The organism is Pseudomonas sp. BN102 (genome assembly GCF_029871245.1).
GTDB lineage: Bacteria > Pseudomonadota > Gammaproteobacteria > Pseudomonadales > Pseudomonadaceae > Metapseudomonas.
Genome location: NZ_SSON01000074.1, coordinates 1 through 57254, shown reverse-complemented (window position 1 = coordinate 57254; position 57254 = coordinate 1). Strand labels below are relative to the sequence as shown.

The window sequence follows — 57254 nt, the reverse complement described above, 5'->3', positions numbered from 1 at the left end:
TCGTCGAAGATGCCGCTCTGCACCGGGCCAGGCGCCAGCAGCGAGACACCAATCGGTGCATCGAGCATGCGCAATTCGCCATGCAGCGATTCGGTCAGCGCCACCACGGCGAACTTCGTTGCCGAGTACGGCGACATCAGCGGGCTTGGCAGGAATCCGCCTATCGAAGCCGTGTTCACGATATGGGATCGGCTGCCTTGCTTCAGCAGTCGGGGCACAAAGCTGCGGATACCGTTCAGCACGCCCTGGACGTTCACGGCGAAGCTGTGTTCGAAACGCTTTTGCGAGATTTCCCAGGTGAAGCCGGTCGCCATGACGCCCGCATTGTTGAACAGCAGGTCGACGCCGCCGAATCGCTCCCAGGCGCGCGCGGCCAACTGGTCGAGGGCTGCCGCGTCGGTGACGTCGGTGGGTACGGCAAGTACCTCGGTATCGAGGGATGCGCCAAGCGCTTCGAGTCGTTCCCTGTCGATATCGGCAAGCACCAGGCGCATGCCCAGTTCGGCTGCCCTGCGCGCGAGCCCGGCACCGATGCCGCTGGCTGCGCCGGTGATGACGGCTGTAGCGCCCTTTCGGCAGATGTGTTCGCTCATGACCAGATTCCTCCGTGGTGTGCAAGGTGGAGCGAAGGCAGTGGGCTTCATGAAGCCCGCCGATTCACCCCTGGCCCTATCCGCGCAATGGCCGAGTCGAGGGCTGCGTGAGGACGGGGCCATGGCGAACCCGCTCACGAGGCTATGCGGGCGATGGCGCGGTGTCATGGTCCGAAGCGACTAGTTGCTTTACTTGCGGTCCGTTCGATTCGACATCGGATCGGTCCGTCGCTTGGCGGGGTTGGGTGCGGTCAGATGGCGATCAAGGCGCAACTGATGGCTGCAGCCGGGCAGCCTTCTGGGGTAACCTCCCGCATCCGAATTGACCGAACCTGGTAATGCGTACGATGGGTTTTGAACAACTTGCTGAACTGAGGGAGCGTCTTCGCGCTCAGGCTGAACAATCTAAACCGTCCAAGCCGAAGCGCGCCGCGGCACAGAATCAGCGCCGCGAGCCGGTATCCCCGGAAGTGGAAATCATCTGGCGCCTGCAAAAGCATTTCCCCCTTGCGTTTCCGCGGAATCCGGCACCCAAGGTCCCGCTCAAGCAGGGCATTCTCGAAGACGCCCAGCAGCACCTCGATACCCTGGGCGTGACAGCGGAGCAGCTGAAGCAGGCCATTGGAGCCTGGTGCGAGGGTGGCCGCTACTGGGCCTGCCTGGTGGAGAACGCCGAACGGGTCGACCTGCAAGGCCAGGCCGCGGGCCAGGTGACGGCCGCGCAGGCGCTGTACGCGAAAAAGCTGGCCTCGCGCCGCGCACGGGGGCAGGCGCAGGAGCGGAAGGCCAAGCGCCCGCGGCCTGACGCGTCACAGGCGCCTGCAGAGGCTGCCGAGGTGGACCCGGCACCGACCGCAAGCCCCAACTGAAGTCAGCGTCGACCCGATGCGGGTGCGGTGCAAGGCCGCACCCCTTTGCGATCCGGCCGCTCGATGGTGCAAGCGTTGTCCGGTCAAGGCCGGCATTGGCAGAGGCTCTTGCTTCTCCGCCATCCGCCATGCCAATCGGAGTCGCAGCGCCATAGGGGCAGTTACTGATAGCTCATGGTGAAGGTCGCGTTTGCGTTGGCGCCGCCGCGTTTTCTCAGGCCAGGTCGCGCTGGTGATGCGGCGCGGCCTCGATGGTCCGTTCGGCCATTTCTTTTAGCTGTCGCATGGATTCTGTCGATTCGCTGTCGATCTTGCGACGCATCACCAGCAGGTTGGCCAGGCGCATGGCCCATCCGGAGAAACCGTACTCAAGGGTGCGGACGAAGCGGGTGCCGGTCGCCGTTTTCTCGCATTCGTAGCTCAGCAGCAGCTCCAGGCCGTGGGTGCCCCTGGCAAAGGCGCGCCAGCGGCGGCCGGGGGTGTACTCGGTCACGTCCCAGCTGAGATGGCCCGCACGGCCACCGGCGTGAATATCTTCCTCGAAGTGGCGGCCGGCCGGCAGCGGACCTGCGGGACCGTCCACCCGCAGGGAGGAGGGGTGCCACTCCGGCCAGCGGGTCGCGGTGCTGGCGTAGGCCAGGACCTGTTCCGGGCTGCGGGCGATTTCCACTTCGTGCTGCATGCGGGTCATGGAGCTCTCCTGTTCCAGGGGTTCCCAGTGCAGGCTGCCCTTGAGCCAGTCCATCAGCGGGAAGACCAGGTTGAAGTTGCGGGTTTGCATCAGGTCGCGGCGGTGGTGCAGTTCGTGGAGCCGGCGCATGTGGCGGACCCACGGCAGGCGCGAGATCGGGTGGTCGTCGGGCAGGTGCTCGCAGGCGTGGAACACCTCGTAGCTCAGGTAGCCGGCCAGCAGAGTAGCCGAGAAAAGCCCGGCGACATTGGCGTTGAGCTGGGACAACAGCCACCAGGCGGGAAACAGGCCGACACTGAAGAGGACGATCAGCCAGGCCGGGAACAGGATCACCCGCCAGTCCCTGGTCAATTCCCAGGTCATCTGGCCGGCGACGAAGAAGCTGTGGTGATCGCCGGTGTGGCGCTTGTAGAACATCGCTCCCAGGCGGGTCTTGTTGTGTCCGAAGTTCTTGTGGATCGAGTATTCGCCCCAGTTGAAGAACACCAGCGCCGCCGGCACCACCAGCCATTCCAAGGCGTTCACGTCGTCCAGGCTGCCGATGAAGAAGGCGAGGCAGGCCGCGCCGTAGAGCAGCACGAAGCCGCCGTGCAGCCAGACGTTGTAGAGCGGGTGGATGCCCGCGCGGTAACGCGTGCGAAAGGACTGGGTGTCGTGGCTCATCGCTGCTCCGGCAGTCTTGTTGACATACCTTCGAGTCTAGTGATGAATGCTTTATTCCGATAATGGATAGTCGAAATGAGCATTATTCATGAGCCTGAATTTGCGCTGTATCGACCTGAACCTGCTGTTGGTGTTCGATGCCCTGATGCAGGAACAGAACCTGTCGCGTGCCGCCATGCGCCTGCACATGAGCCAGCCGGCGGTGAGCAACGCCTTGGCGCGCCTGCGTAGCCAGCTGGGCGAGCCACTGTTCAAGCGTACCGCGCGCGGCATGTCGCCCACCGCCCATGCCCAGGTGCTCTACGGCCCGGTACGTCAGGCGCTGAACCTGCTGCAACTGGGGCTCGGTGCCCAGGAGGTGTTCGATCTGCAGGCCGAGCATTGCTTTCGCCTGTCGATGAACGACTACGCCCAGGCCATGCTCCTGCCGGCGTTGCTGGAGCGGCTGAAGGCCGAGGCGCCCAGGGTAGTGCTGGAGGTGCAGGACGACGATGCGCAATCCCTGATGTCGCGGCTGGCCGCCGGCGAACTCGACCTGGCCATCGACTACCTGTACTTCGACAACCCCGATCTCTGCTACCAGCCTTTCATGGAAGAGGAACTGGCGGTGATCGGCCGGGCCGGCCACCCGGCCTTCGCGGGCGGGCTCACCCGCGAGGGCTACCAGCGCAGCCAGCATGTGCTGGTCCTGCCGCGCGCCGGCCGTGGTTCGCCGCTGGAGATCGTCCTGGGCTCGGCGCGCATCCAGCGCCAGGCAGGCCTGCATGTTCCCCACTACCTGAGCATCCCGCCGATCGTGGCGCGCTCCGACCTGCTGGGCACCGTGCCGCGCCGGCTGGCCAGGTACTTCGCGGCCATCTATGCGTTGGAGGTGGCGCCGCTGCCGGTGGCGACGCCGCCCGTGCAGGTGAGCCTTATCTGGCACCGCCAACAGGAACTGGCCCCCGGCCTGCGCTGGCTGCGTGAGCGACTGGCGCAGCTCGGCACGGCACTTGCCGACGGCGATGCCTGAATGTCCTCGGCGGACGATGCCATCCTGCCGTTCGCGCAGGGTGGTTTCAGCAGGCAACCCGACGGGTGGTTCGGGCCGCTCTAGGCTCCCGGCGGTAGCGTTTTATTTGCCGGGGCTGCGGGAGATTACAGCGCGGTCAAATTCGTTAGCTAGCGAACGAAATTCGTTTGGGTCGGTCCTATTTTCCGGAATGGATCGTTGGTCTGCAGTCATTCGGCATCAGCTTGTGCTCCAGTCGCCAGCCGTTGATCGAGGAGGACTCCCGCTGATCTTTTCCGTTTCGCCTTTTTGTTGTCCGGAGTTCCAATATGAAATCTGTTATCGCCCTTGCTTCCGCCCTGACCATCGTCCTTTCGGCCAGTTCAGCCATGGCCTCAGGCGGCGGCGATCGTACGACGCAACGCTGGCAGGCCCGCCTGGTTCAGGTCCAGCTGAAAGAGCAGAAGCAGCAAGAGGCTGTGGCTGCAAAGCAGCGCGCAGAACAAGCCCGGCAGGGCTGACCCGAGGCGTTGGCCGGAGTCCTTCTTCAAGGCCCCCCACGCATTTCGCACCGCATGAAAAAGGCCCGCCCGGCTATGCCAGGCGGGCCTTTTCAGTTCTCGCCCTGGTACTTGCTGACGTCTGCCGCCAGGGCCGATAGGCAGCAGGAAGAGGGCGCAGATCAGAACTTGTAGTTCACGCTGCCAATGACGCTGCGTTCGTCGCCGTAGTAGCACCAGTAGCCGTCACAGGTGGACAGGTACTCCTTGTTGAATACGTTCTTCGCGTCCACCGTCACCGACAAGCCTTGCAGCGAGCTGTCCAGGCGACCCAGGTCGAAGTGCGCGGAGGCGTCGTAGACAGTGTAGGAGCCGGTGTGGCCGAGCCAGGTGTTGGCGGTGTTGCCGTAGCTGTCACCGACATAGCGCACGCCGCCGGCGACGCCGAAGCCGTCGAGCATGCCGCTGTGCCAGGTGTAGTCGGCCCAGGCAGTGGCCTGGTTGCGCGGTATCTGGGCCATGCGGTTGCCCTTGTCCGGCCCCTTCTGAATCTCGCTGTCGGTGTAGCTGTAGGAGGCCACCAGCTTGAGGTTCTCGGTGACGTCGGCGGTGGCTTCCAGTTCCAGGCCGCGTACTTCCAGCTCGCCGATCTGGCGGGTCACGCCGCCCTCGGTGACGCTGACGTTGGTCTGGGTCAGGTCATAGACGGCGGCGGTCAACATGGCGTCGGTGCCCGGCGGCTGGTATTTGACCCCTACCTCGTACTGTTTGCCTTCGGTGGGTTCGAAGGACAGGGTGCTGTCGACGTTGGCGCCCATGGCCGGCTGGAAGGACTCGGCGTAGGAGATGTAGGGGGTCACGCCGTTGTCGAACAGGTAGCTCAGGCCGACGTTGCCACTGAAGACCACGTCGCGCTGGGTGTTGGTGGCGTCGTTCTTGTTGTGGAAGGTGGTGCCGGTGTGCACCCAGTCCTCGCGGCCGCCGAGGGTCAGGCGCCAGTTGTCCAGGGCGATCTGGTCCTGGATGTAGAGGCCGGTCTGCTGGGTCTTCTGGTTGAAGTCCTGCATCGTGAAGTAGCTGACCCCGGACATGTCCGCGCCGTAGATTGGGTTGCTCACGTTGATCGGCGGCACGCCCATGCCGTAGAGCCAGCGGTAGTTGGTGTTGGCGCGCTGGTGGTCGAGGCCGAGCAGCAGGGTGTGGTCCAGTTCACCGGTGCTGAAGTTGGCCTGGAAGTTGTTGTCCACGGCGAACTGGCTGATGTCCTCGTCGACGATGCCGGACTCGCGGTTGACGTTGCCGTCGGCGTCAACGGTATTGAAGGTGGCCACGTTCACCGCCTGGAACTCCAGGTCGCTCTTGGTGTAGCGCAGGTTCTGGCGGAACTGCCAGACATCGTTGAAGCGGTGCTCGAAGGCGTAGCCGAGGGCGTAGTAGGTGCGGTCGTAGAAGTCCCAGTCCGGCTCGCCGAGGTTCTTGTGATGGGAGATCTCGCCGAAGGGCGAGTCGATCCTGGTGCCCTGCAGCGGCAGGAACTGGCCGGTGATGCCCGTGTCGTCGCGGGTGTACTGCGAGAGTAAGGTCAGGCGAGTGTCATCGTTGATGTTCCAGGTCAGGCTCGGCGCGATGTTGTAGCGCTTGTCCGGGATGTGGTCGATGGGCGAGTTGCTGTCGCGCGCGGTACCGCTGACGCGGTAGAGAAACTGGCCCTCGTCGTCGATCTTGCCGGTGCTGTCGAAGTTGATCTGCTTGTGTTCATTGCTGCCGGCTTGCAGCTCCACCTCGTTGGCCTGCTCGGCCTGCGGGCGGCGGCTGACCATGTCGAGCAGGCCGCCGGGCGGGGTCTGGCCATAGACGGACGAGGCCGGGCCACGCAGCACGGCGATGCGCTCGAGGTTCCAGGGCTCGATCTTCGGGTTGGCGAAGGAACCCACCGGCAGCGGCAGGCCATCGAGGAACTGGGTAGGCACGAAGCCGCGGACCTTGAGCCAGTCGGCGCGGGAGTCGGAGCCGTAGCCGCTGCTCATCACGCCGGCGGTATAGCGCAGTGAGTCGTTGAGGTTGAGAGTGGGGCGCGAATCCAGCTGTTCGCGGGTGATCACCGAGATGGAACGAGGGATCTCGATGATCGCGGTGTCGGTCTTGGTGCCGGCGGCGGTGCGGGTGGCGACCATGCCGGTGGTCGGGCCCCAGGCGGTTTCATAGCTGCGGTTGCCGTCGATGTTCACGTCCGGCAGGCTCATGGCTTCGTCGGCCACCGGGGCCAGGCTGAAGCTGTCGGCGCCGTTCTGCACCAGGCGCAGGTTGCTGCCCTGCAGGGCCTGTGACAGCGCTTGCAGCGGGCTGAGCTCGCCTTTCACGGCGGGCGCGGTCTTGCCGGCGGTCAAGGTCGGATCGATGCTCAGCGCGATGCCGGCATCGGCGGCGATGCGGTTCAGCGTGCTGGCCAGCGGGGCCGACGGCAGCTGGTAGCTTTCCGCCAGGACCTGGGTGGACAGGCCGCCGAGGGTGACGGCCAGCGCCAGCAAGGTATGGCGGAAAGGGGCGGAAACAGGGCGCATTTGGAAACATCTCCTAAGTGAGAAAAAGTCTCAATGCCCTATTGCCGAAGCAGAATCGAAAAGTGATAGGGGCGGCGGAGAATAATTTCCGGCGGGGTTGGGAGCGGGGCGTCAGCGGGGAAGGGTGGGGCGACGCAATGGCGCCGCCCCGACGGAAAATCAGTGTTTGCTGCCGTCTTCCGGCAGGGCCAGCAGCTGCTTTTCGCGGTTCCAGTCAAAGGGTTCGTCGTTCTGCTCGGCCTCGAAGCGGCGCTCGTCGAGGCGTTGGAAGAGGTCGATTTCCTCGTCGGGCATGAAGTGCAGGCAGTCGCCGCCGAAGAACCAGAGCAGGTCGCGCGGCACCAGGTGAGCAATCTGCGGGTAGCGATGGAAGACCTGGCTGATCAGGTCCTGGCCTAGGTACAGGCTGCGTTCCGGGTCGCGCGGCAGTTCGCTCATCAGCTCGTCGAAGCGTTCGACGAAGAGGGCGTGGTTTTCTTCCGGCACCTGTTCAGCCTCGCCCAGGGCGACCAGGATGCCGCGCAGGTGAGCGAGCAGGGCGAGGTGGTGGTCGAGGTAGGGATTGGCCATGGCGGATTTCCTGAAGCTGGATCGGGCGCGGGAGTATAAGGCCCTCGGCGCCCGCTGTCCTGCCCACGGGCTCAGCGGGTCTTGCCGCCGCTGAGTTCGAGGTCCGCCTTGGCGAAATCGTCGACGTCGATCACCTGGCGGCGCGCTGCCTCGGCCGCCTGCAGCTGCTGCGCTTCGCTGTCCTCTATTAGGCCAGTCGCCAGCGCAGCGGCAATCGCGGTCTCGCCCGGCGCGGGCCTGAGCTGGCCGGACTTGAGGGCCTGCCGCAACTTCTTCTGCGCAGCCTGGCTGGCGTTCGACAGTTCGATGGCCTGTTGCAATGCGCCTACCGGGTCGGCGGCGGACCGAGGTCGATAACAACCGGCGAGCAGTTCTTCCAGGGCCGGGTCGCCGCGGTCGCGGCCTATCACTCCGGCCACTTCGGCATCCAGCCGGTCCGATGGGCCAGGGTGGCGGCGGCCCAGCGGGAACACCAGCACCCGAAGCAGGCTGCTCATCAGGGCATTGGGGAAGTTATCGAGCAGTCCGTCGAGGGCCTGCTCGGCCTTCCCCAGGCTCTCTTCCAGGGCCCAGCGCAGCAGTGGCTGCAGGTGCTCGGGGTAGTCGCGGTCGTGGTAGCGCTTGAGCGCGGCCGAAGCCAGGTAGAGGTAGCTCAAGGCGTCACCGAGGCGCGCGGACAGGCGTTCGCGACGTTTCAGCTCGCCGCCGAGCAGCAGCATGCTGCTGTCGGCCAGCAGGGCAAAGCTCGCGGCGAGGCGGTTGAGGGCGCGGAAGTACGGGCGGCAGAGGTTGTCGCCGGGGGCGTCGCCGATGCGCCCGAGGCTGAGGCCGAGCAGCAGGCTGCTGGCGGCATTGCCCACGGCGAAACCGATATGGCGCAGCAGCAACTGGTCGAACTCCGCCAACGCCTGGTCGCGGTCCGCGCGGCCCGCCAGGGCCATTTCCTCGAGTACGAAGGGATGGCAGCGGATGGCGCCCTGGCCAAAGATCATCAGGTTGCGCGAGAGGATGTTGGCGCCTTCCACCGTGATCGGAATGGGCGCCCCCTGCCAGGCGCGCCCCAGGTAGTTGTTGGGGCCGAGGATGATGCCCTTGCCGCCATGCACGTCCATGGCGTGGCCGATGCATTCGCGGCCGCGCTCGGTGAGGTGGTACTTGAGGATGGCCGAAAGCACTGAGGGTTTCTCGCCGAGGTCCACGGCGCTGGCGGTGAGAATGCGCGCGCTGTCCATCAGCCAGGCGTTACCGGCGATGCGCGCCAGGGCTTCCTGGATGCCTTCGAAGGCAGCCAGGGGCACGTTGAACTGCTCGCGGATCTGGCAGTACTGGCCGGTCACCAGGCTGGTGAACTTGGCCGTGCCCGTGGCTGCCGCCGGCAGGGAAATGGAGCGGCCCACCGAGAGGCAGTTCATCAGCATCATCCAGCCCTTGCCGAGCATGGCCTGGCCGCCGATGACGAAGTCCAGGGGCACGAATACGTCCTTGCCCGAGTTGGGGCCATTCATGAACGCCGCGCCCAGGGGCAGGTGGCGCCGGCCAATCTCCACGCCGGGGGTGTCGGTGGGCACCAGGGCCAAGCTGATGCCGAGGTCTTCCTCGCCGCCCAGCAGATGCTCCGGGTCATGGGCCTTGAAGGCCAGACCGAGGAGGGTGGCCACCGGGCCGAGGGTGATGTAACGCTTCTCCCAGGTCAGGCGCAGACCCAGGACCTCCTGTCCCTGCCACTGACCTCGGCAGACGATGCCGATATCCGGCATGGCGCCGGCGTCGGAGCCGGCCAGTGGGCCGGTGAGTGCGAAGCAGGGGATGTCCTCGCCGCTGGCCAGGCGCGGCAGATAATGCTGGCGTTGCTGGTCGGTGCCGTAGTGCAGCAGCAGTTCTGCCGGGCCGAGGGAGTTCGGCACCATCACGGTGGACGCCAGGTCGGCGCTGCGGGTGGCCAGCTTCATCGCCACCTCGGAGTGGGCCAGGGCGGAGAAACCCTTGCCGCCGTACTCCCTGGGGATGATCAGGGCGAAGAAGCCGTGCCGCGTGATGTGCTCCCAGGCCTCGGCTGGCAGGTCCAGCTGCTGGCCGATCTGCCAGTCGCTGACCATGGCGCAGAGCTCTTCGGTGGGGCCGTCGAGGAAGGCCTGTTCCTCTTCCGTCAGCTGCGGCCGCGGGGAATCCAGCAGCTTGTGCCAGTCCGGGCGGCCGCTGAACAGCTCGCCATCCCACCAGACGGTGCCGGCTTCGATGGCGTCGCGCTCGGTCTCGGACATGGGCGGCAGCACCCGCTGGAACCAGGCGAACAGCGGGGCGGTGAGCCATTTGCGGCGCAGCTCCGACAACGCCAGGGGCAGGGCAACCGCCAGCCATGGCAGCCAGAGCAGAAGCAGCAGCCAGCCCGGTGCGCGGCTGAGTAGCCCCATCGCCAGCAGGAAGCCGGCCACTAGAGCCAGGGCGGGCAGGGGAGCGCTGCGGCGGTGGGCGAGATAGGCAACGCCCAAGGCCAGGGCGAGTAACCAGAGCAACAGCATGGTCGATCCTCCTTGAGGGCGGCGCGGGGCCGTCACGAGCTTAGTCGCCATCCGGAACCATGGCGACAGAAACGGCGAGCTTGGCCGGATCGTCGTTTCCCCGCCGGGAATGCCCTCTATAGACTGGGTCGATGCCCCGAGGAGGAACCCCCATGCAGTGCTACCTGGAACCCGGCCGCTTCGTTGATAGTGACCACCCCCTGGTGGTCGAGTTCGCCGAAAGGCACCGCGGCGCGAGCGCCGATCCTACTGATCAGGCTGTCTGCCTGTACCGCGCCGTGCGTGACGAGATCCGTTACAACCCTTATGTGTTCAGCCGCGATCCGCAGACCTTGAAAGCCAGCCACGCCCTGGCCGCCGGCGAGTCCTACTGCGTGCCCAAGGCGATCCTGCTGGCGGCCTGCGCGCGGCATGTCGGCATCCCCGCGCGCATTGGCCTGGCCGATGTGCGCAACCATCTGGCCACGCCCAGGCTGCTGGAGTTGCTGCGTAGCGAGGTGTTCGCCATGCACGGCTATACCGAGTTCCATCTCGACGGCCGCTGGGTCAAGGCCACCCCGGCCTTCAACCTCGCCTTGTGCCGGCTCTTCAATGTCCCGCCCCTGGAGTTCGACGGTCGCCACGACAGCGTCTTCCACCCCTTCAACCGCCAGGGTGAGCGCTACATGGAATACCTGGCGGACCACGGCCAGTTCGCCGACCTGCCGGAAGAGCTGTTCTTCGGGCACCTGGCAGTCGTTTACCCGCACCTGTTCGAGGAAGGCGCGGCCTTCCTCACCGGCGACCTGCATACCGAAGCTGGGAACAGGGCGTAGGGGCGGCATTTCCTGAGGGGCGAATTCATTCGCCAAGGGCTGCGGAGCTGCCCCGGAAAGGCCGCGGGGCGAACCTGCGGTTCGCTTGGCGATTGAAATCGCCCCCACAATGAGCGGTGCCTCCGTGCAGGCCATCCTGCGAACCTGCGCAGAAGATCTGGAGGATTCGGCATTCCGTCGCCGGGACCGCCGCCCTAGAATGGTGGCCCTGTTCATCTGGCCGAGGAGTGTCGTGATGCTGAAGATCTGGGGGCGAAGGAATTCCACCAATGTGCGCAAGGTGCTCTGGTGCGCCGAGGAAATCGGCATCGCCCGTGAGCAGCTGGACGCCGGCGGCGCCTTCGGCCTGGTCAATGAGGCCGCCTACCGGGCGCTCAATCCCAATGGCCTGGTGCCGATGATCGAGGACGATGGCCTGGTGCTCTGGGAGTCCAACGCCATCGTCCGTTACCTGGCCGCGCGCTACGCCGCCGGCAGCCTCTACCCCGAATCTCCGGTGGCGCGCGCCGAGGGCGACAAGTGGATGGACTGGGTCACTTCCAGCCTGGCCACGCCGTTCCGCGACCTGTTCTGGGGCACCCTGCGCACACCGCCGGCCGAACGCAACCAGGCGCTGATCGACGCCGCGCTGACCCGCTGCGGCGAGTTGCTGGCCATTCCCGACCGCGCCTTGGCCGAGCGGCCCTACCTGTCGGGCGCGAACTTCGCCATGGGCGACATCCCCTTGGGCTGTTTCGCCTATGCCTGGTTCGAGATGCCGATCCTGCGTCCCGAACTGCCGAATCTCGAAGCCTGGTATGAACGCCTGAAGGCGCGACCGGCCTACCGCAACGCGGTAATGACGGCGCTGACCTGAGCGGGTCGCGAGCCCCGGTTCGCCGATCCTTTCCATCGAACCTAGGCTGATGTGCAATGATCCGTAGTTGAATTTGCTGGCATTCAGCCTTATCTAGCCTCTTCCCCTTGAAGCAGACGAATCCGATATGACTTCCGCCCTGTCTATCCGGCAGTTGACCAAGACCTACGCCAATGGCTTCCAGGCCCTCAAGGGCATCGACCTGGAAGTGGCCGAAGGCGACTTCTTCGCATTGCTCGGGCCCAACGGCGCGGGCAAGTCCACCACCATCGGCATCCTGTCGACCCTGGTGAACAAGTCCAGCGGCACGGTCAACGTGTTCGGCAACGACCTGGACAAATCGCCCTATGCGCTCAAGCGCTGCCTCGGCGTGGTGCCCCAGGAGTTCAATTTCAACCAGTTCGAGAAGGTCTTCGACATAGTCGTGACCCAGGCGGGCTACTACGGTATTCCGGCGAAGATCGCCAAGGAGCGTGCCGAGCAGTACCTGACCCAGCTCGGCCTGTGGGAGAAGCGCGACTCGGCCTCCCGCGAGCTGTCCGGCGGCATGAAGCGCCGGCTGATGATCGCTCGCGCGCTGATCCACCAACCGCGCCTCCTGATCCTCGACGAGCCCACCGCGGGCGTCGACATCGAGCTGCGCCGCTCCATGTGGAGCTTCCTCACCGAGCTCAACCAGCAGGGCATCACTATCATCCTGACCACCCACTACCTGGAAGAGGCCGAGCAGCTCTGCCGCCACATCGGCATCATCGACCACGGGCGGATCATCGAGCACACCAGCATGAAAGAGCTGCTGAAGAAGCTCCATGTGGAGACCTTCCTGCTCGACCTCAAGGAGTCCCTGGAAGTGGTGCCGCAGCTCAATGGCTACCCGGCGCACCTGGTGGACCACCACACCCTGGAGGTGCAGGTGGAGAAGACCCAGGGCATGACCGAGCTGTTCCGCCAGTTGGCGGCGCTGAACATCGACGTGCTGAGCATGCGTAACAAGTCCAATCGCCTCGAGGAGCTGTTCGTGTCACTGGTGGAGAAAAACCTGGCGAAGGTGGCCCTATGAGTTCGGAACTGAGCGCCAACCTGGTCGCCCTGAATACCATCGTCTATCGCGAAGTCCGTCGTTTCACCCGTATCTGGCCGCAGACCCTGCTGCCCCCGGCCATCACCATGGCCCTGTACTTCGTCATCTTCGGCAACCTGATCGGACGGCAGATCGGCGAGATGGGCGGCTTCAGCTACATGGACTACATCGTCCCCGGGCTGATCATGATGTCGGTCATCACCAACTCCTACAGCAACGTGGTCTCCAGCTTCTTCGGCAGCAAGTTCCAGCGTTCGGTGGAGGAGCTGCTGGTGTCACCGGTGTCGCCGCACACCATCCTCCTCGGCTACACCATCGGCGGCGTGCTGCGCGGGCTGGCGGTGGGGGTGATCGTCACCTTCCTGTCGCTGTTCTTCACCAAACTCTCGGTGCACCACATCGGGGTGACGGCGCTGGTGGTGCTGCTGACCGCCACCATCTTCTCCCTGGGTGGCTTCATCAACGCCGTCTACGCGCGCAACTTCGACGACATCTCGATCATCCCGACCTTCGTGCTGACCCCGCTGACCTACCTGGGTGGCGTGTTCTACTCGATCAACCTGCTGCCGCCGTTCTGGCAGACGGTGTCCCTGGGCAACCCGATCCTGCACATGGTCAACGCCTTCCGTTATGGCATCCTCGGCGTTTCCGACATCAATATCGGCGTCGCCATCGCCCTGATGCTGCTGACCATGGCCGTTCTCTACGTCGCCTGCATCCACCTGCTGGTGAGCGGGCGCGGCATGCGTCAGTAAGGCGAAACAAAGCGACACAGAGTGGCATTATCTTCTGGATGCCGCTGATCGAAGTCTGCCGATACAGTCGGCAGACTTCCTTGCCCCCTAGCGTCAGTCTCAGAGGCTTCAAATGAAGGTCCGTCGCAGTGCTTGGCTGTTGCTCGGGACGATCGCCGCCGTTTCCGCCCTGGCCCAGGAGGCGCCCCTGGTGGAAGTGGCCGAGCCGCAGCGGGCATTGGTGCGCGACGAACTGGTGACCTTCGGTTCGCTGCGCTCCGACGAGTCGGTGATGATCCGCCCGGAGATCGAAGGGCGGGTGGCAGCCCTGCATTTCCGCGAAGGGGAGCAGGTCAAGGGTGGCACGCTGCTGGTCAGCCTGGATGACGCCATCGCCCGCGCCGAGCTGGCCCAGGCCCGCGCCAACCTGGACCTTGCGGAAAAGAGCTACCAGCGCGCGAAGATGCTGTTCAGCCGTGGCGCCAGCAATGCCCAGGCCCAGGACGAATCCATGTCCCAGGAGCAGGCCGCCCGCGCCAGCCTGGCCCTGGCCCAGGCGCGCCTGGACAAGACGCAGATCCGCGCGCCCTACAATGGCACCCTCGGCCTGCGCCAGGTGAGCGTCGGCGACTACCTGAGCGCCGGCCAGGACATGGTCAACCTGGAGGTGCTGGACCCGCTCAAGCTCGACTTCCGAATCCCGCAGAAGGCGGTCAGCCAGGTGAATCTCGGCCAGACGGTGGAGATCAGCCTGGATGCCTATCCGGGCGAACGCTTCCGCGGCGAGATCATCGCCCTCAACCCGCGCCTTGACGAAGTCGGCCGCAGCCAGGCGATCCGTGCGCAGATTCGCAACGAAGACCATCGCCTCAAGCCCGGCCAGTTCGTCAAGGTCTCGGTGATCCTCGCCGAGCGCCCAGAGGCCTTGCTGATCCCCGAGGAGGCGGTGATGCCTGTGGGGCAGCAGCTGTTCGTCAACCTGGTGGTGGACGGCAAGGTGGAGCGGCGACAGATCAAGATCGGCCAGCGCCTGCGCGGCAAGGCCGAGGTACGCGAAGGCCTGCAGGGCAATGAGCAGGTCATCACCGCGGGCTGGCAGAAGGTCAGCCCCGGGCTGGAGGTCCGCACCGTAGCGCGAGGTGGGGTATGACCCTCTCAGATGTGTGCATCCGCAGGCCGGTGTTCGCCACCGTCCTGTCGCTGATTCTGGTCCTGCTCGGGCTGCTGGCCTACCAGCGGCTGGCGGTGCGGGAATACCCCAACATCGATGTGCCGATCGTCACGGTCAACATCATCTACCCCGGCGCCAGCCCCGAGATCATGGAGTCCCAGGTAGCGCAGCCCATCGAGGACGTGCTCTCGGGCATCGAGGGCCTGGACTTCGTCGCCTCCATCAGCCGCTCGGAAAACACCCAGATCACCGCCCAGTTCCGCCTCGGCACCAATGCCGACGAGGCGGCCAACGATGTGCGCGACCGCCTGGGCCGGGTGCGCGGCCTGCTGCCGGACGAGATCAACGAACCCATAGTGCAGAAGGTCGAGGCCGACGCCCAGCCGGTGATCTGGATTGCCTTCTACAGCGAGCAGCACTCGGCGATGGAGATCACCGACGTGCTGGAGCGGGTGGTGCGCGACCGCCTGCAGACCATTCCCGGCGTGTCCGAAGTGCAGATCCGCGGCGCCCGGCGCTTCGCCATGCGCATCTGGCTGGACCCGGAAAAGCTCGCCGCCCATGACCTCACCGTGCAGGACGTGGAGGACGCCCTGCGCCGGCAGAACGTGGAGATTCCCGCCGGACGCATCGAGTCGGTGCAGCGCGAGTTCAGCGTGCTCTCGGAAACCGACCTGCGCACCCCCGAGGAATTCAACGACCTGATCCTCAACGACCAGCGCGGCTACCTGTTGCGCCTGGCCGACGTCGGCCATGCCGAGATAGGCGCGGCGGACGTGCGCAGCATCGTGCGCTTCAACGGCCGCTCGGCGGTGTCCCTCGGCCTGGTGCGCCAGGCCACGGCCAACCCGCTGGAGATCTCCGATGGGCTGAACGCCGCGCTACCGGAAGTCCGCGCGCTCCTGCCGGACGGCATGAAGATGGACATCGCCAACGACAACTCACTGTTCATCCGCGAGTCCATCGACAACGTCTACACCACGATCTGGGAAGCAGTGGGGCTGGTGATCCTGATCATCTTCCTGTTCCTGCGCTCCCTGCGCGCCACCCTGATTCCCCTGGTGACCATTCCGGTGTCGCTGATCGGCGCCTTCAGCCTGATGGTGCTGCTGGGCTTCTCCATCAACACCTTGACCCTGCTGGCCATGGTGCTCGCCATCGGCCTGGTGGTGGACGACGCCATCGTGGTGCTGGAGAACATCCACCGGCATATCGAGGAAGGCATGTCGCCGCTGCAGGCGGCCTACAAGGGCAGCCGCGAGATCGCTTTCGCGGTGATCGCCATGACCCTGACCCTGGCCGCCGTCTATGCCCCCATCGGTTTCATGCAGGGCACCTCGGGCAAGCTCTTCACCGAATTCTCCTGGACCCTGGCCGGCGCGGTGCTGGTGTCCGGCTTCGTCGCCCTGACCCTGTCGCCGATGATGTGCGGGCAACTGCTCAAGCCTTATGCGCCCCAGCAGCACGGCAAGCTGTACAACCTCGTGGAGAGCTTCCTCCACGGCCTGACCTACGGCTATCGCCACTTGCTGGAGCGGGTGCTGCATGCCTGGGTGCTGATCATCGGCGTGCTGGTGGCCATCCTGGTCCTGTGCCTGGTGATGTTCAGCGGCCTGCGCAGCGAACTGGCGCCCACCGAGGACACCGGCACCATAGTCGGCTCCATCAATGGTCCCGACGGCGCCACCATCGAGTACACCAGTCGCTACGCGAAGATGCTGGAAGACGCCTACCGCTCGATCCCGGAAACCCACCGCTACATGGTGGTGGTGGGCTTCCCCACGGTGGCCCAGGGTCTGTCGTTCATGAAGCTGGAGCCTTGGGACTCCCGTGACCGCACCCAGTTCGAGATCCGTGACGAGTTGCTGCCCAAGCTGCGCGACATCCCCGGCGTGCGCGCCTTCCCGATCAACCGGCCACCCCTGGGGCAGAGCGCGCGCAACCAGCCGGTGAACTTCGTGGTCCGCTCCTCCCTGGAGTACAGCGAGCTGCAGAAGTACGTCGACCAACTGATGGAGCGGGTGCGCGACTACCCGGGGCTGGAAAGCCTGGACAGCGACCTCAAGCTCAACTCGCCGCAGCTCAAGGTCACGGTCAACCGCGAGCAGGCGGTGGCGGTGGGCACGGACGTCGCCGCCATCGGCCGCAGCCTGGAAAGCCTGTTCGGCAGCCGCCAGGTGACCCGCTTCAAGCAGAACGGCGAGCAGTACGACGTGCTGGTGCAGCTGGCCAACGTCGACCGCAGCAACCCGGAAGACCTCAACCGCGTCTACGTGCGCGGGCGCAACGACAGCATGGTGCAACTGGCCAACCTGATCGAGATTCGCGAGACCGTGGCGCCCCGCGAGCTGAACCACTTCAACCAGCTACGCGCGGTGACCGTCACCGCCAACGTCGGCTCCGGCTACACCCTGGGCGAGGCACTGGACCATCTGGAAGAAGCGGCGCGGGCCATATTCCCCCCTGATACCCAGTTCGACTACACCGGCACCTCAAGGGACTTCAAGGACGCGAGTACAGGCGTGGCGCTGATCTTCGCCCTGGCCCTGGTGTTCATCTACCTGGTGCTGGCGGCGCAGTTCGAAAGCTTCATCGACCCGCTGATCATCCTCTTCAGCGTGCCCCTGTCCATGGCCGGCGCGCTGCTGGCCCTGACCTTTTTCGGCGGCACCCTGAACATCTACTCCCAGGTGGGCATGGTCACGCTGATCGGGCTGATCACCAAGCATGGCATCCTCATCGTCGAGTTCGCCAACCAGCTGCTGCGCCAGGGCATGGAGCTGCACGAAGCGGTGCTGGAGGCCTCGGTGAAGCGCCTGCGGCCGATCCTCATGACCACCGGCGCCATGGTGCTGGGCTCGGTGCCCCTGGCCATCGCCAGCGGCGCCGGCGGCGAGAGTCGGCAGCAGATCGGCATGGTGATTGTCGGCGGGCTGCTGGTGGGCACCTTCTTCACCCTCTTCGTGGTGCCGACCCTCTACCAGCAGCTGCGCCGCTGGCGGCCGATCCACAAGCTGGAAGCAGCGCCGGCCTGAGCCCTGGCGTAGGGCCTTTCCTGTAGGGGCGAATTCATTCGCCAAGGGCGGCGAAGCTGCCCCCGACACCTCCGGCAGGCAGACCTTCGGTCTGCTTGGCGATTGAAATCGCCCCTACAACAGCCAATTCCCCCTTCTCACAACCGCTGAAAGAACTTCGGATAGCGGTTCACCAGCCCATCCTCGTCCAGGGTCAGTACCGCCTCGAAGCCACTGCCATCGAGGTTCTGGTAGAGGTAATGGCCATGGTCCAGGCGGGTGTAGGCCTGACGCATGCGCCGAACCGTCAGCTGCGGCGCCTCGACGAACACCACCTCTATCTCACGGCGCTCGCCGGGATTGAGGAACAGCCGCCAGATGCTCGGGCTGTTGGTGAAGGGGGTGGGCCAGAGATCCAGGTCGAGGCTGCCGGACAGCTCCGGCAGCTTGCGGCCGTCGCCGTCGAACCAGTGCAGGCCGTCGCGGCGCAGGACCAGGCTGCGGCTGCCGCGCGCGTCGCGCACCGTGGCATTGAATGCCCGCGGTTCCCAGCCTTTCTCGTATTCCAGGATGTAGTTCAGGCGGTAGCACTTGCCGTCGTCGTCGAACGCCAGCATGCCGCTGTCCACCCGACGCCCCTCCAGGCGGAAGTCCTCGAGGCCCTGGGTGGGCGCCCGCGTGTTCCACAGGTGGGTCCAGAGAGCGGTGGTTCTCATCGGTTCAAGCCTCGTGGCGCTCGAGTGCGCGCAAGTCCTGGGACAAGGGTAGCAATTGGAAGGGGCAGGGTTCAGTCCAGCCGCAGCCCCACCTGGCGAATCTTCGGCAGGCGGGAAACCACTAACTGGTGGGAGCGGGTGATCAGCTCGCGCAGTTCATGCTCGCCCATGGGGTAGGGGCGCTGCATGGCGATCCAGTGGGCGCGAGCCAGATAGGGAGCGGGGCGGATACCGGGGCGGTCGACGTAACCGAGGAACAGTTCCTTGTCGACCTTGAAGGTCAGGCCATCACCCATGAAGTCGAGGATGGCGAACATCTTGTTTCCGGCCACCGAGAATACCCGGTTGCTGCCCCACTTGAGGTCCTCCCGGGCGCCGGGCAGTTGCAGGCAGAAAGCGGCGACTTGATCGGGGGTCATGGGTGCTCCTGTTCCTTCAGGTTGTCGATTCGCTGCGCAGCAGCCACAGGCTCAGCAGCATGCCGGTCAGCGCCATCAGTGCAGCTACCAGGAATATCGCGGCGAAGCCCGCGCCGCTGGCAATGGCGCCCATCAGTGGCCCGGCGATACCCAGGGCCAGGTCGAAGAATACCGCGTAGGCGCCCAGGGCCGAACTGCGGCTTGCGGCCGGGATGCGGGTGACCGCCTCGACGCCGAGGGCAGGATAGACCAGCGACAGGCCGAAACCGGTCAGCGCCGCGCCGGCCAGGGCCATCCAGGGCGTCGGCGCCAGCCACAGCAGGAACAGGCCGAGGCTTTCCACCGTCAGGCAGGCGATCGCCACGCGGTAGCCGCCGAGGTGCTTGATGCTGTTGACGAACAGCAGCCGCGCGCCGATGAAGGCGCAGCCGAAGGCCGTCAGGCAGTAGGCGGCGCCTTCCCAGCCGACGCTGGCGTAATACAGGGTGATGAAGGTGGCCAGGGTGCCGAAGCCGATGGAGCCCAGGGCCAGCGCCGTGCCGTTGGGGGCGATGCGCAGGAAAACGTTAGTGAAGGGGAGTCGCTCGCCGTGGACGATGGGCGCTGGGCGCTTCGGCCAGGCCAGCAGCAGGGCGATGGCGCAGAGCAGGGCCATCAGTCCGCCGATGCTCCACAGCCCCAGGGTGTCCACCATCACCACGCCCAGCGGCGCACCGATGGCCACCGCGCCGTAGGAGGCGATTCCGTTCCAGGAAATCACCCGCGCCATGTTCTCCGCACCCACCAGACCCACGCCCCAGCTGATGGAGCCGGTGCCCACCAGGCCCTGGCCGATGCCCAGCAGCACCCGTCCGCCCAGCAACAGGCCGAGGCTCGCCAGCGGGAACTGCGCGAGGCTGGTGGAGAGCAGCGTCAACACCCCGGAGAGTCCGCAGCAGGCCATGCCGTACATGACCGCGCGCTTGGCGCCCAGGCGATCGGCCAGGCTGCCGGACATGGGGCGGGAGAGCAGGGTAGCGAGGTACTGGGTACTGATGACGATGCCCGCCATCACCGAGCCATAGCCCATGTCGTCGTGCACGTAGCCGGGCAGCACGGCGATCGGCAGGCCGACGCAGAAGAAGCTGATGAAGGTGAAGAAGACGACGGTGATGATCTGCAGGGTGGTGGAGGACGCGGACGGCCGTGGCGTGCTCATGGCAGAACCTGGAAAGGGGGAGGAGGGCGCCGCCCATGATCCCCGACTCGGGCCGACAAAGAAAGCTAGCTAATGGTTGTCTTGCTGCCGGATGACTCAGACGGTGGGGTAGCGCTCGTGGGGGAAGCTTACTGCCAGGTGCTCGATCCAGGCGCGTACCGCCGGCAGCATGCCGCGCCTATGGGTGTAGACGGCCCGCAGGTAGCCACTCGGCAGGTCCCAGTCCGGCAGCAGGCGTACCAGGCTGCCATTGCGCAGTTCGGCGTCGCAGTTCATCTCCGGCAGCATGCTGAAGCCCAGGCCGGCCAGCACGGCGTGCTTGCGCACATCGAAATCCTCGATGCCCAGGCGGGCTTCCAGCACCACCTCGCGACGGTTGCCGTTGCTGTCGCGCAGCGGATGGTGGATGCGCCGGTCGGCCTCCAGGGCGCCAAGGGCGGGCAGTTTCTGCAGATCGTCCGGGGTCTTGATGGCGATGCCTTCCAACAGGCTGGGGGCTGCCACCAGGAATGCCTTGGCCGGGCTCAGCGGACGGGCGATCAGCGACGGGTCCTCGTCACCTTCCTCGCGCACCCGCAGGGCCACGTCCACGCCTTCCTCGCGCAAGTCCACGCGGCGGTTGGTGAGGATCAGGTCCAGTTGAACCAGAGGGTAGCGCTGGAGGAATTCGGCGATGGCGGTCTTCAGCAGCGAGTGCGCCATCTCGGTTGGGCAGGACACCCGCAGGCGGCCGCGGGGCTCGGCGGTGAGGCTGGCCACCGCCTCGTCGGCCTGTTCGGCTTCGGCGAGCATGGCCTGGCAGTGGCGCAGGTAGCGCTCGCCGACATCGGTCAGCGCTAGCTTGCGGGTGGTGCGCTGCAGCAGGCGCACGCCCAGGCGCGTCTCCAGCTCGGCGATGCGCCGCGAGAGGCGCGACTTGGGCACCCCCAGCAGGCGGCCGGCGGAGGAGAAACCGCCGTGCTCGACGACTTTGGCGAAATAGAAGAGGTCGTTGAGGTCTTGCATGGCTTCGTCCTGCGGGTGGGACGAACTATCGCACCGGGCAGGTTTCCTGCGCCATTGCTTTGTTTGGCGGGACTCGGCCGCCGATTGCCGACGGGCCTGCCAGGGGCTATACCTGATCCTCTTCCACCCACCCGATAACGGAGCGATCACCATGTCCTTGTCCATGTACGAGGCGTCCATCCCGGTACTGGCGCGCATGCTCAACAATCTGTCCAACATCCTCAAGAAGGCCGAAGCCAATGCCCAGGCCCGCGGCATCGAGCCCCAGGTGTTCATCGAATCGCGACTGGCGCCGGACATGTATCCTCTGGCGCGCCAGGTGCAGATCGCCAGCGATATGGCCAAGGGCTGCGCGGCCCGCCTGGCTGGCGTCGAGGTGCCGAGCTGGGCCGACACCGAAGCCAGCTTCGAGGAACTGCAAGCGCGCATCGCCAAGACCCAGGCGTTCATCAAGGGCATCGACGCCGCCCAACTGGAAGGCAGCGAAAGCCGCACCGTGGTGTTGAAGATGCGCAATGGCGATCTCAGCTTCAGCGGCCGCGACTACCTGCTCAACTTCGCCCTGCCAAACTTCTATTTCCACCTCACCGCCGCCTACGCCATCCTCCGCCATAACGGCGTGGACGTGGGCAAGATGGATTACCTGGGCGGCGTCTGACGCTCTGGTAGGTTGGCGCTGAGCGCAGCGAAGCCCAACGGTTCCGTGCATGGGGCTGTTGGGCTTCGCGGAGTTCTGCCCAACCGACGACCTGAGTTTGTTCTGCCAGTGGGACGCTGAATCACGAAATTGCTGGCTAATCAGTCTTTATCGACATGGATAGGATTACCCCCATCCCGATCGGCCGTCGCCGATCGCCCAACTGAGGGAACCTTCCATGAAACTCCTGCACCTCGATTCCAGCATTCTCGGCGACGCCTCCGCCTCCCGTCAGCTCAGCCGCGCCGTGGTCGAAGCCTGGGAAGCCGCCGAGCCGGCCGCCAAGGTCACCTACCGCGACCTGGCCGGCGATGCCCTGAGCCACCTGTCGGCGCTGAGCCTGGTCGCCGGTGGCACCCCGTCCGAACTGCGTGACGCCGCGCAGAAGCACGAAGCCGAACTGGGTGAAACCACCCTGAACGAATTCCTCGCCGCCGACGCCATCGTCATCGGCGCGCCGATGTACAACTTCACCATTCCGACCCAGCTGAAAGCCTGGATCGACCGCATCGCCATCGCCGGCAAGACCTTCCGCTACACCGAGAACGGTCCCGAAGGCCTGGCCGTCGGCAAGAAGGTAGTGATCGTTTCAACCTCCGGTGGCATCCATTCCGGCCAGGTCACCGGCCAGGCCCACGAGGACTACCTGAAGCTGGTGCTGAACTTCCTCGGCGTGACCGACATCGAGATCGTCCGCGCCGAAGGCCTGGCCTACGGTGAAGAGCCGCGCGCCAACGCCATCAGTGGCGCCCGAACGCAGATCGGCGGGCTGTTCGTCGCTGCCTGATCTACCAGCCTGAAACGGCAAAGCCCCGCAATTGCGGGGCTTTGTCGTTTCAGGAGGCAATATTCCTGTAGGGGCGAATTCATTCGCCAAGGGCGGCGAAGCTGCCCCCTGAAGTCTTGAAGGCCGAACCTTCGGTCCGGTTGGCGAATGAATTCGCCCCTACAAAGAGCCAAGCCAGTGCGGTCAGACAATCACACCCTGGCTACGCAGGTAGTCGTCGTAGGTGCCGCTGAAGTCGGTCACGCCGTTTTCCGACAGCTCGATGATGCGGGTGGCCAGGGAGCCGACGAACTCGCGGTCGTGGCTGACGAAAACCAGGGTGCCCGGATAGTTCTCCAGCGCCAGGTTGAGCGCCTCGATGGATTCCATGTCCAGGTGGTTGGTGGGTTCGTCCATCACCAGCACGTTGGGCTTCTTCAGGATCAGCTTGCCGAACAGCATGCGACCCTGCTCGCCGCCGGAGATCACCTTCACCGACTTGAGGATCTCGTCGTTGGAGAACAGCATGCGGCCGAGGGTGCCGCGCACCAGCTGCTCGCCGCCCTGGGTCCACTGGGCCATCCAGTCGAACAGGGTGACGTCGTCTTCGAAATCATGGGCGTGGTCCTGGGCGTAGTAGCCCAGATCCGCGCTTTCGGTCCACTTCACGTTGCCGGCGTCCGGGGTCATCTCGCCGACCAGGGTGCGCAGCAGGGTGGTCTTGCCGATGCCGTTGGGGCCGATGATGGCCACACGCTCGCCGGCTTCGATCTGCAGGTCCAGGCCCTTGAACAGTTGCTTGTCCTCGAAGCCCTTGGCCAGCTTCTCCACGGTCACTGCCTGGCGGTGTAGCTTCTTGTGCTGCTCGAAGCGGATGAAGGGGCTGACGCGGCTGGACGGCTTGACCTCGGCCAGCTGGATCTTGTCGATCTGCTTGGCGCGTGAAGTGGCCTGCTTGGCCTTCGAGGCGTTGGCGGAGAAGCGGCTGACGAAGGTCTGCAGCTCGGCGATCTGCGCCTTCTTCTTCGCGTTGTCGGCCAGCAGTTGCTCACGCGACTGGGTCGCGGCGGTCATGTACTCGTCGTAGTTGCCCGGGAACAGGCGCAGCTCGCCGTAGTCCAGATCCGCCATATGGGTGCACACACTGTTCAGGAAGTGGCGGTCGTGGGAAATGATGATCATGGTGCTGTTACGCACCGTGAGGATGTTTTCCAGCCAGCGGATGGTGTTGATATCCAGGTGGTTGGTCGGCTCGTCCAGCAGCAGCACCTCCGGGTCCGAGAACAGCGCCTGGGCCAGCAGCACGCGCAGCTTCCAGCCGGGGGCGACTTCGCTCATCGGGCCGAAATGCTGGCTCAGCGGGATGCCCAGGCCAAGCAGCAGTTCACCGGCGCGGGATTCGGCGGTGTAGCCGTCCATCTCGGCGAACTCGGTCTCCAGCTCGGCCACCGCCATGCCGTCTTCCTCGCTCATTTCCAGCAGCGAGTAGATACGATCGCGCTCGGCCTTGACCCGCCACAGCTCCTCGTGCCCCATGATCACGGTGTCGATCACACTGAAGTCTTCGTAGGCGAACTGGTCCTGGCGCAGCTTGCCGAGGCGCACGTTGGGCTCCAGCATCACCTGGCCGCCGGACGGCTCCAGATCACCGCCGAGGATCTTCATGAAAGTCGACTTGCCGCAGCCATTGGCGCCGATCAGGCCGTAGCGGTTGCCGTTGCCGAATTTGACGGAAACGTTCTCGAACAGCGGCTTGGGGCCGAACTGCATGGTGATATTGGCGGTGGAGATCACAGTTGAATCCTGGGCTGGCTAGGCGCTCGCGCGCAAAAAAGGCGAGATTGTAGCCTTTTCGATGGGCTTCGGGGGGATCGGTTGTCGGACCGGGGCCTTGATCGGCGCAGTTGCGAGAGCGTCGCAAAACCGTCAACTTCCAGCGCTAGCCTGGGCTGGCTTCCTCGGCACTCTCAATGCGGGTCGTATTGCCCATACCTTCGCGGTACAGGCCAACCTGATCAGTTGGCCTTTTTTCTTGGCGTCGCAGGCTTGGAGGGTGTCCAGGTGAATTCAGCCGGAGTACTCCATGGACATCGCGATCCAGCAGGTCAGCCGCGGCGGCAAGGAAGAATGGCAGGTGGAGGCCCTCGGCATGAAGGTGCCCTTCAGGGACAGGGCCTCGGCCCTGGCGTTCGCCGTCAGGCTGCAGGAGCGGGTCGAGGCGCCCCATTGGTTGCCGGGCCTGGCGCAGCAGAAGTGCACGGAAGACTGAGGTGCCGCGCCTTGTCGTTTTCGGCTATTGCCTGCGAGGGGGCCACTGCGGCAAGAATGTGCCTTCGGGACCAGCAGGAGACGGCATGTGAAGAAGACTCGGATTTTCGCTGCATTGGCCTTGCAGGCCTGCGCCTTCACCGCGCTGGCGGGGGAGTGGCCGCCCGGTGGCGGCGAGAAATTCACCCAGGAGTGCGTAACCAGCGCCGCGCGGCAGGTCCCGCAGGACAAGGCGGTCGCCTACTGCAAGTGCTCCAACGGCATGATGCAGGAGGCGTTCACCTCCCAGCAGCTGGTGGGGGTCACCGAAGGTCGGAAACCGACCGCGGACGAACTGACCGTCCTGACCGATATCTCGCGTTCCTGCGCACGGGAAACGCTGCAGTGAAACGGCAATAGAAACGTCACACATCCGCTCTAGAATGGGCACTGCGCCACGGACGGTGCCCATCTCCCCGCAGATGACTCATTCCCGGAAGAACACCTGCACCAGGTGATAGCCGAACTGGCTCTTCACCGGGCCATGGACGACCCGCACGGGCTTCTTGAAGATCACCTGATCGATCACCCGCACCATCTGGCCGGGGCGGACTTCGCCCAAGTCGCCGCCGCGCTTGGCGGACGGGCAGATGGAATGCTTCTTCGCCAGGACGGCGAAGTCCTCGCCATTGTCCAGGCGCTTCTTCAATTGTTCGGCTTCCGCCTCGGTCTTGACCAGGATGTGGCGGGCAAGTGCCTTGGCCATGGGAATTCCTCTTGGACTGTGGAACGGTTCATTGTGCCAGCATGGCCGGCCGCCATACAGTTGCCGGCCTATAATCCGCTGCGCGGATGCCACGACCCCACATTGGATGCGGATACCCCATGGACCTCTCCTCGATGCTGAAAATCCTGGCCACCCAGGATGGTTCCGACCTCTACCTGTCCACCGGTGCGCCGCCCTGCGCCAAGTTCAACGGCGTGCTCAAGCCTCTCAGCAACGAGCCGATGCGGGCCGGCGACGTGGCCCGGATCGCCGAGTCCGTCATGGATGCCGAACAGCGCGCCGACTTCGACCGCGAGCTGGAGATGAACCTGGCGATCTCGCTGCCGAACATCGGCCGCTTCCGCATCAACATCTTCCGCCAGCGCAACGAGGTCTCCATCGTCGCGCGGAACATCAAGCTGGATATCCCGCGCTTCGAAGACCTCAAGCTGCCCGAGGTGCTGCTCAAGATGGTGATGGAGAAGCGCGGCCTGGTGCTCTTCGTGGGCGGTACCGGCTCGGGCAAGTCCACCTCCCTGGCGGCGCTGATCGACTACCGCAACCGCAACAGCGGCGGCCATATCATCACCATCGAAGACCCGGTGGAGTACGTGCACCGGCACAAGAAGTCGATCATCAACCAGCGCGAAGTGGGGGTGGATACCCGCAGCTTCCACGCCGCCCTGAAGAACACCCTGCGCCAGGCGCCGGACGTGATCCTGATCGGCGAGATCCGCGACCGCGAGACCATGGAACACGCCCTGGCCTTCGCCGACACCGGCCACCTGGCGATTTCCACCCTGCATGCCAACAACGCCAACCAGGCGCTGGACCGCATCATCAACTTCTTCCCCGAGGAGCGCCGCCCGCAGCTGCTCAACGACCTGGGCAACAACCTCAAGGCCTTCGTCTCCCAGCGCCTGGTGCGCACCCAGGACGGTAAGCGCCGCGCCGCGGTGGAAGTGCTGCTGGGCACCTCGACCATCAGCGATCTGATCAAGCGCGGCGAATTCCATTCCATCAAGGAAATCATGGAGAAGTCCCGTGGCCTGGGCATGCAGACCTTCGACCAGGCGCTGTTCGACCTGGTGGTGGAAGGCGCCATCCTCGAGGAAGAAGCGATCAAGAATGCCGACTCGGCCAACAACCTGCGCCTGAAGCTCAAGCTGTACCGCGATGGCCCCGCCTCCCAGCCAGCGGTGGCCGCCGCGGCGCCGGCCGCAGCACCGGCTCGCACCCAGGATGCCGGCTGGGGCACGGAGCTTAAGCTGGAGGAGCTGGAGGAGGATGAGCCGGAGGAACCGGGGCCAAGGTAAGTGGCCGGGGTGCCTTTCTTGTAAGGGCGGTTGCGGGTTCACCTGTATGGCCAAATTTAATTCCGTCTGTACATAGCGCCCGCGCCCCGGCCTGCATAGATTCGCTCCATGCACCCATCCGATCCGGGAGGTCCGTGATGCGTATCGCTGTTCTGACGTTCGAAGGCTTCAACGAGCTGGATTCCTTTGTCGCCGCCGCGTTGCTCAACCGCATGCGCGGTCAGGGCTGGCAGGCGGAGATCACCGCGCCCAGCGAATGGGTCACCTCGATGAATGGTGTGCGGGTGCAGGCCCAGCAGCCCCTGGAATTCGCCAACGAGGCCGACGTGGTGCTGTTCGGCAGCGGCATCCTGACCCGCGACATCGCCCAGGACCGCGGCATCCTCGACCGTTTGCGTCTGGACCCTGCGCGCCAGCTGATAGGCTCGCAATGCTCCGGCGCCTTGCTGATGGCCAAGCTCGGCCTGCTCGGCAACCTGCCGGCCTGCACCGACCTGACCACCAAACCCTGGGTGATCGAGGCCGGTGTACAGGTGCTGGACCAGCCGTTCTATGCCTCGGGCAACCTGGCGACCGCTGGCGGTTGCCTGTCCGCGCCTTATCTTGCGGCCTGGGTGATTGCCAAGCTGGCCGGCGAGGACGCCTGCGCCACGGCGCTGCACTATGTGGCGCCGGTGGGGGAGAAGGAGGCGTACATGGAGCACGCGCTGGGCATAGTTACGCCCTACCTGTAAGCACGGCCTGCCTTTCCTGTGGGGGCGATTTCAATCGCTAAGGGTAGCGAAGCTGCCCCCAGGAAGGCCCAGGCCGAACCTTCGGTCCGGTTAGCGATTGAATTCGCCCCCACAGGATTTGGTGCCTCGGGTCAGCTCTTGAGCTCCTCCAGATCCCGATACAACTCCAGCGCTTTTGGGTTGGCCAGGGCATCGGTGTTCTTCACCGGCTTGCCATGCACCACGTTGCGTACCGCCAGTTCGACGATCTTGCCGCTCAAGGTCCGGGGGATATCGGCGACGGCGATGATCTTCGCCGGCACATGGCGCGGCGTGGTGTTGGCGCGGATCACCTGGCGGATGCGTTCGCGCAAGGGCTCGTCCAGGGCCACGCCCTCGCGCAGGCGGACGAACAGCACCACCCGTACGTCGCCCTGCCAGTCCTGGCCGATGGCGATGGATTCCAGCACCTCTTCCACCTTCTCTACCTGGCGGTAGATCTCCGCGGTGCCAATGCGCACGCCGCCGGGGTTGAGCACCGCATCGGAGCGGCCATGGATCACCAGGCCGCCGTGGGGCGTTTCCTCGGCGTAGTCGCCATGGGCCCAGACGCCGGGGAAGGTCTCGAAGTAGGCGGTCTTGAACTTCGCACCGTCCGGGTCGTTCCAGAAGCCCACCGGCATGGACGGGAAGTGCCGGGCGCAGACCAGCTCGCCTTTCTCGCCGAATACCCTCTTGCCGTCCTCGCTCCACACCTGCACGTCCATGCCCAGCCCCTTGCACTGCAACTCGCCGCGCCACACCGGCAGCACCGGGTTGCCCAGGGCGAAGCAGGAGACGATGTCCGTCCCGCCGGAGATGGAGGACAGGCAGAGTTCGGCCTTGATGTCGCGGTAGACGTACTCGAAGCTCTCGTGGGACAGCGGCGAACCGGTGGAGAGCAGCGCCTTCAGGCGCTCCAGGCGGTGCGTCTCGCGTGGCCTGGCGCCGGCCTTCTCCAGTGCCGCCACGTACTTGGCGCTGGTGCCGAAGAGGCTGACGCCCTCGGCATCGATCAGGTCCATCAGGCGCTCGGGGCCTGGGTGGAAGGGCGAGCCGTCGTAGAGCACCAGGGTGGCGCCCAGGGCCAGGCCCGACACCAGCCAGTTCCACATCATCCAGCCGCAGGTGGTGAAGTAGAACAGGGTGTCCGAGGCCGTCAGGTCGCAATGCAGGCCGTGTTCCTTGACGTGCTGCAGCAGGGTGCCGCCGACCCCATGGACGATGCACTTGGGCACGCCGGTGGTGCCGCTGGAGTAGAGGATGTACAGCGGCTGGTCGAAGGGGACCGGGGTGAAGGCCGGCTCGCCTCCGGGCTGGTAGAAGTCGTCCCACAGCGCGACCCGGGCAGCCGTGGTGAAGTCCGCCACTGTGGCGTCCGCGCGGGAACAGGGCACTACCACCAGCTGATCCAGCCAGGGCATGCGCTCAAGGATTTCATTGAGCTTGGGAGTCAGGTCCAGGTCCTTGCCGACGTAGCGGTAGCCGGCGGCGGCGATCAGCACCTTGGGTTCGATCTGGCCGAAGCGGTCGATCACCCCCTGGGTGCCGAAGTCCGGCGAACAGGACGACCAGGTGGCACCCAGGCTGGTGGCGGCGAGCATGCCGACCACGGTCTGCCAGGTGTTGGGCATGAAGGCCGCGACCCTGTCGCCGACGCCAACCCCGGCGGTCTTCAGGCTCTGCTGCAGGCCGGCGACATGGGCAGCCAGCTCCGCATAAGTGAGCTGCTCGCGGCTGCCGTCTTCGCCTATGGCCACCAGGGCCGGGCGGTCGTCGCAGTGGCGCAGCAGGTGTTCGGCGAAGTTCAGCGTGGCACCGGGAAACCAGCGGGCGCTGGGCATGGCTGCGCCTTCTTCCAGCACCGCGCTGGGCGGGCTGCTGAACCGGATGTCGAAGAACTCGACCACGGTCTGCCAGAAGGCCTCGCGGCGGTCCAGGCTCCAGGCGTGCAGGGCAGGGTAGTCGGGCAGGTCAAGGCCCTGTTGCTGGCTGACCTGGCGGCGGAAGGCATCCATGCGGGTGGCGGCGATCCGCACCGGGCTGGGGGTCCACAGTGGCTTGTCCATCTGCGCATCCTCATTCTGCATGTCTTGGTTCGACCGGCTGCTTTTCAGCATAGGCCCTGGCTCAGGCCGCGGGCAGGTCGAGCCGGTTCCAGTCGCGCACGTGCAGCAGCACGTCGGCGAGCGCCTGGGCGGCGGCGGAGAGCTGGTGCTCGGCCAGCCGCAGCAGCCCCACCCGGCGCTCCACCAAAGGGCTGTGCAGGGCGATGCAGCGGGCCCCGAGCTCCTCCATCTGCTGGATGCATAGGCTGGGCACAGCGCTGACGCCCAGCCCTTGGGCGACCATCCGGCCCACGGTCACCAACTGGTGGCTCTCGAAGGCCACCGGCAGCCGGCCGTGCTGCGCAGCGATACTTTCCTCCAGCAACAGGCGCACCGCCGAGGGCCGCTGCAGGGTGATGAAGTTGCCTTGCAGCAGCTCCGCCCAGCTCACCTCGGTGCGCTGGGCCAGCTCGCAATCGGCCGGCACCACGGCGACGAAGCGGTCGGTGTAGAAGGGCGTGAAGTCCAGGCCGTCCAGGGAATCCGGCTCCAGGGCGATGCCGATTTCCACCCGGCGGTTGCGCACCATCTCCAGCACCTGCTCGTTGATTACGTCGTGCACCGCCACGTTGACCTTGGGATGGCGGTCGCGGAAGGCCTTGAGCACCACCGGCAGCAGGTTGCCGGCGAAGGAGGGCATGGCGGCGATGGAAACCTTGCCGAGCTGCAGGGTGAAGTGCTGGCGCAGCAGCTCCTCGGCATTGTCCCAATCGGCCAGGAGGCGCCGGGCGATGGGCAATAGGGTCTCGCCTTCGGGCGTCAGGGCGACGCTACGGGTGGTGCGCACCAGCAGCTGTCCGCCGAGGGATTCCTCCAGGTTCTTGATTGCCAGGCTCAGCGCTGGCTGGGAGAGGTGCAGCCGCTCGCAGGCCTGGGCGAAGCTCAGACTCTGGGCCACCGCAAGGAAGGCGCGCAGCTGTTTGACGGTCATTTATTTGCCTTACTTATTAATTGTTAGGAAAAACAAACTTAACAAATCAGTCGGGAGGGGAGAAGCTCTGGACCACTCAAGGCGGCAACCCCGCCAACGCGAAAACTACAAGAGGCGCAACAGCATGAGTGGACTCGACAAGCGAGTAGGTAGCTACGAGGAAGCCCTGGCCGGGCTGACCGACAACATGACCGTCCTGGCTGGCGGCTTCGGCATCTGCGGCATCCCCGAGAACCTCATCGCCGAAATCCGCCGCCGTGGCGTCAAGGGGCTCACCGTGGTCTCCAACAACTGCGGCATCGATGGCTTCGGGCTCGGCGTGCTGCTGGAAGACCGCCAGATCCGCAAGATGGTCGCCTCCTACGTCGGCGAAAACGCCTTGTTCGAGAAACAGCTGCTCAGCGGTGAGCTGGAGGTCGAACTGACTCCCCAGGGCACCCTGGCCGAGAAACTCCGCGCTGGCGGCGCCGGCATCCCGGCTTTCTTCACTGCCACCGGCTATGGCACCCCGATCGCCGACGGCAAGGAAGTACGTGAGTTCAACGGTCGCCATTACATCCTCGAACCGTCCATCACCGGTGACTTCGCCATCGTCAAGGGCTGGAAGGCCGACCATTTCGGCAACGTGATCTACCGCCACACCGCGCAGAACTTCAACCCGCTGGCGGCCACCGCCGGCCGTATCACCGTGGTCGAGGTCGAGGAGATCGTCGAGCCAGGCGAACTGGACCCGGCGCAGATCCACACCCCCGGCATCTACGTGGACCGCGTCATCTGCGGCACCTTCGAGAAACGTATCGAGAAGCGGACCGTCCGCTCCTGACCACGACAAGAAGAATTCGAGGAAATCGACATGGCACTGACCCGCGAACAAATGGCCCAGCGCGTGGCCCGCGAACTGAAGGACGGCTACTACGTGAACCTGGGAATCGGCATCCCGACCCTGGTGGCCAACTACGTACCCGAAGGCATGCAAGTGATGCTGCAGTCGGAAAACGGCCTGCTCGGCATGGGCGCCTTCCCCTCGGAAGACGAGGTTGACGCCGATATGATCAACGCCGGCAAGCAGACGGTCACCGCGGTCAAGGGCGCTTCGATCTTCTCCTCCGCTGAGTCCTTCGCCATGATCCGTGGCGGCCACGTCGACCTGACCGTGCTCGGTGCCTTCGAGGTGGACGTCCAGGGCAACATCGCCTCCTGGATGATCCCCGGCAAGCTGGTCAAGGGCATGGGCGGCGCCATGGACCTGGTGGCCGGCGCGGACAACATCATCGTCACCATGACCCACGCCTCCAAGGACGGCGAGTCCAAGCTGCTGGATCGCTGCGAGCTGCCGCTGACCGGCGCCGGCTGCATCCGCAAGGTGCTCACCGACCTGGCCTACCTGGAGATCGAGAATGGCGCCTTCATCCTCCGCGAAACCGCGCCGGGGGTGAGCATCGCCGAGATCGCCGAGAAGACCGCCGGCCGCCTGATCGTCCCCGACGACGTGGTCGAAATGACCTTCTGATTGCTCTGCCGCTCTGGAGGAGGCCACCACGCATGGCGCTCCTCCGGCGCGGTTTTTTCACTGAATTTTGTAGGAGCGAGCTTGCTCGCGAAACTCGCTCCTACGGAACAAATGGAGTGCCTCATGCAAGACGTCGTAATCGTCGCCGCTACTCGTACCGCCATCGGCAGCTTCCAGGGCGCCCTGGCCAATATTCCCGCCCACGAGCTGGGTGCTGCGGTGATCCGCCAACTGCTGGCGCAGACCGGCCTCAAGGGCGAGCAGGTCGATGAAGTCATCCTCGGCCAGGTGCTCACCGCAGGCTCCGGGCAGAATCCGGCGCGCCAGGCCGCCGTCCTCGCCGGCCTGCCGGTGGAAGTGCCGGCCATGACCCTGAACAAGCTCTGCGGCTCCGGCCTCAAGGCCCTGCACCTGGGTGTGCAGGCCATCCGCTGCGGCGATGCCGAAGTCATCATCGCTGGCGGCCAGGAGAGCATGAGCCTGGCCCCCTACATCCTACCGGCCGCCCGTACCGGCATGCGCATGGGCCACGCCAAGGCGCTGGACAGCATGATCCACGACGGCCTGACCGATGCCTTCAACGATTACCACATGGGCGTGACTGCCGAGAACCTGGTGGAGAAGTACGGCCTCACCCGCGAGCAGCAGGACGCCTTCGCCGCCGCCTCCCAGCAGAAGGCCGCCGCCGCCATCGAGGCCGGCCGCTTCAAGGACGAGATCACCCCGATCCTGATTCCGCAGCGCAAGGGTGACCCCGTCGCCTTCGACACCGACGAAGGTCCGCGCGCTGGCACCACCGCCGAGTCCCTGGCCAAGCTGAAACCGGCCTTCAAGAAGGACGGCAGCGTCACCGCCGGCAACGCCTCCACCCTCAACGACGGCGCCGCCGCCGTGGTGCTGATGAGCGCAGCCAAGGCCGAAGCCCTGGGCCTGCCAGTGCTGGCCCGCATCAAGGGCTATGCCAATGCCGGCGTCGACCCGGCGATCATGGGCATCGGCCCGGTCACCGCCACCCGCCGTTGCCTGGAAAAGGCCGGCTGGAACCTGGCCGACCTGGACCTGATCGAAGCCAACGAAGCCTTCGCCGCGCAGTCGCTGTCGGTGGGCAAGGAGCTGGGTTGGGATGCGAGCAAGGTCAACGTCAATGGCGGCGCCATCGCCCTTGGCCACCCCATCGGCGCCTCCGGCTGCCGCGTGCTGGTGACCCTGCTGCACGAGATGATCAAGCGCGATGCGAAGAAGGGTCTGGCGACCCTGTGCATCGGCGGCGGCATGGGCGTGGCCCTGGCCATCGAACGCTGATCGGTCGGACCCGCTCCCGTAGGGTGGACAGCGCTTTTCTGTCCACCAGGCGGGATTGAATCGAAAAAAACAGAGGTTCCCGGGTTGGTGGAAATCGCTTCGCGGTTTCCACCCTACGAGGAGCCCGCACCGGGTGGACAATGTATCCACCCATGCAAGGCCATCACGCACGTGCCCAAGGCCGAAAGGCCGCGGGACTCGGACTTCGCCACGCCCAGCAATGGGCGTGGCGTCGTCCTTTCAGGCAGAAAGAGGGCACAAGACCCTCGGTTTCGTTTCAAGACCACTGTCCCGGCACCCGGCTGCGGCCGGCTGCTTGCCGATAAAAACAAAACTCCCGAGGTACCCGATGACCACCGCACTTCAAGAAAGCCGCTCAGCACGCTTTGCCATGCGTTGCTCGAACTGGGCGGAACGCTGGTTCCCCGACTCCTGGGTCTTCGCCGCAGTCGCCGTGCTGCTGGTGACGATCGCCGCCCTGGCCATGGGGGCACCGGCCAGCCAGGCCGCCAAGGCCTTTGGCGACGGCTTCTGGAGCCTGATTCCCTTCACCATGCAGATGGCCTTCGTGGTCATCGGCGGCTATGTGGTCGCCAGCTCCGGCCCGGCCTCGCGGCTGATCGACCTGCTGGCCCGTGTGCCGAAGAACGGCCGCTCGGCGGTCTGCTGGGTGGCATTGATCTCCATGCTCGCGTCGCTGCTCAACTGGGGACTTTCCCTGGTGTTCGGCGGCCTGCTGGTGCGCGCCCTGGCCCGCCGCGAAGAACTGAAGATGGACTACCGCGCCGCTGGTGCTGCCGCCTACCTGGGCCTGGGTGCCGTCTGGGCCCTGGGCCTGTCGTCGTCGGCTGCGCAGCTGCAGGCCAACCCGGCCAGCCTGCCGCCCTCGATCCTCGCCATCACCGGTGTGATCCCCTTCACCGAGACCATCTTCCTCTGGCAGTCGGGCGTGATGCTGCTGGCGCTGATGGTGGTGTCGCTGGTGATCGCCTACATGACCGCCCCCAGTGCGGCCAGCGCACGGGACGCCAAGTCCTGTGGCGTGGACCCGAGCTTCAGCGCGCCGCCGCAGGTCAAGCCCAGCCGTCCGGGTGAATGGCTGGAACACAGCCCGCTGCTGATCATCCTGCTGGTGGTGCTGGCCGGTGGCTGGCTGGCCCAGGAGTTCGCCAGCAAGCCGGCGATCACCGCCATTTCCGGGCTGAACACCTACAACCTGCTGTTCATCATGGCTGGCGCGCTGCTGCACTGGCGTCCGCGCAGCTTCCTCGACGCCGTGGCCCGCGCGGTGCCCACCACCACCGGGGTGCTGATCCAGTTCCCGCTGTACGGCTCCATCGCCGCCATCATGACCACGGTGAAAGGCGTGGACGGCTCGACCCTGGCTCACCATATCTCCACCTTCTTTGTGCAGATCGTCAACCACGACACCTACGCGCTGCTGATGGGCGTGTATTCGGCCGTGCTCGGCTTCTTCATCCCGTCCGGCGGTGGCAAGTGGATCATCGAGGCGCCCTACGTGATGCAGGTGGCCAACGAGCTGAACTACCACCTGGGCTGGTCGGTGCAGATATACAACGCCGCCGAAGCGCTGCCGAACCTGATCAACCCCTTCTACATGCTGCCGCTGCTGGGCGTGCTGGGCCTGAAGGCGCGCGACCTGATCGGCTTCTCCTTCGTCCAGTTGCTGGTGCATATCCCGCTGGTGATGGTGCTGCTGTGGGGGTTGGGCAGGACGCTGGAGTACGTGGCGCCGGTCATGCCTTGAGTCAGACAGGACTTCCCTCACCCCCCGGCCCCTCTCCCGGAGGGAGAGGGGAGCTCATCCGTGCCGCCTTTCAGGTTTGTGCGGAATGTCAGGCGTGAGTCACCCCTCTCCTCTTCAGGGAGAGGGGCTGGGGGTGAGGGGAATCGGGCCGCCACGGGTATTCAGGCCATCGCCAGCGCTTCGGTGCCAAAATCAATCACCTCGTCCGCCATGGCCTTGGGCTGGGCAAGCTCCTGTTCGGGATGTCAAGCCTCTCAAGGAGCCCTTCCACCGCCCATAAAAAAAGCCGCGATCCCGAAGGGTCGCGGCCAGGAGGGGACAGGTATTATCGCTTAGCCGCAGCGCGCCAGAATCGCCCGCGCCACCCGCGAACCATTCTCCTTGCCGAGCACCGTGCAGATGCGCTGGCCGGCTTCCACCAGCCTGCTCATGTCAATGCCGGTCTCGATGCCGAGGCCGTTGAGCAGGTAGAGCACGTCCTCGGTGGCGACGTTGCCGGTGGCGCCCTTGGCGTAGGGGCAGCCGCCCAGGCCGGCGACCGAGCTGTCGAACACGGCGATGCCTTCCAGCAGGCTGGCGTGGATGTTGGCCACCGCCTGGCCGAAGGTGTCGTGGAAGTGGCCGGCGAGGCGGTCACGCGGCACGCGGGTGCCCACCACATTGAAGAGGTGGCGGGTGGCGCCGGCGGTGCCGGTGCCGATGGTGTCGCCCAGGGACACTTCATAGCAGCCCATCGCATAGAGTTCGGCGGCCACGGCGGCGACTTGCTCGGCAGGGACATTGCCCTCGTAGGGGCAGCCCAGTACGCAGGACACATAGCCGCGCACGCTGATGCCTGCGGCCTTGGCCGCGTCCATCACCGGTACGAAGCGCGCCAGGCTCTCGGCGATGGAGCAGTTGATGTTCTTCTGCGAGAAGGATTCGGAGGCGGCGGCGAATACCGCCACTTCCTTCACCCCGGCTTCCAGGGCGGCCTCGAAGCCTTTCATGTTCGGCGCCAGGGCGGCGTAGGTGACCCCGGCCTTGCGCTGGATCTGCGCGAAGACCTCGGCCGAGCCGGCCATCTGCGGGACCCACTTGGGCGACACGAAGCTGCCCACCTCGATATAGCCGAGGCCGGCGGCGGTCAGGTCGTCCACCAGGCGCACCTTGTCGGCGACGCTGATGGGTTGTTTCTCGTTCTGCAGGCCGTCGCGGGGGCCGACTTCGACCAGGCGGACCTTGCTGGGAATAGTCATTGCGTCATCTCTCGAATTGTTTGCCGGCTCTGCGAGCCGGATGTTGGGCTTCGTTCCTCAGCGCCAACCTACGTCGAGGCCCACTGGGCGCTCCGTAGGTTGGGCTGAGCTCCGCGAAGCCCAACAATCAATGCACCGGCGTATCAGGCCTCTTCCAGTTCGACGAGGGCGGTGCCTTCGTTGACCAGCTCGCCTTCGCCGCAATATAGCGCCTTGACCACACCATCATGGGGCGCGCGGATGCTGTGTTCCATTTTCATGGCTTCGAGCACCACCAGCGCGGTGCCGGCTTCGACTTTCTGCCCGGCCTCCACCAGCACGCGCACGATACTGCCGTTCATGGGCGCCGTCAGTCCGCCGTGGTGGGCGTGGCTGGCTTCGACTTCCTCGATCGGGTCGACGCGTTCGACGTTGCGCAGCTCGCCATCCCATTCGAGATACAGGGTTTCGCCACGGCGGATCGCCAGGTGCTGGCGGCGCAGGCCGTCCTGTTCCAGGGTGATGCGCTCGCCCTTGAGCTGGATCGGGCTGGCGGCTGTGCCGCGCAGGCGGATCACATGGCGCTCGCCGCCGCAGGTCAGGTGCAGGTCGGTCTCGCTGGGCAGGCCGGCGCGCCAGCCGCTATTGCGGTTCCACGGCGAGTGCGGGTCGTCGCCGCGCACGCGTTCGGCCTCGCTCTGGCGGAAGGCTTCGCCAGCCATCTGCCAGAACGCCTGGGGCAGGGCGGCCGGGGCCGGCAGCAGCTGTTCCTGGTGGCGGGCGATGAAGCCGGTGTCCAGCTCTGCGTCAGCAAAGGCCGGGTGAGCCAGTACGCGGCGCAGGAACGCCAGGTTGGTCTTGAAGCCGCCCACGGCAGTTTCATCCACCATGGCCAGCAGGCGCTGACGGGCTTCCTCGCGGGTTTCGCCCCAGGCAATCAGCTTGGCCAGCATCGGGTCGTAGAAGGGCGATACCTCGTCACCCTCGGCAACCCCGCTGTCCACCCGGCGGCCCGGACCGGCGCCGGCTTCGCGGTAGAGGGCGAGGCGGCCGCTGGCGGGCAGGAAGTCCTGGTCCGGATCCTCGGCATAGAGGCGCACTTCGATGGCGTGGCCGATCAGCGGCACCTGCTCCTGGGTGATGGGCAGCGCTTCGCCACGGGCAACGCGGATCTGCCAGGCCACCAGGTCGAGGCCGGTGATGGCTTCGGTGACCGGGTGCTCCACCTGCAGGCGGGTGTTCATCTCCATGAAGAAGAAGTCACCGCGTTCATCCAGCAGGAATTCCACGGTGCCGGCGCCCACGTAGCCAATGGCCTGGGCGGCACGCACAGCGGACTCACCCATGGCCTTGCGGATTTCCGGCGAGAGGCCGGGGGCCGGCGCTTCTTCCACCACCTTCTGGTGGCGGCGCTGGATGGAGCAGTCGCGCTCGTTGAGGTAGAGGCAGTTGCCGTGGCTGTCGGCGAAGACCTGGATTTCCACGTGGCGCGGCTTGAGGACGTACTTCTCCACCAGCATGCGCGAGTCGCCGAAGGCCGACTGGGCTTCACGCTGGGCGGAGGCCAGGGCTTCGGCCAATTCGCTTTCCCGCTCGACCACCTTCATGCCCTTGCCGCCACCGCCGGCGGCGGCTTTGAGCAGCACCGGATAGCCGATGCGCTCGGCGGCGGTGCGGAAGGTTTCCAGGTCCTGGGCCTCGCCGTGGTAGCCGGGCACCAGGGGCACGCCAGCAGCTTCCATCAATGCTTTGGCGGCGGACTTGCTGCCCATGGCGTCGATGGCGGTGGCCGGCGGGCCGAGGAAGATAAGCCCGGCGTCGGCGATGGCGCGGGCGAAGCCGGCGTTCTCCGAAAGGAAGCCGTAGCCGGGGTGGATGGCCTGGGCGCCGCTCGCCTTGGCGGCGGCGATCAGCTTGTCCACCAGCAGGTAGCTTTCCGCTGGCTTGGCGCCGCCCAGGTCCACGGCCATGTCCGCCTCGCGCACGTGGCGGGCGTTGCGGTCGATTGCGCTGTGCACGGCCACGGTGCGAATGCCAAGGGCCTTGGCGGTGCGCATGACGCGGCAGGCGATTTCGCCACGGTTGGCGATCAGCAGGGTGGTGATCATTGTTATTGCTCCTGCCAGGACGGTTTGCGTTTTTCCAGGAAGGCGCGCAGGCCCTCCTGGCCTTCGGGGCTCACACGGATGCGGGCGATGGCGCTTTCGGTGTAGCGGCGCAGCGAGGGGGAGAGGGCGCCGCTGGCCACTTCGCGCAGCAGGTCCTTGGTGGCGCTCATGGCTTGCGGGCTGTTTTGCAGCAGGTTGGCGGTCCAGCCGCTGACGGCTTCGTCCAGTTCCTCTGCCGGGTAGCACTCGGCGAGCAGGCCCAGTTCGCGGGCGCGTTCGCCGCTGAAGCGTTCGGCGGTCAGGGCATAGCGGCGCGCGGCGCGCTCGCCGATGGCCTGGACCACGAAGGGGCTGATCACCGCCGGGGCTAGGCCGATGCGCACCTCGGAGAGGGAGAACTGCGCGTCGACGGCGCCGATGGCCATGTCGCAGCAGCTGATCAGGCCCAGGGCGCCGCCGAAGGCCGCGCCCTGCACCACGGCCAGGGTCGGCACCTTGAGGTGGTAGAGGTTGTACATCACCTCGGCCAGCTCGCGAGCGTCATCCAGGTTGGCGGCGTAGTCGAGCTGGGCGGACTCCTGCATCCAGGCGAGATCCGCGCCGGCGGAGAAGTGCCGGCCACGGCCGCGCAGGACCAGGAAGCGCACGTTGGTGGCTGCGTTGACGGCGTCCAGGGCGAGGATCAGCTCGCGGATCATCCCGGCGTTGAAAGCGTTGTTCTTCTCCGGGCGATTGAGCCAGAGAGTGGCGACACCGTTGGCGGCGATGTCCAGTTGCAGGGTGTTGAAGTCGGTCATGGTCGATCCTGTAGGGTGCGCCGTGCGCACCGGGATGCCTGGGTAGCGGAGAGGGCTGGCTACCCTCTCCCCCGGCCCCTCTCCCGCAGGCGGGAGAGGGGAGTCAATCACATCCGGAACACGCCGAAGGTGGTCCGCTCGATCGGGGCGTTGAGGCTGGCGGACAGGGCCAGGCCCAGCACGTCGCGGGTCTGCGCCGGGTCGATGACGCCGTCGTCCCAGAGCCGCGCGCTGGAGTAGTAGGGGTGCCCCTGGCGCTCGTACTGCTCGAGGATCGGCTGCTTGATCTTCGCCTCCTCCTCGGCGGTCAGGCTGTGCCCGGCGCGCTCGCTCTGCTCGCGCTTGACCTGGGCCAGTACGCCCGCGGCCTGCTCGGCGCCCATCACGCCGATCCGCGCGTTGGGCCACATCCACAGGAAGCGCGGGTCGTAGGCGCGGCCGCACATGCCGTAGTTACCGGCGCCGAAGCTGCCGCCGATGATCACGGTGAACTTCGGCACCTTGGCGCAGGCCACCGCCGTCACCAGCTTGGCGCCGTGCTTGGCGATGCCGCCGGCCTCGTACTTCTGGCCGACCATGAAGCCGGTGATGTTCTGCAGGAACAGCAGCGGAATGCCGCGCTGGCAGGCCAGTTCGATGAAGTGCGCGCCTTTCTGCGCGGCTTCGGCGAAGAGGATGCCGTTGTTGGCCAGGATGGCGATGGGGTAGCCGTGCAGGTGGGCGAAGCCGCACACCAGGGTGGTGCCGAACAGGGCCTTGAATTCATCGAACTCGGAGTCGTCCACCAGGCGGCCGATGACTTCGCGCACGTCGAAGGGCTGCTTGGCGTCGGCCGGGATCACCCCGTACAGCTCTTCGGCCGGGTGGCGCGGCAGCAGCGGCTCGCGGCGGTTCAGCTCGCCCTGCTTGCGCCAGTTGAGGTTGGCGATGCTGCGGCGGGCCAGGGCCAGGGCGTGTTCGTCGCTCTCGGCGTAGTGGTCGGCCACGCCCGAGGTCTTGCAGTGCACATCGGCACCGCCCAGGTCCTCGGCGCTCACCACTTCACCGGTGGCGGCCTTCACCAGCGGCGGGCCGGCGAGGAAGATGGTGGCCTGGTTGCGCACCATGATGGTTTCGTCGGACATGGCGGGCACATAGGCGCCGCCAGCGGTGCAGGAGCCCATGACGACGGCTATCTGCGGGATACCCATGGCGCTCATGTTGGCCTGGTTGAAGAAGATCCGGCCGAAGTGCTCGCGGTCCGGGAATACCTCGTCCTGGCGCGGCAGGTTGGCGCCGCCGGAGTCCACCAGGTAGATGCAGGGCAGGCGGTTCTCCCGGGCGATGGCCTGGGCGCGCAGGTGCTTCTTCACCGTCAGCGGGTAGTAGGAGCCGCCTTTCACCGTGGCGTCGTTGGCCACGATCATGCATTCCACGCCTTCCACGCGGCCGATGCCGGCCACTACGCCGGCGGCGGGCACGTCTTCGCCGTAGACCTCATGGGCGGCCAACTGGCCGACTTCGAGGAAGGGCGAGCCCGGGTCCAGCAGGCGGTTGATGCGCTCGCGGGGCAGCAGCTTGCCGCGCGAGGTGTGACGTTCCTGGGCCTTGGCGCCGCCGCCTTCATGGATGCGCCCGAGCAGGCTGTGCAAGGCGCCGACCTGTTCGAGCATGGCCGCGCTGTTGCGGGCGAACTCCGGGGAACGGGGGTTGATCTGGGTATGCAGGATGGCCATCTGGCGCGCTCCGAGTCATGCGTTCTACTCCCCTTTCCCGCCTGCGGGAGAGGGGCCGGGGGAGAGGGGGCTTCATGCGGAAGCCCCTCTCCCTAACCCTCTCCCAAATGTGGGAGAGGGGACTGACTGTGCGTCAGCGGGTCTCGTTGAACAGCTCGCGGCCGATCAGCATGCGGCGGATCTCGCTGGTGCCGGCGCCGATCTCGTAGAGCTTGGCGTCGCGCAGCAGGCGGCCGGCCGGGTACTCGTTGGTATAGCCATTGCCGCCGAGCAGTTGGATGGTGTCCAGGGCCATTTTGGTGGCCATCTCGGCGGTGTAGAGGATCACCGCGGCTGCGTCCTTGCGCGATTCCTCGCCGCGGTCGCAGGCCTTGGCCACGTTGTACAGGTAGGACTTGGAGGCGTTCATGCCGGCGTACATGTCGGCCAGCTTGCCCTGCACCAACTGGAACTCACCGATGGACTGCTTGAACTGCTGGCGCTCGTGCACGTAGGGCAGCACCACGTCCATGCAGGCGCTCATGATCCCGGTCGGACCGCCCGAGAGCACGGTACGCTCGTAGTCCAGGCCGCTCATCAGCACGGCCGCGCCACGGCCTTCCGCACCGAGGATGTTTTCCTCCGGCACCTCAACGTCTTGGAACACCAGCTCGCAGGTGTTGGAGCCGCGCATCCCCAGCTTGTCCAGCTTCTGGTGGCGGGAGAAACCCTTGAAGTCGCGTTCTACGATGAAGGCCGTCATACCGCGCGAGCCAGCGTTGACGTCGGTCTTGGCGTAGATCACGTAGGTGTTGGCGTCCGGGCCGTTGGTGATCCACATCTTGTTGCCGTTGAGCACGTAGCGGTCGCCTTTCTTATCGGCGCGAAGCTTCATCGACACTACGTCCGAGCCGGCGTTGGGCTCGCTCATGGCCAGCGCGCCGACGTGCTCGCCGGAGCACAGCTTGGGCAGATACTTGAGCTTTTGCTCGTGAGTGCCGTTCTTGCGGATCTGGTTGAGGCACAGGTTGGAGTGGGCACCGTAGGACAGGCCGACCGAGGCGGACGCGCGGCTGATCTCTTCCATGGCCACAACGTGAGCCAGGTAGCCCATGTTAGTGCCGCCGTACTCCTCTTCCACGGTCATGCCTAGCAGGCCCATGTCGCCGAACTTGCGCCACATGTCCATGGGGAACTCGTTATCGCGGTCGATCTGCGCGGCACGCGGGGCCAGCTCGGCTTGAGCGAACTGATAGACGGAGTCGCGCAGCATGTCGATGGTCTCGCCGAGACCGAAATTGAGGGTGGGATAGCTCATCGTTACACCTGTGCTTGTCATTGTCGGTGGAGTAGGGGGATCAGGCGTTGACGCCCTGTTTGCGTTCGGTTTCGGCCATCGCCGCCAGGCAGCGTTCTTCGGCCGTATCCAGTTCCAGCTGCATCTGCTGGATATCCAGCAGCTGCTGTTCCAGCTGCGCGCGGCGCGCGGCGATCTTGTCCATGAAGGTTTGCAGCTGCTTGCGGTTGCCGCTGCTTGGGTCGTAGAGGTCGATCAGCTCCTTGCACTCGGCCAGGGAGAAACCGATGCGCTTGCCGCGCAGGATCAGCTTCAGCGCCACCAGGTCCTTCGGGCTGTAGATGCGTTCCTGGCCACGGCGCTCGGGGCTGAGCATGCCTTGCTCTTCATAGAAGCGGATGGCGCGGGTGGTGACGTCCAGTTCGCGGGCCAGGTCGGAAATGCTGTAGGTGGTGGGCATGGTCGGGGCTCGTGGCTGTGTTTACCTTTACGTTAACGTAAACCTGTGCCAACCTGACTGTCAACTGCGCACCGCAGCGGATACGACGGCCGGAATGGCCCGATACTTGCTGTCTGCGGTCCGCTGGGCCCGCTCTTTACTGACGCAGGCCAGGGGTGTAGACATTCAAGGCGTGCGGCTTGACCGCCGGCCCATGCCGGGGCGCACGCTGGAGCGAGAGATGGCGCAAGACATTCGAATAAAAACCGCTGCCGATCCATTACACGAGTCGCGACAGGCTCGGCTGAAACTGGCCAGCGAAGGTGAGCTGCCCCAGGGCGTGCTGCGCGAGGAGATCGATGCCTCCTGGCGGCGCAGCCTGGGCCACGGCCTCAACTGCCTGGAGGGCGAGCAGGTCGGCCTGCAGCAGGATCTCGACCTGCAATTGTTGCTGGCCAGCAACCGCCTGCTGATCGACGCCGCCACCCCGGAACTGGAATACCTGGTCAGTCAGCAGGGCAAGGGCGGGCTGATCATCCTCGGCGATGCCCAGGCCAACGTGCTGGCCATCGAAGGCCAGACCGAATTCCTCAAGAGCTTCGGCCTGCGCGACCTCAAGCCCGGCAGCTGCTGGAGCGAATCCCTGCGTGGCACCAACGCCATCGGCACCGCGGTGGTGGAAGGGCGGCCGACCCTGATCAACTGCGGCGAGCACTACCTGGACCGCCTGAGCCCCTTCTCCTGCACCTCGGTGCCCCTGCGCGATCCCCAGGGCCGGGTGATCGGCGTGCTCGACCTGACCCGCGAGGGCGTCATGGCCCAGCCCCAGGACAACCTCGCCACCCTGATGCTGGCCGCCGGCAATATCGAGAGTCGCATGTTCGGCCTCTGCTACCCGGACCACCTGGTGCTGGCCTTCCACAGCCGCCCGCAATACCTCGGCAGCGCCTGGCACGGCCTCCTGGCCCTGAGCCTGGACGGCGAGGTGCTGGCCGCCAACGAACAGGCCTGCGGCCTGCTGCAGCTGCGTCGCGAGACCCTGGTGGGCCGGCGCAGCAGCGATCTCCTCGGTGAGCGCTCGCCGCAGTTCATCGCCCGCCTGCTGCAGGGCGGGGTGAGCAGCGTGCAGACCGCCAAGGGCGAGTTCTATTTCCGCGCCCTGCAGGTGCCACGTCACACCAGCCTCGGTGGCACAGCGCCTGCCGCCAAGGCCCCCAACGCCACCAAGCCCCAGTTGCTGGAAGAACTGGCCGGCCGCGACAGTCGCTTCGCCCGCGCCTTGCGCATGGCCCGTCAGGGCCTGGCCAACGATCTCCCGGTGCTGCTCCTGGGCGAGACCGGCACCGGCAAGGAAGTGGTGGCCCGCGCCCTGCACCAGTCCAGTCCGCGCGCCGACAAGCCCTTCGTGGCGGTGAACTGCGCGGCCATCCCGGAAGGGTTGATCGAGTCCGAACTCTTCGGCTACCGCGAAGGCGCCTTCACCGGCTCGCGCCGTGGCGGCATGGTCGGCCGGCTGATGCAGGCCCATAGCGGCACCCTGTTCCTCGATGAGATCGGCGATATGCCCCTGAGCCTCCAGGCGCGCCTGCTGCGCGTGCTGCAGGAACGCAAAGTGGCGCCGCTGGGGGCGGGCGAAGAACAGGAAATCAACGTGGCGGTGATCTGCGCCACCCACCGCGACCTCAAGCGCCTGGTGCAGGACAAGCAGTTCCGCGAAGACCTCTACTACCGCGTCAATGGCGTCAGCCTGCGCTTGCCGGCCTTGCGCGAGCGCGAAGACCTGGCCGGCATGATCGACAGCGTGCTGGAACGTTTCGGCGCCGGCCACATCAGCCTCGACAAGGACCTGGTCGAACTACTGTCCGGCTACGACTGGCCGGGCAATATCCGCCAGCTGGAGATGGTCCTGCGCTCGGCCCTGGCCATGCGCGAAGAGGGCGAGAAGGTGCTGGGCCTGGATCACCTCACCGACAGTCTGCTGGACGAACTCACCGCCAGCTGCCGCCAGCCCGGCAGCATCCGCGAGAACGAGCTGGAGCTGATCCGCAGCTCGCTGGAACGGCACCAGGGCAACGTTTCGGCTGCCGCCGACTCCCTCGGCATCAGCCGCGCGACGCTGTATCGCAAGTTGAAGCAACTCAGGGGATGAAACGCTGCAGCGAATTCCATCCCACAACCGTCCGTAGGGTGGATGGCGCTTTTCCATCCACCTTCACTGTCGGCCGTGTTACCGCCGCCGGACATGAAGGGCAATGCTTTCTCCGCGCGCACAGCCCCCTCTCCCTGAGGGAGAGGGCTGGGGTGAGGGGGAAATGCCCGGAGTCCTGCGCTCGGGCTCGACACCGCCTGGTGGACAAAAAGAGCGTTGTCCACCCTACAACAGCTACCCGATATTCTTGAGTCCGATGACCCGCCTCTTCCTCAAACTGGTGGAAACCAGCGACCCCGAACTCCTGCGCCGGGCCCTGGCCTGGCTCTACGGCTTCGTGCGCCCGCACGTGCGCGCCATCCTGCTGCTGCTCGGCCTGTCCTTGGGCGCCTCCTTGCTGGTGCTGGCCCAACCCTGGCTGACCAAGACCCTGATCGACGACGGCCTGCTGGCCAAGGACTTCGGCATGCTGGTGCAGGTGGCGGTGGCGATGATCGCCGTCGGCATCCTCGGCACCGTCCTGTCCGGCATCAACCGCTACCTGCACACCCGGCTGTCCGGACGCATCCTCTTCGCCCTGCGCGATGACCTCTACCGCCACCTCCAACAGCTGTCGCCGGCCTTCTACGGGCGCAAGCGCATCGGTGACCTGCTGTCGCGGCTGGATGGCGACGTCGCGGAGATCCAGCGTTTCGCGGTGGATTCCCTGTTCTCCGCCGTCTCCAGCGTCATTGGCCTTATCGGCGCGGTGACCCTCATGCTGCTGCTGTCCTGGCAGCTCTCCCTGCTGCTGGCGCTGCTGATCCCCATCGAAGTGCTCTGGCTACGCTGGATGCGGCGCAAGGTGGAGCGCGAAGTGCGCAGCCTGCGCGAGCGCTCGGCGGACGTCTCGTCTTTCCTCGTTGAAACCCTGCCGGCGATGAAATTCATCCAGGCCGCCGGCCAGCAGCAGCGCGAATCCCGCCGCCTGGAACACCTGGGGCAGGGCTACATGAGCCAGCTGCTCAAAGTGCAGGTCACCGAGTTCTTGACCCACGCCGTGCCGGGCACCCTGACGTCCTTGTCCCGCGCCTGCGCCTTCCTTATCGGCGGTTACTGGGTGATCCAGGGCACCTGGCAACTGGGCGCGTTGATCGCCTTCTCCACCTACCTGGGCATGGCTGTAGGCCCGGTACAGAGCCTGCTGGGCCTCTATGTCGCCATGCAGCGGATGACCGTCAGCCTTGGCCGGGTCATGGAGCTGCAACAGGAGCCGGTGCCGGTGCGCCAGCCGATGGCGCCACGGCCGATGCCGGAGGGCAGGGGAGAGCTGCGCTTCGAAGGCGTGCACTTCTCCCACGAACAACGGGCCGGAGCCGTGTTGCGCGGCGTGGACGCCTGCATTCCCGGTGGGCTCAAGGTGGCCATCAGCGGCGCTTCGGGCGTCGGCAAGTCCACCCTGATCGACCTGCTGCAACGCTTCTACGACCCGGACCAGGGCCGTGTCCTGCTGGACGGCGCCGACCTGCGTGAGCTGGACCTGTTCGCCCTGCGCCGGCGCATCGCCGTGGTCAGCCAGGACATCGTCCTGTTCCGCGGCACCCTGGCGGACAACCTCGCCTACAGCGCCCCTGAGGCCAGCCGTGAGGCCATTGAAGAGGTCGCGCGCCTGGCGCGCCTGGACGGCCTGACCGAATCCCTGCCGCACGGCCTGGACAGCCAGCTGGGTGAGCGCGGCCAGCAGCTCTCCGGTGGCCAGAGGCAACGCATCGCCATCGCCCGCGCGCTGTTGCAGGACCCGCTGATTCTGGTGTTGGACGAAGCCACCTCGGCGGTGGACGAGGCCACCGAGCGCGAGGTGATCGCCGCCATCGACCAGCTCTTCGCCGGGCGCACCCGCATCCTCATCAGCCACCGGCCGTCCACCCTGGCCCAGGCCGATATCGGTTTCCGCCTGGAAAACGGCTTGTTGCACAGTCTCGAATCCGAGCACGTGAGCCATGGCCACTGAGCTCGCCATCGGCATCATCGACAGCGGCTTCGCCCCGACGCAGGACGCCCTGGTCAGCGCGTCCCGGCGCTTCTGGCTGGACGGCGGCGAACTGCAGGAAGGCGATACCCAGCCCGACGGCCTTGGCCATGGCAGCGTGGTGCTCGATACCCTGACCCGTGAGTCCGGGCCGCTGCGTGTCTGCGTCGCCCAGGTATTCGCCGAGCGCTGGCAGACCAGCCCGTTGCAGATTGCCGCCGCCCTGCACTGGCTGGTGGAGCAGGACGTGGCCCTGGTCAACCTCAGCCTCGGCCTGCGCAACGACCGCCCGGTGCTGCGTGAAGCCTGCGCCCTGGCGCGGACCGCCGGTATCCTGCTCTGCGCCTCCAGCCCGGCCCAGGGCGAGCCGGTGTACCCGGCCAGCTATCCAGGGGTGATCCGCATCACCGGCGACGCCCGCTGCGCGCCGGGCCAGTGGTCCTGGCTGAACAGCGCCCAGGCCGACTTCGGTGCCCATGTGGCTGCCGCCAATGGGGTGGCCGGTTCCAGTGTTGGCTGCGCGGCCCTGAGCGGGATCATCGCCGGCTATCTCCAACGTCATCCCGGCGCCAGCCGCGAGGACGTCCTTCTCTGGCTGCGCGAGAGCGCCGCCTTCACCGGCCCGGAGCGCCGTGGCCATGACTGATATCGTCATTCTCGGCGCCGGCCCCGCGGGCTCGGCAGTGGCCCTGGGCCTGCGCCGCTTGGGCCATGCCGTGCGGATTATCAGCGAGTGGCGGCGCTTCGCGGCGGTGGAGGGCGTGTCCCAGCGGGTGCTCGACGGCTTGCGCCAGGCTGGATTGAGCCGGGCCCTGGCCTGCGCCGCCGCACCATCGCCACGGCGGGTGCAGTGGAATGGCGACGGCCAGTCCATCAACCAGGAATGCCTGCTGGACCGCCCGCCATTCGATGCCGCCATCCGCGAAGACCTGCGTGCCGCCGGCATCGAGGTGCTGGAAGCCCGTGTGCTGAAAGTGGAAAGCGCCGAAGACGGCCATCTCATCAATATTGAATCGGGCGAGCCGCTGCGTGCGGACTTCCTCGTCGAAGCCCGTGGCCGCCAGGCACCCCTGGCAGGCGGCCGCCTGCGCGGGCCGGAAACCCTCAGCCTGCTCAACCAGTGGCGGGAGGAACCGGGCCGCCCCGGGTCGGCAGTGGAAAGCCTACCCGACGGCTGGGCCTGGATGGCGCGCCTGGAAGATGGCCGCTGCTATTGGCAGATCACCCTGGATGCCGCCGCCAGCGACCTGCCGCCGCGTGGCCAACTTCCCGAGTTCTGCGCCCGCCGCCGCAGCGAATCCGCCCTGGTGCGCGAGCTGTTTGGCCCTGAGGCGCTGCAACCCGCCAGCCTGCATGCCCGCAGCAGCACGGCCATCCTGTTCCATGAAGCCAGCGGCCCCAACTGGCTCCGGGTAGGGGATGCCGCCATGGCCGTGGACCCGCTCTCCGGTAACGGCATCTTCCAGTCCCTGTCTTCGGCATTACAGGCACCGGCGGTGATCAACACGATGCTGCAACGCCCTGAACGTGCCGAACTGGCCCGGCGCTTCCACCAGCGGCGGGTAGAGCACCTCTTCCTGCGCTTCGCCCGCACCGGTCGCGACTTCTACGCCCTGGAACAACGCTGGCCCGAGGCACCGTTCTGGCGCGATCGACGCACCTGGCCGGACGCCGAGCCCATGCATGCCCCGGCGGACTTCAGCAAGGTGAGGGTAGAGCGGGCACCGGTCATTCACGACGACCTTATCGAAGAGGCCGACGTGGTGGTCACTGCCGACCAACCCCTGGGCATCTGGCACCTGCAGGGCATCGAACTGGCGCCCATCGTCACCGCCCTCCAGCGCGGAAAACTCAACCTGGCCCTGGCCAACCTGCCCGAGCAGCCCCGCCGCATGCTGCAGGGCTGGCTCCTGGCGCAGGGCTACCGCCCATGATCCGGGACCATTGATAGGTTGTGGCTGAGTGAAACCAGCCCAACGAAGTGGGCTCGACCTCACCACGTTGGTCCACGTTCGGAAATGGGACAACCAGGCTGCTGGCCAACCACGGCACTCGCCCTGCAAGTACAGCGTGACGAAAAGGGGACATACCGACTGGTGCGGACTTGCCAATCGCGTGGCTTTGACCAAAAAGTCAGGGGCGAATCAGTTCTTGATTTCTCCACGTTCTGATAGGGGGTCCAGCGGGAGCTATCGTAATAGTGTGTTGATCTACTTGCTCCAGAGAAATCGCCTGAACGCTTATCAACACATTCAATTCAGGTGTCAGGCATCCAAAATTCTCCCGTAAGGGAAGGAGGTGATATCGAAGCAATTGCCGCATCCTCTTGAGCCGCCCACCGGCTCATCCCCGTGTACCCGGAGGAAGGAGGACCAACGAGGAAAAATCCGTGCCGTCTAATCGCACGGTTCCAGTCAAACCTATGGCCTCTGTACCCGAATCGTCTTGTAAGCCTTTCTCAGGCCATATTCCTATTTCGCGCACGCACTCAATGGGAGGTCATGGTGATGATCCCCAAATTCCAGACTGTCCTAATGACCGCACTATTGGCTATCACTCCGCCCGCTTGGGCCGACGAAACGTTCAAAGCCAAGCTGTCTGGTGACCAGGAGGTCCCGCCAGTCGTGACCGACACGGCGGGCAGCTTCAGGCTTGAATTCAACATGGAACTGGCTACAGCCGAGATCAGGCTGTCGGTAATCGACGGCGTTCGCATCAGGCAGGCCCACCTGCATTGCGCTCCTGTCGGTGTCAACGGACCGATAGTCGCCTTCATCGCTGGCGACAACGCTGCTGGTTACGACGTCGATGGCAAGTGGATTTCTAACGCCACTCTGACGGACACGAGCATTTCCGATCCGACGTGCGGGGTGACCCTCGCGGATCTGATAGCCTCGATCCGCGCCGGCAATGTCTATGTCAACGTGCACTCCGTCGAACATCCAGGCGGGGTCATCCGTGGTCAGGTGCAACCGGCTAACGACTAATCTGCGCGTCGTTGCAGGATGTCTGGCCGGCTAGTAAAGGGACAGACCCCAATTTCAACAAATACCCGCATTGCCCAGGCATCAGGACAAACAGAGCGGGGTCTGTCCCCCAATTTCAAGCGCTTCATTTCGCTTGCCTCTGTCCCACCAGCGCTCCCACACCCGGCGCCATCCACCCAGGTCACGAAGAGCTGCGGCCTGCCGGGAATTTCGACAAGCTGATAGAAATCATCGAAATCGCTCGTGCGCAGCGTCGCATCCAGGCACTCGATCAGGTGCTTGATGCGCCACTGGCCATGGTTGAGCGTGTGCGGTCGTTGGCTACTTCCCGAGCCAGGAAACGAACGGTCAGGCAGAAGCCCTGTCGCAATTGGATCTGCGGGCATCGTCCATGCGCAAGTCGCAGTCCACCTGTCGCGCGACCATTGAGGGGCAATGAATATCGCCCGCCACGGCAGGTTCAACACCTTACAAGAAGAAAGGCATTCAAAGCTTGAGGAGGCCTATGCATAAGACACCGGGATCACCCGTCGACAAGGTCGTTTTCTGGGGGGCTGCCGCGATTTCGGCCTCGTTGGTCACCTGGGGGGCACTCGCGCCCACGGCCATGGCGACGGCGTCGCAGGCGCTGCTGAACACCATCATCGACTGGTTCGGCTGGAGCTTCGTCATCTCCACGGCGTTCTTCCTGGGCTTCGCGCTGTTCCTGGCTTTCAGTCGCTTCGGCCGAATCAGACTGGGCAGGGACGACGAACAACCCGAGTTCAGCACCTCGTCGTGGATCGCGATGATGTTCAGCGTCGGCATGGGAATCGGCCTCATGTTCTGGGGTGTGGCCGAGCCGATCACACATTTTTCGACGCTGCCCAACGACCTGGCGCAGCCGAACTCCCGGGAAGCAGCCAAGGTGGCAATGGGCTACGCCTACTTCCATTGGGCGTTCCACCCCTGGGCGATCTACGCCATCGTCGGTCTGGTGATGGCTTATTTCTCGTTCCGCAAGGGACTGCCAAACCTGATCTCCAGCGCCTTTACGCCCCTGATCGGTGAGGCGGGTGTGCGCGGACCGTTGGGCAAGTCGATCGACGTGCTGGCGGTTCTGGCCACCCTTTTCGGCACCGCCACCTCGCTCGGCCTGGGCGCGCAGCAGATCAACAGCGGCCTGAACTACCTCTGGCACACCGGCGAATCGAATGGCATCGCGCTGACGATCATCGCGGTGATGACGGTGCTCTTCATCCTCTCCGCGGTGTCCGGCGTGGGCAAGGGGGTGCAGTTCCTGAGCAACCTCAACATGGTGGTCGCGGTGCTGTTGCTGCTGTTCCTGGCGGCGGTAGGTCCCAGCGTATTCATCATGAACACGCTGGTCGCATCGATAGGCGAATACCTCCGCGAGCTGGTACCGATGTCGTTTCGCACGGCGGCCTTCAGCGATGGCAAGTGGCTCGCTGGCTGGACCATCTTCTACTGGGCCTGGTGGATTTCCTGGGCGCCCTTCGTGGGTACCTTCATCGCGCGAATCTCGCGCGGCCGCACCATTCGTGAGTTCGTCGTCGGCGTCATCTTCATTCCCAGTGGGGTGACGATGGTGTGGTTCGCGATCATGGGCGGCGCGGCCCTGTACTCGGAGCTGGCAGGCGCTGGCGGCATAGCCGCGGCAGTGAATGACCAGGGACCGGCAGTGGCCCTCTTCACGCTGTTGTCTCAGTATCCCGCCGCGGCGCTGACCTCGTTTGCGGCTGTTGTGCTGGTCGGCGTGTTCTTCATCTCGGGAGCCGACGCGGGCTCCATCGTCATGGGCATGTTGTGTGCCCGCGGTAGCCTGGTGCCGCCGAGCTGGCTGGTGGTGCTATGGGGCACGCTGACCAGCGCGGCGGCCTCGGTGCTGCTGGTGATGGGCGGCCTGGCTGCGCTGCAGACCGCAGCCATCATCTTCGCCGCGCCGTTCCTGGCGGTGATGGTGGGGTTGTGCGTGTCGCTGTGGAAGGCGCTGCTCAATGAGCGGCAGGTCGGCGTGGCGCATGACTCGCTTGCCGCCCTCCGCGATCCAGGGCGTGCCGCTTTGGATTAGCGGTCCAGCCCGGGAGGTATTGCATCGCGGCGGCGGCACCGCACGAGCCGAGGTCGAGAAGAGGTGAGCCTTCTCGACCTCGGCCATGTCGAGTTTCACGCCGGGGCCGGGAAGCTTCGGCGCTTCCATCAGGCCATCCTTGATCTGCAGTGGCGATTGGGGTTGGTGGAGCCGCGGGTGGACGTGCCTATGCAGGGGGGGAGGGCGAGTCCAGATCGCTCTGGATGAGAACTCCGAGCTCCTGCGAGCTCGGAAGATGAATCTGTTCCCTTGGACTCGGGTGGGAGCGGCCCCTGACCGCGACAAGCGCGTACAGGTCCGCTCCCACAAGAGCGAAGGCAGGTTCTATAACGAGCCGAAGCGCACCTCCACGTTCAGGCTGCCCTGGTTGTCGCGCAGGCCGAGGCCGTAGCGGCCATCCAGATCATCGTTGATGCACAGCTGCAGCTCGCCTTTCTGGCCGCGTGGCAACTGCCCCTGGGCACCGATCAGGAAAGGTGCGCCGTTGCTGCCAATACGGCCGATCAGGGCACCTTCATTGGCCCCAGGCAGGGTGTAACCGGGCTTGGCGATCAGCCCCGCATGACCGCCGCCGCCGACCATGCCGGTGGCCGGGTTGGCGGTCCACAGCCCGCTGCGGCACACCGCCAGCTGCCAGTTCTGCCCATTGACCTGCACCCCGGTGCCTTGCCAGGCCTGATTGGCCTGCACCTGCACGGTATGCGCCAACAAATCGCTGGCCACCGTGTCCGCGGCCTGGAAGGCCAGGGCGGTGATAGTCAGAGTCGGGTTGGCGGTGCCGGTGCTGGGGAACACGCCATCGCCTACCAGGAACAGGTTGCTGTGATCCCAACTGCGCTGGTCCTTGTCGACCACCGAGGTCTTCGGATCGTCACCCATGCGGTAGGTGCCCATCAGGTGGCCGGCGCCTTCATAGGCATAGGTATTGCCCTGGTAGCTGAAGACACCGGGCGGCGAGTTCTCCACGGATGGGTTGAGATTGGTCAGTTCCTCCGCGCCGAGCAGCTCGGTGATGATCTGCGTCGCAGCGTTGCGCGCCTGCTTGAAGCCCTCCTTGGTGTAGTCGGAAAAGTCGTAATGGATTTCCGGCCGCGGGATGCCGAGATGGTCCTTGTACTGCTGCGACGGCACCACCCGGCACAACGCCTGCTCAGGGTTCTCCTCCACCTGCTCCACCAGGAAGCCCATGCGGAACTGGCGGGTGAGGATGCTATTGAGCTTCTGCACCAGCGCTGAACCGAACAATGCCTGGGAAGGCTGGCCCTGTTGCGACGGCAGCGGGTTGGTGCCGCCGTTATTGGTACCGTCGATGTAATCGCAGACGGTGGTGTAGGGATCGTTCTCCGACCAGTTCCAACCCTCGTTGCCGATCTCAATGCGCCAGGCCGCGCGTTGCTGGCGAAACTCGCCGTCGCGCAGGCTCTCGATCCCCGAAGTGGACAGCGGCCCGCGATAGGGGAACAGCGGCTTGCCCTCCGGCATCAGTCCCCAGGCCAGGTACACGGGGTGGTCGGCCAGGCTGCACCCGACTTGGCCGCTGCTGTTGGCAACGCCCTTCGGGTACTGCGGCGAAACCGAGTTGAGCAGCAGCTTGGGCGTTTCGATGGCATGGGCGGCGATCACATAGCGCTTGCCCTGGGCCACGCCAGTGCCGATCGCCGGACCGTCACCGGTGGCGTACTGGATGAACTCGATGCCGCTGACCTGGCCATCACCGCCCACTTGCACCCGGCTGGCCACGCTCTGATAGAGGATGCGCACGTTGCCGGTGTCCAGCGCCTTGTTCATGGTCACCGTGGCATCGTACTTGGCCTGGATCGGACAGATCGGTGTGCAGCTGGTGTTGCCGGCGCAGACCCGCCGGCCGTTGTCGTTCTGCGAGTTGCGCCCGGCCGGTGTCGGGCTGACCAGCAGCGGCAGGTTCTGGAACGATTTGCCGTCCACCGCGGCGGCCAGCCCCTGGTCCACCAGCGAGGGCGGAATACCATGCATCGGGTACTGGTAGTTAGGCGGGTAGGTCAAACCCAGGTAGCTCTGCGCGGCGACATCGGCGGATACGCCGATTTCCGCTTCGGCACGGCAATAGGCGGTTTGCAGGTCGTCATAGCTGAGCGGCCAGTCGACGCCCACACCGTAAGCCGTCTTCATGCGGAAATCGTTAGGCAGCAGGCGCAGGGAGGTGCCCATCCAGTGCCACATGGTGCCGCCGCCGAGACGCTCGTAGGTGCTGCTGAAGGACAGCGGCCCCTTCTGCACCAGGTAGCTCTTCTGCGGGTCCTGCCAACCGTTGATCAAGTCCGCGATGGTGGCGCGCGGTGCATTCTGCTGCGCCGGGTCCTGCGTCATTTCGCTCGGCGGGTAGGGCGCCTCCGGAGCCTTGAGGATCGCGGTATAGAAGCGCTCCAGGTATTCGCTGCGATTGGGTGGAATCGCCGGACCGGACTCCAGCACCAGCACCTTCAATCCGGCCAGGCCCAACTGGTAGGCCATGACGCTGCCGGACATGCCACCCCCGACCACTATCACATCCGCTTGTTCAGTGTTCATACGCTGGGGCCTCCATTGGCGGGCACACCGGTAAAGTCTTCCAGGCTCGGTGGTTGCTCGGCCCAGTAACCGAAGTGGAATTCGCTGTAGCCCATGGGATGCGCCTGGGCGATGCGCCATGCCCAGCTTTCCTTGTAGGCCTGGTCGGAGACCACCTGTTGGTCCCCCTTGTGCTGGGCACCCTGGTCGTACGGCTGGTACCAGATGCCCAGTAGCCAGAGCTTCATGATCGAACGGGCGCCCTGGGCGGTCTGGCTATTCGGGTCGGCCAACACGGTGGCGGCGATCTGGTCCGGGGTCTTGCCTTCGCCCTTGAGGGTGGCGTACTGCTCCAACAGGCTGCTCAGCACCGCTGCGCCCAGGCCTTGCTGGGCGGTATCGAAGAACAGGGGCGGTAGATTGATCGGGTCGATGGACGGGGCGAGCTTGCTCGACGCCAGACCTGTGAGGGCCGAGGACAAGTTGACGAAGTTCTGCAGGTTCTGATCGCTCATGGCATCACTCCTTGACGCTGGTGGACTGGGCGCGTTCGAGCAGGTAGGTGAAGTCCGCGAAACTGGTGCGGGGTGACTGCGTCACCTTGGTTGAGGCGTTGTTGTGGCACTCCATGCAGCTCGACGAGGCTTGCGGGGTGGTGCCCTGGATGTAGGTTTCCAGCGTGGTGTTTGCGAGGAAGGTGGGAGCCGGCGTGCCCAGCGGGTTGGTTGGCGACGGCACCTGGCAGTCGTTCGCCGGGTTGGTCGGCCACTGGGTGCTGACCAGCTGATAGTTGGCCCATACCGTGCCTTTCAGTGCGGCCTGGAATTGCGCGTTGAGTTGCTGGGTCGCGGTGTCGATGGGAATTTCCCGCACGATCTGCGACGGCGTGGTCTCGACCGATGGATTCCACGGCCGCGGCGGCGGCTCATTGACGGGCCGGCCAGTGGCATGGGGGTCGTAGAAGAGGTACGGCCCCTTGCGCTCATTCACCGGCGTGGTCTTCTCCGGTACGTTGCGCACGTGCTCGAAGGTCGACCATACCCACTGCGGCGCATCGGCGGTCTTGTGCACGATGTGCAGGCCGACCAGCCCGACCTTGGCCGAGGTGCACGACTCGGGAATGATCGGCCCCTTGTCCGGGTCGTCGTTACCCGGCGTATAGACCAGCGCATCGACGGTATGGAACTGGTCCTGCGGGTCGTTGCCGTCCAGCAGCTTCCAGGATGCCTTGACCATCACCGAGCCGACTTGCTGGGTCTGGTTCGAGCCACAGCTGAAGGCCACCCGGTTCTGGGCGTTGGCGAAGAACTTCTGCTGGCCTTCGACGCTGTACAGGCCGTTGTCGACGATGCCGTCGAACATCGACTCGTTCACCACGATTTCATTGCGCGCGTACCGGCCGCTCTGGTCGACCAGCGGGCCTGTCTTGAACGGCTGGATGAATTCGTCCAGGACATCCGGCACCTTGCCCACCTGTCGCAGCACGCGCCCGCTCTTCAGCCCCTGGCAGGCGGCCGGTGGTGGTGAAGGCTGGTTCCAGCCAGCCGGTGCCTGGCCGTTGGGCAGGAAGATCTGATAACTCTCCTTCCAGGACTCCCACACCGTCGGCGCGTCCGGCTTGCCGATTTGCGCATCGGTGTCGGGGCTGCCGTTGGCCAGGGCCGGCCAGTTGACGGCGACGAAGGTCTGCCAGGACAGCACATCGAAATCGTGCTGCAAACTCTGCAGGCTGACCGGTGGGACCACCGTGACATCGAAAGGGATTTGCGGGGACAGCGGGGGAGTGTCGGCTATTGCAGGCAGGGCGAGAACACTGGCGATGGTACAGCTCCAGTTCGCCATGCGTCGGGGGCTTTTTTTCATTGTCGTCTCCTCAGCAAATAAAGCGCCAGGAGACGAGGCAACCCATCATGGGCTCGTAACTTCAGCGCAATCCCTGGCGCCAAAATTCAGACTAGTTCGACCCAAAAATCCGCTCCGGGGATTCCGACTAGTGGTAGGGGGGAAATGAGGACGACGGAAAAACGGAGAAGAAGAGGGCACCTTGGCTTCAAACAGTCAGCGCAAGGACCTGAAAGCGGCACGCACTGAGGCGACCCTGCAAGTCAGCCGATCGCCTTGGCCATTTCCGTGGTGGCTGCCCAGCCCAATTCTTCATACACCGGCTGGCCGGCCTGAGTCGCGTGCAGCACGGCAAAGCTCAATCCGCGCTGCGCAAACTCGGCTTCCGCCAATTTCATCAGGGCTGAAGCCAGGCCCCGGCGCCGATAGGCCGGTTCGACGAAAACATTCAGTACATAGCCGCGCTGGTCCAGGTTCGGATGGGCCGGATGAGGAGGCCAGTCGATAGTCATGAGGCCTATCGCCGCCACAGGCTGTCCATCGTCCATCAATGCAAACCCGTAGTAGCGGCCATCGACCAGACGCCGATGCAACCAAGGCCGGAAGTGCTCGGTCATCACCCGCAACTCCGCTGGAACGCCTCCGGCCTCGAGGAACATGGTTTCGCGATGGACACAAATCATCTGAAGGTCATTCAGCTCCAGCCGACGTGCCTTCAAACCTGAAAAGTCGATTTCACCGAGCATCTCTTTCATCGCATGGACCAATACGGAGTGGTCGATGCTAGGGCGGGGGCATGGTGAGTGAAAGGCGCAGATCGAAAGGAAATTCTCCATACAGCGATCGCTCTCAGACCCGAGATACCAGCATCAGCTGGAAGGTGCAGTGCGAATGCCCGTTTCTGGCCGGAAGCGCAAATTGAGCAGTGACGGTGGTATGACGCGATATTCGCCAGCTGCGCTGACGGCC

48 protein-coding genes (1 of these 48 running past the window's edge) are annotated in these 57254 nt (G+C 65.4%); 25 read left to right on the top strand and 23 right to left on the bottom strand.

Features of this window, described 5'->3' with window-relative positions; genetic code table 11:
* Window positions 1–593, bottom strand: partial view of an SDR family NAD(P)-dependent oxidoreductase gene (locus tag E8F12_RS21205; RefSeq protein ID WP_280327159.1) — the 5' portion only. The gene continues 232 nt to the left of window position 1, outside the view; only the first 593 of its 825 coding nucleotides appear in the window; the start codon lies at window positions 591–593; its stop codon lies beyond the left edge, outside the window.
* A 347-nt stretch (window positions 594–940) separates the two neighbouring features.
* Here E8F12_RS21205 and E8F12_RS21200 point away from each other — a divergent pair, with 347 nt between their 5' ends.
* Window positions 941–1462 carry a ProQ/FINO family protein gene (locus tag E8F12_RS21200; protein WP_280327162.1) on the top strand — a complete coding sequence of 174 codons (522 nt, stop codon included), beginning with the start codon at window positions 941–943 and terminating at the stop codon, window positions 1460–1462.
* A gap of 214 nt (window positions 1463–1676) precedes the next feature.
* On the opposite strand, the gene E8F12_RS21195 is transcribed toward E8F12_RS21200, so the two are convergent.
* Complete coding sequence (locus tag E8F12_RS21195) at window positions 1677–2816, bottom strand: SRPBCC family protein (protein ID WP_280327158.1); 1140 nt, start codon at window positions 2814–2816, stop codon at window positions 1677–1679.
* 88 nt (window positions 2817–2904) lie between these two features.
* Between E8F12_RS21195 and E8F12_RS21190 the strand changes: the two genes are divergently transcribed.
* Both E8F12_RS21190 and E8F12_RS21185 read left to right on the top strand, forming a co-directional pair.
* Window positions 2905–3828, top strand: coding sequence for a LysR family transcriptional regulator (locus E8F12_RS21190; protein WP_280327157.1), 924 nt, complete (start codon window positions 2905–2907; stop codon window positions 3826–3828).
* A gap of 308 nt (window positions 3829–4136) precedes the next feature.
* Entirely contained in the window at window positions 4137–4328 is a 192-nt protein-coding gene (locus tag E8F12_RS21185) for a hypothetical protein (protein ID WP_280327156.1), read from the top strand.
* Between the two features lie 161 nt (window positions 4329–4489).
* Here the strand turns inward: E8F12_RS21185 and E8F12_RS21180 are convergent, their stop codons facing one another.
* The 3 genes from E8F12_RS21180 to E8F12_RS21170 form a co-directional block, all read right to left on the bottom strand.
* A complete protein-coding gene (locus E8F12_RS21180; protein ID WP_280327155.1) occupies window positions 4490–6868 on the bottom strand; it encodes a TonB-dependent siderophore receptor in 2379 nt (792 codons plus the stop codon).
* 159 nt (window positions 6869–7027) lie between these two features.
* Window positions 7028–7438, bottom strand: coding sequence for a PA2817 family protein (locus tag E8F12_RS21175; RefSeq protein ID WP_280327154.1), 411 nt, complete (start codon window positions 7436–7438; stop codon window positions 7028–7030).
* A gap of 71 nt (window positions 7439–7509) precedes the next feature.
* Window positions 7510–9957 (bottom strand): acyl-CoA dehydrogenase, encoded by a 2448-nt coding sequence (locus E8F12_RS21170; protein WP_280327153.1) that lies wholly within the window; start codon window positions 9955–9957, stop codon window positions 7510–7512.
* A 152-nt stretch (window positions 9958–10109) separates the two neighbouring features.
* Between E8F12_RS21170 and E8F12_RS21165 the strand changes: the two genes are divergently transcribed.
* The 6 genes from E8F12_RS21165 (at window position 10110) to E8F12_RS21140 (ending at window position 17649) form a co-directional block, all read left to right on the top strand.
* Window positions 10110–10772 carry a transglutaminase family protein gene (locus E8F12_RS21165; protein ID WP_280327152.1) on the top strand — a complete coding sequence of 221 codons (663 nt, stop codon included), beginning with the start codon at window positions 10110–10112 and terminating at the stop codon, window positions 10770–10772.
* Window positions 10773–11007: 235 nt separating this feature from the next.
* Window positions 11008–11628, top strand: a complete 621-nt coding sequence (locus E8F12_RS21160) for a glutathione S-transferase (RefSeq protein ID WP_280327151.1) — start codon at window positions 11008–11010, stop codon at window positions 11626–11628.
* Window positions 11629–11755: 127 nt separating this feature from the next.
* On the top strand, window positions 11756–12688 hold the full coding sequence (locus tag E8F12_RS21155) for an ABC transporter ATP-binding protein (RefSeq protein WP_280327150.1): 933 nt from the start codon (window positions 11756–11758) through the stop codon (window positions 12686–12688).
* On the top strand, window positions 12685–13464 hold the full coding sequence (locus tag E8F12_RS21150; protein WP_280291847.1) for an ABC transporter permease: 780 nt from the start codon (window positions 12685–12687) through the stop codon (window positions 13462–13464). The genes E8F12_RS21155 and E8F12_RS21150 overlap by 4 nt, the downstream gene beginning before the upstream one ends.
* 112 nt (window positions 13465–13576) lie before the next feature.
* On the top strand, window positions 13577–14593 hold the full coding sequence (locus tag E8F12_RS21145) for an efflux RND transporter periplasmic adaptor subunit (RefSeq protein ID WP_280327149.1): 1017 nt from the start codon (window positions 13577–13579) through the stop codon (window positions 14591–14593).
* Window positions 14590–17649, top strand: coding sequence for an efflux RND transporter permease subunit (locus E8F12_RS21140; RefSeq protein ID WP_280327148.1), 3060 nt, complete (start codon window positions 14590–14592; stop codon window positions 17647–17649). The genes E8F12_RS21145 and E8F12_RS21140 overlap by 4 nt, the downstream gene beginning before the upstream one ends.
* 137 nt (window positions 17650–17786) lie before the next feature.
* Here E8F12_RS21140 and E8F12_RS21135 read toward each other — a convergent pair whose 3' ends face one another.
* The 4 genes from E8F12_RS21135 to E8F12_RS21120 form a co-directional block, all read right to left on the bottom strand.
* Window positions 17787–18344, bottom strand: coding sequence for a putative glycolipid-binding domain-containing protein (locus E8F12_RS21135; RefSeq protein WP_280327147.1), 558 nt, complete (start codon window positions 18342–18344; stop codon window positions 17787–17789).
* A 71-nt stretch (window positions 18345–18415) separates the two neighbouring features.
* The gene (locus E8F12_RS21130) at window positions 18416–18763 is read right to left on the bottom strand and encodes an MmcQ/YjbR family DNA-binding protein (protein WP_280327146.1); all 348 of its coding nucleotides are present in this window, start codon (window positions 18761–18763) and stop codon (window positions 18416–18418) included.
* A 16-nt stretch (window positions 18764–18779) separates the two neighbouring features.
* Complete coding sequence (locus E8F12_RS21125) at window positions 18780–19961, bottom strand: MFS transporter (protein WP_280327145.1); 1182 nt, start codon at window positions 19959–19961, stop codon at window positions 18780–18782.
* Between the two features lie 96 nt (window positions 19962–20057).
* Complete coding sequence (locus E8F12_RS21120; protein ID WP_280327144.1) at window positions 20058–20966, bottom strand: LysR substrate-binding domain-containing protein; 909 nt, start codon at window positions 20964–20966, stop codon at window positions 20058–20060.
* A gap of 151 nt (window positions 20967–21117) precedes the next feature.
* On the opposite strand from E8F12_RS21120, the gene E8F12_RS21115 reads away from it, so the two are divergent.
* Both E8F12_RS21115 and E8F12_RS21110 read left to right on the top strand, forming a co-directional pair.
* Window positions 21118–21624 (top strand): DUF1993 domain-containing protein, encoded by a 507-nt coding sequence (locus E8F12_RS21115; RefSeq protein ID WP_280327143.1) that lies wholly within the window; start codon window positions 21118–21120, stop codon window positions 21622–21624.
* Between the two features lie 217 nt (window positions 21625–21841).
* A complete protein-coding gene (locus E8F12_RS21110; protein WP_280327142.1) occupies window positions 21842–22450 on the top strand; it encodes an FMN-dependent NADH-azoreductase in 609 nt (202 codons plus the stop codon).
* A gap of 183 nt (window positions 22451–22633) precedes the next feature.
* Here the strand turns inward: E8F12_RS21110 and E8F12_RS21105 are convergent, their stop codons facing one another.
* On the bottom strand, window positions 22634–24223 hold the full coding sequence (locus E8F12_RS21105; RefSeq protein ID WP_280327141.1) for an ABC-F family ATPase: 1590 nt from the start codon (window positions 24221–24223) through the stop codon (window positions 22634–22636).
* Between the two features lie 289 nt (window positions 24224–24512).
* On the opposite strand from E8F12_RS21105, the gene E8F12_RS21100 reads away from it, so the two are divergent.
* Together E8F12_RS21100 and E8F12_RS21095 are read left to right on the top strand one after the other, a co-directional pair.
* A complete protein-coding gene (locus tag E8F12_RS21100; RefSeq protein ID WP_280327140.1) occupies window positions 24513–24698 on the top strand; it encodes a hypothetical protein in 186 nt (61 codons plus the stop codon).
* Between the two features lie 87 nt (window positions 24699–24785).
* Entirely contained in the window at window positions 24786–25085 is a 300-nt protein-coding gene (locus tag E8F12_RS21095; protein ID WP_280327139.1) for a hypothetical protein, read from the top strand.
* Between the two features lie 78 nt (window positions 25086–25163).
* Here the strand turns inward: E8F12_RS21095 and E8F12_RS21090 are convergent, their stop codons facing one another.
* Complete coding sequence (locus E8F12_RS21090) at window positions 25164–25442, bottom strand: peptidylprolyl isomerase (protein WP_280327138.1); 279 nt, start codon at window positions 25440–25442, stop codon at window positions 25164–25166.
* A gap of 119 nt (window positions 25443–25561) precedes the next feature.
* Here E8F12_RS21090 and E8F12_RS21085 point away from each other — a divergent pair, with 119 nt between their 5' ends.
* Window positions 25562–26758, top strand: coding sequence for a PilT/PilU family type 4a pilus ATPase (locus E8F12_RS21085; RefSeq protein WP_280327137.1), 1197 nt, complete (start codon window positions 25562–25564; stop codon window positions 26756–26758).
* Window positions 26759–26895: 137 nt separating this feature from the next.
* A complete protein-coding gene (locus E8F12_RS21080; protein ID WP_280327136.1) occupies window positions 26896–27492 on the top strand; it encodes a DJ-1/PfpI family protein in 597 nt (198 codons plus the stop codon).
* 131 nt (window positions 27493–27623) lie between these two features.
* On the opposite strand, the gene E8F12_RS21075 is transcribed toward E8F12_RS21080, so the two are convergent.
* Both E8F12_RS21075 and E8F12_RS21070 read right to left on the bottom strand, forming a co-directional pair.
* Window positions 27624–29579, bottom strand: a complete 1956-nt coding sequence (locus E8F12_RS21075) for an acetoacetate--CoA ligase (RefSeq protein WP_280327135.1) — start codon at window positions 29577–29579, stop codon at window positions 27624–27626.
* A gap of 61 nt (window positions 29580–29640) precedes the next feature.
* Entirely contained in the window at window positions 29641–30549 is a 909-nt protein-coding gene (locus E8F12_RS21070; RefSeq protein ID WP_280327134.1) for a LysR family transcriptional regulator, read from the bottom strand.
* A 124-nt stretch (window positions 30550–30673) separates the two neighbouring features.
* Here E8F12_RS21070 and E8F12_RS21065 point away from each other — a divergent pair, with 124 nt between their 5' ends.
* The 4 genes from E8F12_RS21065 to E8F12_RS21050 all read left to right on the top strand — a co-directional run bounded on the left by E8F12_RS21065 (window position 30674) and on the right by E8F12_RS21050 (window position 35129).
* Entirely contained in the window at window positions 30674–31372 is a 699-nt protein-coding gene (locus tag E8F12_RS21065) for a CoA transferase subunit A (RefSeq protein WP_280291864.1), read from the top strand.
* Window positions 31373–31402: 30 nt separating this feature from the next.
* The gene (locus tag E8F12_RS21060; protein WP_280327133.1) at window positions 31403–32059 is read left to right on the top strand and encodes a CoA transferase subunit B; all 657 of its coding nucleotides are present in this window, start codon (window positions 31403–31405) and stop codon (window positions 32057–32059) included.
* 123 nt (window positions 32060–32182) lie between these two features.
* Entirely contained in the window at window positions 32183–33361 is a 1179-nt protein-coding gene (locus E8F12_RS21055; protein ID WP_280327132.1) for an acetyl-CoA C-acetyltransferase, read from the top strand.
* 349 nt (window positions 33362–33710) lie between these two features.
* Window positions 33711–35129 (top strand): TIGR00366 family protein, encoded by a 1419-nt coding sequence (locus tag E8F12_RS21050; RefSeq protein WP_280327131.1) that lies wholly within the window; start codon window positions 33711–33713, stop codon window positions 35127–35129.
* A gap of 332 nt (window positions 35130–35461) precedes the next feature.
* On the opposite strand, the gene E8F12_RS21045 is transcribed toward E8F12_RS21050, so the two are convergent.
* The 6 genes from E8F12_RS21045 to E8F12_RS21020 all read right to left on the bottom strand — a co-directional run bounded on the left by E8F12_RS21045 (window position 35462) and on the right by E8F12_RS21020 (window position 42702).
* Window positions 35462–36367: a hydroxymethylglutaryl-CoA lyase gene (locus E8F12_RS21045; protein ID WP_280327130.1), complete on the bottom strand. Its 906-nt coding sequence runs from the start codon at window positions 36365–36367 to the stop codon at window positions 35462–35464.
* Between the two features lie 143 nt (window positions 36368–36510).
* On the bottom strand, window positions 36511–38454 hold the full coding sequence (locus E8F12_RS21040) for an acetyl/propionyl/methylcrotonyl-CoA carboxylase subunit alpha (protein ID WP_280327129.1): 1944 nt from the start codon (window positions 38452–38454) through the stop codon (window positions 36511–36513).
* Between the two features lie 2 nt (window positions 38455–38456).
* Window positions 38457–39251: a gamma-carboxygeranoyl-CoA hydratase gene (locus tag E8F12_RS21035; RefSeq protein ID WP_280327128.1), complete on the bottom strand. Its 795-nt coding sequence runs from the start codon at window positions 39249–39251 to the stop codon at window positions 38457–38459.
* 107 nt (window positions 39252–39358) lie between these two features.
* Window positions 39359–40966 carry a carboxyl transferase domain-containing protein gene (locus E8F12_RS21030; RefSeq protein ID WP_280327126.1) on the bottom strand — a complete coding sequence of 536 codons (1608 nt, stop codon included), beginning with the start codon at window positions 40964–40966 and terminating at the stop codon, window positions 39359–39361.
* 133 nt (window positions 40967–41099) lie between these two features.
* Window positions 41100–42263 (bottom strand): isovaleryl-CoA dehydrogenase, encoded by a 1164-nt coding sequence (locus tag E8F12_RS21025; protein ID WP_280327125.1) that lies wholly within the window; start codon window positions 42261–42263, stop codon window positions 41100–41102.
* A 40-nt stretch (window positions 42264–42303) separates the two neighbouring features.
* Complete coding sequence (locus E8F12_RS21020) at window positions 42304–42702, bottom strand: MerR family DNA-binding transcriptional regulator (RefSeq protein ID WP_028630063.1); 399 nt, start codon at window positions 42700–42702, stop codon at window positions 42304–42306.
* Window positions 42703–42922: 220 nt separating this feature from the next.
* Here E8F12_RS21020 and E8F12_RS21015 point away from each other — a divergent pair, with 220 nt between their 5' ends.
* The 6 genes from E8F12_RS21015 (at window position 42923) to E8F12_RS20990 (ending at window position 51896) form a co-directional block, all read left to right on the top strand.
* On the top strand, window positions 42923–44830 hold the full coding sequence (locus E8F12_RS21015) for a sigma-54-dependent Fis family transcriptional regulator (protein WP_280327124.1): 1908 nt from the start codon (window positions 42923–42925) through the stop codon (window positions 44828–44830).
* Window positions 44831–45086: 256 nt separating this feature from the next.
* The gene (locus E8F12_RS21010) at window positions 45087–46820 is read left to right on the top strand and encodes an ABC transporter ATP-binding protein (protein ID WP_280327123.1); all 1734 of its coding nucleotides are present in this window, start codon (window positions 45087–45089) and stop codon (window positions 46818–46820) included.
* Entirely contained in the window at window positions 46810–47484 is a 675-nt protein-coding gene (locus E8F12_RS21005) for a S8 family serine peptidase (RefSeq protein WP_280327122.1), read from the top strand. The genes E8F12_RS21010 and E8F12_RS21005 overlap by 11 nt, the downstream gene beginning before the upstream one ends.
* Complete coding sequence (locus tag E8F12_RS21000) at window positions 47477–48772, top strand: tryptophan 7-halogenase (RefSeq protein WP_280327120.1); 1296 nt, start codon at window positions 47477–47479, stop codon at window positions 48770–48772. The genes E8F12_RS21005 and E8F12_RS21000 overlap by 8 nt, the downstream gene beginning before the upstream one ends.
* Window positions 48773–49345: 573 nt before the next feature.
* A complete protein-coding gene (locus E8F12_RS20995) occupies window positions 49346–49825 on the top strand; it encodes a CHRD domain-containing protein (protein ID WP_280327119.1) in 480 nt (159 codons plus the stop codon).
* A gap of 505 nt (window positions 49826–50330) precedes the next feature.
* A complete protein-coding gene (locus E8F12_RS20990; RefSeq protein ID WP_280327118.1) occupies window positions 50331–51896 on the top strand; it encodes a BCCT family transporter in 1566 nt (521 codons plus the stop codon).
* A 345-nt stretch (window positions 51897–52241) separates the two neighbouring features.
* Here E8F12_RS20990 and E8F12_RS20985 read toward each other — a convergent pair whose 3' ends face one another.
* The 4 genes from E8F12_RS20985 to E8F12_RS20970 form a co-directional block, all read right to left on the bottom strand.
* Entirely contained in the window at window positions 52242–54464 is a 2223-nt protein-coding gene (locus E8F12_RS20985; RefSeq protein WP_280327117.1) for a GMC family oxidoreductase, read from the bottom strand.
* The gene (locus E8F12_RS20980) at window positions 54461–54958 is read right to left on the bottom strand and encodes a sorbitol dehydrogenase (RefSeq protein WP_280327116.1); all 498 of its coding nucleotides are present in this window, start codon (window positions 54956–54958) and stop codon (window positions 54461–54463) included. Before E8F12_RS20980 ends, E8F12_RS20985 begins: the two co-directional genes overlap by 4 nt.
* Window positions 54959–54962: 4 nt before the next feature.
* Window positions 54963–56306, bottom strand: a complete 1344-nt coding sequence (locus tag E8F12_RS20975) for a cytochrome C (protein ID WP_280327115.1) — start codon at window positions 56304–56306, stop codon at window positions 54963–54965.
* 242 nt (window positions 56307–56548) lie between these two features.
* The gene (locus tag E8F12_RS20970; protein ID WP_280327114.1) at window positions 56549–57040 is read right to left on the bottom strand and encodes a GNAT family N-acetyltransferase; all 492 of its coding nucleotides are present in this window, start codon (window positions 57038–57040) and stop codon (window positions 56549–56551) included.
* Window positions 57041–57254: the final 214 nt, after the last annotated feature.

Coding starts and splice junctions, on each gene's coding strand:
- E8F12_RS21200 (WP_280327162.1), top strand. CDS start 941: ATGGGTTTTGAACAACTTGCTGAACTGAGGGAGCGTCTTCGCGCTCAG.
- E8F12_RS21195 (WP_280327158.1), bottom strand. CDS start 2,816: ATGAGCCACGACACCCAGTCCTTTCGCACGCGTTACCGCGCGGGCATC.
- E8F12_RS21190 (WP_280327157.1), top strand. CDS start 2,905: ATGAGCCTGAATTTGCGCTGTATCGACCTGAACCTGCTGTTGGTGTTC.
- E8F12_RS21185 (WP_280327156.1), top strand. CDS start 4,137: ATGAAATCTGTTATCGCCCTTGCTTCCGCCCTGACCATCGTCCTTTCG.
- E8F12_RS21180 (WP_280327155.1), bottom strand. CDS start 6,868: ATGCGCCCTGTTTCCGCCCCTTTCCGCCATACCTTGCTGGCGCTGGCC.
- E8F12_RS21175 (WP_280327154.1), bottom strand. CDS start 7,438: ATGGCCAATCCCTACCTCGACCACCACCTCGCCCTGCTCGCTCACCTG.
- E8F12_RS21170 (WP_280327153.1), bottom strand. CDS start 9,957: ATGCTGTTGCTCTGGTTACTCGCCCTGGCCTTGGGCGTTGCCTATCTC.
- E8F12_RS21165 (WP_280327152.1), top strand. CDS start 10,110: ATGCAGTGCTACCTGGAACCCGGCCGCTTCGTTGATAGTGACCACCCC.
- E8F12_RS21160 (WP_280327151.1), top strand. CDS start 11,008: ATGCTGAAGATCTGGGGGCGAAGGAATTCCACCAATGTGCGCAAGGTG.
- E8F12_RS21155 (WP_280327150.1), top strand. CDS start 11,756: ATGACTTCCGCCCTGTCTATCCGGCAGTTGACCAAGACCTACGCCAAT.
- E8F12_RS21150 (WP_280291847.1), top strand. CDS start 12,685: ATGAGTTCGGAACTGAGCGCCAACCTGGTCGCCCTGAATACCATCGTC.
- E8F12_RS21145 (WP_280327149.1), top strand. CDS start 13,577: ATGAAGGTCCGTCGCAGTGCTTGGCTGTTGCTCGGGACGATCGCCGCC.
- E8F12_RS21140 (WP_280327148.1), top strand. CDS start 14,590: ATGACCCTCTCAGATGTGTGCATCCGCAGGCCGGTGTTCGCCACCGTC.
- E8F12_RS21135 (WP_280327147.1), bottom strand. CDS start 18,344: ATGAGAACCACCGCTCTCTGGACCCACCTGTGGAACACGCGGGCGCCC.
- E8F12_RS21130 (WP_280327146.1), bottom strand. CDS start 18,763: ATGACCCCCGATCAAGTCGCCGCTTTCTGCCTGCAACTGCCCGGCGCC.
- E8F12_RS21125 (WP_280327145.1), bottom strand. CDS start 19,961: ATGAGCACGCCACGGCCGTCCGCGTCCTCCACCACCCTGCAGATCATC.
- E8F12_RS21120 (WP_280327144.1), bottom strand. CDS start 20,966: ATGCAAGACCTCAACGACCTCTTCTATTTCGCCAAAGTCGTCGAGCAC.
- E8F12_RS21115 (WP_280327143.1), top strand. CDS start 21,118: ATGTCCTTGTCCATGTACGAGGCGTCCATCCCGGTACTGGCGCGCATG.
- E8F12_RS21110 (WP_280327142.1), top strand. CDS start 21,842: ATGAAACTCCTGCACCTCGATTCCAGCATTCTCGGCGACGCCTCCGCC.
- E8F12_RS21100 (WP_280327140.1), top strand. CDS start 24,513: ATGGACATCGCGATCCAGCAGGTCAGCCGCGGCGGCAAGGAAGAATGG.
- E8F12_RS21090 (WP_280327138.1), bottom strand. CDS start 25,442: ATGGCCAAGGCACTTGCCCGCCACATCCTGGTCAAGACCGAGGCGGAA.
- E8F12_RS21085 (WP_280327137.1), top strand. CDS start 25,562: ATGGACCTCTCCTCGATGCTGAAAATCCTGGCCACCCAGGATGGTTCC.
- E8F12_RS21080 (WP_280327136.1), top strand. CDS start 26,896: ATGCGTATCGCTGTTCTGACGTTCGAAGGCTTCAACGAGCTGGATTCC.
- E8F12_RS21075 (WP_280327135.1), bottom strand. CDS start 29,579: ATGGACAAGCCACTGTGGACCCCCAGCCCGGTGCGGATCGCCGCCACC.
- E8F12_RS21070 (WP_280327134.1), bottom strand. CDS start 30,549: ATGACCGTCAAACAGCTGCGCGCCTTCCTTGCGGTGGCCCAGAGTCTG.
- E8F12_RS21065 (WP_280291864.1), top strand. CDS start 30,674: ATGAGTGGACTCGACAAGCGAGTAGGTAGCTACGAGGAAGCCCTGGCC.
- E8F12_RS21060 (WP_280327133.1), top strand. CDS start 31,403: ATGGCACTGACCCGCGAACAAATGGCCCAGCGCGTGGCCCGCGAACTG.
- E8F12_RS21055 (WP_280327132.1), top strand. CDS start 32,183: ATGCAAGACGTCGTAATCGTCGCCGCTACTCGTACCGCCATCGGCAGC.
- E8F12_RS21050 (WP_280327131.1), top strand. CDS start 33,711: ATGACCACCGCACTTCAAGAAAGCCGCTCAGCACGCTTTGCCATGCGT.
- E8F12_RS21045 (WP_280327130.1), bottom strand. CDS start 36,367: ATGACTATTCCCAGCAAGGTCCGCCTGGTCGAAGTCGGCCCCCGCGAC.
- E8F12_RS21040 (WP_280327129.1), bottom strand. CDS start 38,454: ATGATCACCACCCTGCTGATCGCCAACCGTGGCGAAATCGCCTGCCGC.
- E8F12_RS21035 (WP_280327128.1), bottom strand. CDS start 39,251: ATGACCGACTTCAACACCCTGCAACTGGACATCGCCGCCAACGGTGTC.
- E8F12_RS21030 (WP_280327126.1), bottom strand. CDS start 40,966: ATGGCCATCCTGCATACCCAGATCAACCCCCGTTCCCCGGAGTTCGCC.
- E8F12_RS21025 (WP_280327125.1), bottom strand. CDS start 42,263: ATGAGCTATCCCACCCTCAATTTCGGTCTCGGCGAGACCATCGACATG.
- E8F12_RS21020 (WP_028630063.1), bottom strand. CDS start 42,702: ATGCCCACCACCTACAGCATTTCCGACCTGGCCCGCGAACTGGACGTC.
- E8F12_RS21015 (WP_280327124.1), top strand. CDS start 42,923: ATGGCGCAAGACATTCGAATAAAAACCGCTGCCGATCCATTACACGAG.
- E8F12_RS21010 (WP_280327123.1), top strand. CDS start 45,087: ATGACCCGCCTCTTCCTCAAACTGGTGGAAACCAGCGACCCCGAACTC.
- E8F12_RS21005 (WP_280327122.1), top strand. CDS start 46,810: ATGGCCACTGAGCTCGCCATCGGCATCATCGACAGCGGCTTCGCCCCG.
- E8F12_RS21000 (WP_280327120.1), top strand. CDS start 47,477: ATGACTGATATCGTCATTCTCGGCGCCGGCCCCGCGGGCTCGGCAGTG.
- E8F12_RS20995 (WP_280327119.1), top strand. CDS start 49,346: ATGATCCCCAAATTCCAGACTGTCCTAATGACCGCACTATTGGCTATC.
- E8F12_RS20990 (WP_280327118.1), top strand. CDS start 50,331: ATGCATAAGACACCGGGATCACCCGTCGACAAGGTCGTTTTCTGGGGG.
- E8F12_RS20985 (WP_280327117.1), bottom strand. CDS start 54,464: ATGAACACTGAACAAGCGGATGTGATAGTGGTCGGGGGTGGCATGTCC.
- E8F12_RS20980 (WP_280327116.1), bottom strand. CDS start 54,958: ATGAGCGATCAGAACCTGCAGAACTTCGTCAACTTGTCCTCGGCCCTC.
- E8F12_RS20975 (WP_280327115.1), bottom strand. CDS start 56,306: ATGAAAAAAAGCCCCCGACGCATGGCGAACTGGAGCTGTACCATCGCC.
- E8F12_RS20970 (WP_280327114.1), bottom strand. CDS start 57,040: ATGAAAGAGATGCTCGGTGAAATCGACTTTTCAGGTTTGAAGGCACGT.